Below are 55399 nucleotides of genomic sequence, written 5' to 3'. Positions count from 1 at the left end.
CGGGCGCTCGGCTCCCGTCCGGGTGACGTCCGCCAGGCCGTCGGCGACGAGCTGGGCCCGTTCCCGGCGCCGCTGGCGCTCAACGTGGTGCCCTGGGCCGGCTCGCTGGCCGAGGCGGGCTGGTCGTCCGAGGAGATGAAGCTGCGCAACGAGTCGCGCAAGATCCTCGGGCTGCCCGACCTCAAGGTCTCCGCCACCTGCGTACGGGTGCCGGTGGTGACCGGCCACTCCGTCGCGGTGCACGCGGTCTTCGCCACCGAGGTGGACGCCGAGGGCGCCCGCGAGGTGCTGCGCAACGCCCCCGGGGTGATCCTGGTCGACGACCCGGCCGCCGGCGAGTTCCCGATGCCGATCGACGCGGTCGGCACCGACCCGTCCTGGGTGGGCCGGCTCCGCCGCGCCGTCGACGACCCGCGCGCCCTGGACTTCTTCGTCACCGGCGACAACCTCCGCAAGGGCGCCGCCCTCAACACCGCCCAGATCGCCGAGCTGCTGGCCAAGGAGCTGACCGCCCGCTGACCGGGCTGGGGTTCAGGCGGCGGCCAGGCGGACGCCGTCGCGGCCGTGCCGCTTCACCGCGTAGAGCGCCTGGTCGGCGCGGCGGAGGGTGAGTTCGGGGGACTCGCCGGCGCGGGGGAGGGCCACCCCCACGCTGATCGTGCGCCCGATCCGCCGCGCCGCCTCGGTGAGGCGCTCAGCGATCCGGACCGCCTCGTCGGGCCGGTTCACCTCGATCACCGCCACGAACTCGTCGCCGCCGACCCGGTAGAGCTCGTCGCCGTGCCGCAGCGCCGCCTCCAGGGCCCGGGCCAACCGGACCAGCACCTGGTCGCCGGCCTGGTGGCCGTACGTGTCGTTGACGCTCTTGAAGCCGTCCACGTCGATCGCCAGCAGGGCCGTACGACCGGGGGTGGCCTCGGCGATCCGCCGGCCGAACGGCCCGGTGTGCCGCAGCCCGGTCAGCGGGTCCGAGTTGGCCTGCTCGCGCAGGCGGGCGACGGTACGCAGCCGGTCCAGGCAGCTCCACGCCTGGCCGGCCAGCAACTCCAACAGGTTGACGGTGGTCGGGTCGGGGCGCGACAGCCGCTCGTCGGCGACCAGCAGCACCCCGCCGCCGTCGTCGTCGGGCGGGCCGACGGGCACCGCGACCAGGGTGCGCACCCCGGCCCGGGTCAGCGGCCGGTGGTCGGGGACCGGCGGATGCCCCGCCTCGCCGAGCGTGTACCCCACGCCGTGGCGGTGGGCGCGGCTGATCATCCGGCCCAGCGCGGCCGGGCCCGCCTCGGTCAGCTCCGCCCGGATCCGCGACTCGAACTCGCCGGGGGCGGCCGTCGGCGCGCCCAGCCGGGGCCCCTCCGGGCCGGCGAGCACCAGCACGGCGGCGGAGAGGGTGGAAACGTCCCGGGCCGCGGCGATCGCGGCGGCGAACAGGTCCCACTCCGTCGACGCGGCGGTCAGCGCGGTGGCGTGCCGGAGCAGTTTCTCGCTGCGGCTCTCCGCCGGCGGCCCGCCGAGCGCCACGATCCGGGCGCCGAGCCGGGCCGCCACCCGCTCGGCGGTGTCCCGCCACGGGGCCAGGTCGGTCGGGGCGCGCCACTGGAGGTCCAGCACCCCGATCGGCCGGCCCGCCGGATCCAGCACCGGTACGCAGACCTCGGCGGTGACGTCGGGGCGTACCGGGATGTAGTCGGGGTCGTCGGCGACGTCGGGCACGACGGCGGTCTCGCCGGAGGCGTACACCCGCCCGACGATCCCGGTCTTCGGCGGCACGGTCGAGAAGACCTGCCAGGACCCGGTCGCCGCGACGCAGCGGAGCCGGTCGTGCACCTGGAGCAGGACGGAGATGGTGGCCGGCGCGTGCCGGGCGAGCGCGGTGACGGTCCACTGGCACGCCTCGACCGCGGTCGAGGCCATGGGTAGGCGGACCGTGACGTCACGGATGACTCGCTCGTGATCCACTGGGCACGTCGTTCCAGGTAGGGAGGGGTGTCGGCCGGCGTGCCGGCCCGCACCAAGGGTACTCAGCGCGGCGTCGCGTCGCCCGCGAGCAAGATCGTCCACAGGCTTCGTACACATGTGCTATCCACAGGCTGTGGACACGGCCTGTGGGTTCGGCGGGCCGCGCGGCGGGGCTCGCGACGATAGCGTGAAGGTCCCGGTCGAGTGGAGGCACGGATGCTCATCGCCCAGCTCAGTGATCCGCACGTGACCACCGGCGTGCTCGCCGCCGAACCGGCCGTCGGCCTGCACCGCGCCCTCGGCCGGGTGCTGGCGCTGAACCCCCGGCCGGACTGCGTGGTCGTCACCGGCGACCTGGCCGACCACGGCCGCCCCGACGAGTACGCCGCGCTGCGCGAGATCATCGGGCGGTTCCCGCTGCCGGTGCACCTGGTCGCGGGCAACCACGACGACCGGGAGTCGCTGCTCGACGCCTTCGGCGGCACACCCTGGCTCGGCGGCGGCTTCTCGGCTTATTACCACGTCGACCACCCGGAGGCGACGGTCGTGGTGCTGGATTCGCTGTTGCCGGCCGGGGACGGCGCCGGCTGCCTCGGCGAGGACCAACTCGCCTGGCTGGACGGGGTGCTGGCGGGTCGGCCGGAGGTGCCGGCCGTGGTCTGCCTGCACCACCCGCCGGTCCCGGTCGGCATACCCGCCGCCGACGACCTCCGGCTGACCGACGGGGACGCGCTGGCCGAGGTGGTCGCCCGGCACCCGCACGTCGCCCGGGTGGTCGCCGGGCACGTGCACCGCCCGGTCACGGTGACCTTCGCCGGCACGGTGCTCACCACCGCGCCGAGCACCTGGCGGCAGAGTTCGCTCACCATGAGCGCGGACGAGCAGATCGGCTGGGTCGCCGAACCGACCGGCTTCCTCCTGCACCGGATCGTCGGGGACGGCTGCGTCACGCACCTGGTGCAGGTCAGCCACGCCGCCGGCAAGACCTGCGGATTCTGACGGGCGCCGCGGCAACGGACGCCGCGACGGGCTCCGGCCGCTGACCGGTCCGGCCCGCGGCCGGACGGCCGGGATGGTCGGCACACTCGGCCGTCCTCACCACGCCGCCCGGTCAGCCCGGCGGGCGGTCGGGCGGCGGGCGTCGCCGCACCGGTTGGGAACCGGTCGACCGGGCGGGCTTATCTGCTGCGGCAACCGTTTCACCGTCCACAGTTGACCCCGGACATCGATAGCCTCGGCCGGCCGTCGCGGTTCACGCGCGGCTCATCCGCCGGCTGCGACCGGCCGTCAGTGTGGGGGAATCACATGAGGAAGAGGCTGATCGGGTTCGCGCTGGCGCTCGCCGCCACGATGGGCGGGTCGCTGACCCTCGCCGGCCCGGCCCAGGCCGCCACCCCGGCCATCCAGATCACCAAGGTGTACTACAACTCGCCGGGCACCGACAACCGCTCGAACTCGAGCCTGAACGCCGAGTACGTCAGGCTGACCAACCGGCGGTCGAGCGCGATCAACCTGAAGTACTGGACGCTGCGCGACAAGGCCAGCCACGTCTACAGGTTCTCCGGCGACTTCCGCCTGGCCTCCGGGGCCAGCGTCTACATCCACACCGGCAAGGGCACGAACACGTCGACCCACCGCTACTGGGGCTCGGGCGCGTACATCTGGAACAACACCGGGGACGCGGCGTACCTGCGCAACTCCGCCGGGACCCTGATCGACTCGTGCTCGTGGGGGAGCAGCGGCAGCTACACGAACTGCTGACGTGGGGCACCGGCCCCGGGCGCCCGGGGCCGGTGGTCAGACCGGTGCCGACGCCCTCGGCCCGTCGTCGTCGGAGACGGACCGGGCGTCGGCCGGCGGGCGCGACGAGGCGCGGCGGAACCGGGCCGTCCGGGCGCGCACCATCCCGTGCAGACGGGTGGACCACGCGGCGAGCAGGAGCAGGAGCATCGCCGCGCCCAGGGCCCAGGCCAGCCTGTCGCCGGTCGTGCGGATGCCGGGAAGGGTGATCGCCAGGGCGAGGGTGGACGTCCCCGGGAAGATCACCCCCATGGCGAGCGCCTGCGCCACGTGCCCGTCGTGCTTGCGTCGCCAGTAGAAGACCTCCCAGCCGAAGAGGTCGGGCTCGCCGGTGTACCGGGCGATGGCGGGACGCAGCACCTGCTCGATGTACCGGCCGGCGATGCGGATGTCCCGGTACTGGGAGACGACGCTCAGCCCCAGCGCGGTGCTGAGCACCGGCAGGAGCAGGAACATCCGGAGGTCCGCCTTCTCCGAGAGGACGAAGCCGGCGACCGCCGCGATCGCGGTCAGGTTCACCCCGACCAGGGCCTGGTTGTGGTTGGCCTTCCGTTCGATCGTCGCCCGGATCGCCGCCGCGTCGGCCAGGGCCGCCGCCAGGGCCCGGTCGTTCTGCTCCTCGGACACCCTGCCTCCCTCGGCGCGTCACCCCCTCCGGTGTATCAGCGGCCGTCAACGGCAGCCGACCGCACCGCCTCCACCGCCGGGAGCCGGCGGTCGTCCGATCATCCTCTCCGCCGTACGCCGTCCGTCCGGTCCTTTCTGGACCAGCACACCGACAACCGCGACGATCGGTCGTCCCCTGCCGGGCATGTCGGAAACGCCCGTCCGGACCTCCCCGGGTCGCGGCCGTAACCGCAGGTCTGCGTGCCCGCCCCGGTCGACCGGTGGCCCTCCGCGATGAGAGGCTGTCTCCGACGCGGCCGCGGTCCCCCGCCGCGGCACCGCGACCGAACCCTGCCGACGGCGCGGCCCCGACCGGTGTGAACCATCGCCCGGGCACCCCGCGCCGGCTTCTCACGAGGAGTTCCATGTCCATCCCCGGGATGCGTCGGGCCGCCATCGGCCTGACCGCGCTCGCCGTGACCGCGTTCGGCGCGGTCACGACCACCCCCGACCAGGCGGACGCCGGCCCGAAGCCGGTCGCCGTCAAGCTGCTCGCCCTCAACGACTTCCACGGCAACCTCGAACCGCCGACCGGCACCACCAACGGCACCATCGCCGGGCAGCCCGCCGGCGGCGCCGAATACCTCGCCACCCAGCTCGCCGAGCTGCGCAAGCGCGCCGCCAAGGAGCAGAACACCATCACCGTGGCGGCCGGCGACCTGATCGGCGCGTCCCCGCTGCTCTCCGCCGCGTTCCACGACGAGCCGACCATCGAGGCGCTGTCGCTGGCCGGCCTCGACTACGCCAGCGTGGGCAACCACGAGTTCGACGAGGGCGCCGACGAGCTGCTGCGCATCCAGAACGGCGGCTGCCACCCGGTCGACGGCTGCGCCGACGGCACCCCGTACGAGGGCGCCGGCTTCCAGTACCTCTCGGCGAACGCGTTCAGGACCGCCACCGGGCAGCCGCTGCTCGCCCCGTACGCCATCCACAGGGTGCAGGGCGTCAAGGTCGGCTTCATCGGCATGACCCTGGAGGGCACCCCGCAGATCGTCAGCCCGCAGGGCGTCGCCGGCCTGACCTTCTCCGACGAGGCGGAGACCGCCAACCGGTACGCCCGCGAGCTGCGCCGCAAGGGCGTCGAGACGATCGTCGTGCTGCTGCACGAGGGTGGCACCCAGGACGCCACCGGCGGCATCAACGACTGCAAGGGCATCTCCGGCCCGATCGTGGACATCGCCAACCGGATGGACCCGTCGATCGACGTCGTCGTCAGCGGCCACACCCACCAGGCGTACAACTGCGACATCAGCGGCAAGCTGGTCACCAGCGCCAGCTCGTTCGGCCGCCTGGTCACCGACATCGACCTATCCATCGACCGGCGCACCGGTGACGTCATCACCGCCAAGGCCGAGAACGTGGTGGTCACCCGGAACGTCGACCCGGACCGGGCGCAGACCGACCTGATCAACCGCTACAAGGCCGTGCTCGGCCCGGTGGCCGGCCGCGAGGTCGGGCAGACGACCACGGAGATCAAGAAGACCCAGGAGGTCCTCTTCGACAAGACCCTGGGCGAGTCCCCGATGGGTAACCTGATCGCCGACGCGCAGCTCGCCGCCACCGACGACGAGCAGGGCGCGGTCGCCGCCTTCATGAACCCCGGTGGCGTACGCGATGAACTCGACGCCGGCCCGGTCACCTACGAGGAGGCGTTCGACGTGCAGCCGTTCGGCAACAACCTCGTGACGCTCGACCTCACCGGCGCGCAGCTCTACTGCTTGCTGGAGCAGCAGTTCGTCACGGGCCGGACGCTCTACCCGTCGTCGACCGTCCGGTACGTCGTCGACCCGGCCGGCACCACCGGCACCGTGGCGGACCCGTGCGCGGGCAGCCGGGTGGTCCGGGGCAGCCTCAGCTTCGGTGGCGTGGCGGTCGACGCCGGCAAGACGTACCGGGTCACGGTGAACAGCTTCCTCTCCAGCGGCGGCGACGGCTTCACCGTCCTCACCGGAGGCGCCAACCTGGTCACCGGCATGATCGACCTGGACGCGTTCGTGGCGTACCTGACCGCGAAGTCCCCGGTCTCGGCGCCGGCCCTGGACCGCATCCGCACCACCGCGGAGGTCCCCGCCGCCTGAGGCAGCGGTGCGCAGCCGACGGGCCCCGGAGCATCCGCTCCGGGGCCCGTCGCCGTTGCGGTGGGGATCAGGCGTGCGCGGGTGCCGGCTCGGCGGCCAGCGGGGCGGCCGGCACGCGACCGTCCTGGACCGCCGTCAGCAGGGGGCGCAGGGAGAGCGCGACCAGCGAGGCCACCAGGCAGCCGCCGACCACCGCCGCGACCCAGATCCGGCCGTCGGCCGCTCCGATCAGGGGACCCGCCGTGACCGGGCCGATCACCCCGCTGACGCCGAAGATCATCGAACTCATCGCGTTGTAGCGGCCGCGCAGCTCGTCCGTGGCGAGCGCGTTGGTCAGCGCGGGCATCACCGGCGACAGCAGCGTCTCGCCGAAGCCGAAGATCGCCGAGCAGGCCACCACGCCGAGGGCGGCGAGCAGCGCGTTGCCCGTACCGACCACGCCGGCGGCGCCGAGCACCAGCCAGGCGGTCGCGAAGACCGCGCCCACCACGGCCAGCCCGCCCGTCCGGCTGCGCCCCTCCATCCGGCGGATGACCAGCAGTTGGGCGAGCACGATCATCACCGTGTTGCCGGCCAGCGCCCAGGCCACCACGCGCGGCGTCACCTCCACCACCCGCACGGCGTACGCGGTGAAGCCCACCTCGATCTGCGCGTAGCCGCAGGTGGTCAGGATCAGGCCGAAGACGACCAGCCGCCGGAACGGCCGGTCCTTCAGCACGGTGAGGTAGCCCCCGGCGGACGGTCGGTCCCCGGCCGGGCCGGCCGCGAGCCGGTGACCCACCCGCGGCAGGCTCAGCAGGATCAGCGCGGGCATCAGGTAGGTGATCGCGTCGAGCACGTAGATCGCCTGGAAGGTGACCAGGCGGGTGGTGTCGACGATCGCGCCGGACGTCAGGCCGCCGATGCCGATGCCGAGGTTGAGCAGGGCGAAGTTCAGCCCGAAGACCCGCTGCCGCTCGTCGTTGTCGGTCAGCGAGGCGAGGATGGTGTTCTGCCCGGACCAGATGGCCGAACTGCCCATCGCCACCAGCGTCATCACCCCGAACGCCGAGGCGGTCGAGTCGACCAGCGCCAGCGAGCCGGTGCCGACCGCCTCGATCACCAGGCACGGCACGACGACCCGGCGCGCGCCGAACCGGTCGATGAGCGTGCCGCCGAGCGGCGACAGCGCCAGGGTGACCGCGCCGTACCAGCCGATCACCAGGCCGGCGCGCGCGTCGGTGAGGCCACGGACGTCGGTCAGGTAGATGAACAGGAACGGCAGGGTGAGGCCGCGCCCGACCGCCGACAGCAGGGTGCCGACGAGGATCCGTCGGGCTTCCGGACGGCGGGGCAGGGCACGACTGAGCATTCGGCGATTCTGTGCGCCGGGTACGACGACCCGCGAGCCGTTTACGGCCCCGCCCGCGCGCCCGGAGGGCGCGCGGTGATCAAGGCCACACCGGACGGCCGTGCCGTCGGCGGTGTCGCCCCCGACCGTGGCCGTCGGCGGCACCGGGACCGGGCTCGCTGTCGGGCCCGTCTGCGATGCTGTTCGGGATGACCACGACCTGGCGACACCTGCCCGCACCGGCCCGCGAGATCGCCACGGCCGCCGTCGACGCCGTCGCGGCCGCACGCGGGCGCGACCCCGAGGCGTACGACGTGGCGGTGGCCCGGCTCGCGGCTGCCGAGCGGTCCGGTCTGGTTCTCGGCGCGGTGGTCCGGTTGCTGCTGGAGGAGGGCCACCCGGACGGCCTGGACGGCGACGACGTCCGGCAGGTGCTCGAACGCTGCGTCCGGGGCGCGGCGGGATGGCGGCCCGACGCCGACCCGCACGTGGTGCTCGTCCTGCTGGCGGGCGCCCTCGGCGTCTACGACCCGGACGGCCACGAGTCGCCGCCCGACCCGCCGGCCGTGGCACGGCACGCGCCGCTGCTCGTGGCCGACCTGCTCGCCACGACCGGCCGGCCGCTCGACGGCTACCTGGCCGCCGCGTTCGCCGAGATCGAACGCACCGAACGCCACGACTGAGCGGGCCGGCCGCCACCGACCGACGTGGCCGCCGCTGAGCCGGTGCCGTTCGGGCCTGCCCGCCGTCCGCGACGAAGGACGGCGGGCAGGCCCGGTCCGGGTCTCAGCGCACGGCGTAGTCGCCGAGCGCCGGTTCGAGCAGGTCGAACGTGCGGGTGCCCGCTTCGGTGAGCGCGGCCGCGACGTCGTCCAGGTCGTCGCCGTCGAGCGTGCGCCGTCTCCCCGAGGGCCGGCGCGACCAGCGGGCGTCCGGGCTGATCCTGGCCTTCACCGTGTCCGACCTGGCCGGGGTGCTCGGCCGGTTGGCGGGTGAGGGAGTCGCCATCACCATGCCGTTGCGTGAGGAACCGTGGGGCGAGCGGCTGTTCCAGGTCACCGACCCCAACGGTGTGGTGATCCAGTTCGTCGAGTGGGTCCCCCGGCCGCCGGCTGACCCTCGGGTGCCGCCGGACACCCGGCGGCACCCGCGGCGCGCGCCGCGCCGTGGACACGCCCCGCACCAGCACGTCGCCGCCTCCCCGGCCACCCTGCTGGTGACCGGGCGGTGGCCGCCGCACCAAGGTTCAGGGGGCATGTCCGCCGAGCGGTGTGCCCCTGAACTGTGCGCCGGCGGTGGCGGGCGACCGGATGTCCCCGCGCGTCCGGCAGATCCCGGTCTCGGCGCGCGCCGTCGCCGCGCACGTTGGGGCCTCGGGACGCTCGCCCCGGAGGCCGTCGCCCCGGACGCCGCCGTCCGGCGCGCCGTCGTGCCGGGCGAACACGGGCGGGCGGCGCAGCTCAGCCGCAGCCGACGACCGCGCCGGCCTTCTCTCCCGTCGGCCGCTGGATCACCTGGATCTCCTCCACACCCGGCAACCGGCGGATCGGCGTCAGCCGCGTGCAGTCGAACTCCCTGCCCTCCGTCGTGAGCCGGAACGACTCGGGCATCGCATCGGCCGAGACCTGCGCGATCATGTCCGGCCTGTCCTTGAACATCTCCTGGAAGTGCTGCCACGCCTGCTCGCGGCCCTCGAACCTGACGCCCTCCACCGGGTCCAGGCCGTGCAGCGCCGACTCGATAACCGCCTTCTGCTCGGGGGTGGCCTCGCTGCTCAGGAAGACGTTGACGGCGTACTGGTGCTGGTTGCTCCGCGCGACGACGAGGACGACCGTGGTCGCGGCGACCGCCCCGACGAGCATGGCGACCATGGCGACGAGCAGGAGCAGACCGCGTCGGGGCCGGGTGGGCGGCGCGACCCCGACCGGCGCGGCGTCGACCGGCGCGGCCCCGCCCGGCGTGGCCCCGTCCGGCGTGGCGTCGACCGGCGTGGCGTCGACGGGTGACGACTCGTCCAGGGGTGGTTGGGGGAACGGCTCCGACACGGTGGACAGTAAAGCAGTGATGGCCGCCCCACGATGTCCCTGACGGCGCGGCTGCGACCAGGCGGCCCACACTGAGCCAGGGTGCGGCCCGGCCGCTCGCGTCCTCCGCTGCCCCCGGACGGTGGTGCTCGCCGGAAACGAATCGAGGCCCCTCCGTGGAGGGGCCTTGACCTGCTGTTACCTCTGGTCGGGGTGGCCGGATTCGAACCGACGACCTCTTCGTCCCGAACTGGCTGCATCGTGGTCTGGTCGAGCTGCTCCCGAGGTCACGGGCTCTGCTGAGGCTCAGCTCGGCCTGGTTCGGCTGGCACGGTTGCTGTACTTCGCTGCTGTACTGCTGGCGTCAGATGAGGCGCTGGACGCGGACCTTGGCCTGCTCGTTTCTCAGGTGGCCTTCCTTGTGCTGGCGTACCTGCTCGTCCCAGACCTCCTGGTCGTAGTCCGGGTCGGGCGGGATCCACTTGTGGGAGCCGTCGCTGTAGTGGAACTTCTCGTCGCCGGGCCGCAGGATGCTCATCGGGTCCAGCCGAGGAATCGGTGGTGCAGGTGGCCGGCGGGGACGTGGGCTAGGTCCTGGGCGGCGTCGACGAGCTGCGCGGCCAGGTAGAGGGCCAGCGACACCGGGGCGCGGTCGTACTCCGCTCGCAGCTCCCGCCGCCGGGTCTGACAGGGCCAGTCAGCACCGCAGCCGCCGCAGATCCAGGCCGGTGTGACCGGAAGGTGTTTCGTCATCGCGGCGCGTCCCGGCTCGGCCAGTGGCCGCGGTTGATCGGGATGGGATGACGGCTTCGGCAGGGCAGGTCGTTGCCGCAGCGGCAGATGCGCCGCCAGTGCTGCCATGACCAGACGGGTCGGTGCCGGCGGGCGAGGGTCAGCGCCGCCGCCAGGACGTACTCGTCGTAGGAAACGCGCCGCCGGCTGTTGTCCTGCCTCTGGTGGTGGCCGGTATCCCGCACGGCACCTGCGGTCGGAACAGTTGCATCGTTCGGTCTGGTCATCACGCCTCCCGCCGACGCTGACGATCCCGTAGGCACCCGGTCAGCCGTCTCCGGAGACAGGGCACCCACGGCAGGACGACCCGCCGCCAAGCTGGGTAGCCCCACGAGCAACTTAGGACGCAATGTGCGCAGGGTCAACAGCTGCGACACATAGCGTTGTAAGTCGAGCTTGCGATGTGGTCTGCTTGCACCAGCCGCCAAGCTGGGAGCACCACCTATGTCTGAAGCTGCCTACCTACAGGTCGCCCGAGATATCCGCGAGCAGGTCAGCTCCGGCCAGTTGAAGCCGGGCGACAAGCTGCCCTCGTTCGCCGCCCTCTGCGAGCACTACAAGGTCAGCAACACCGTCATCCGCGCCGCCATGCTCCTGCTCAAAGCAGAGGGACTGATCGACGGCCGGCAGGGCAAGGGCGTCTACGTCGCCAACCCGCTTCCCCGGTAAGCCGGGGTCGCTCTCTCTGAGGCGCGGACGCCTCGCTTACAAGCTCTGTGCATCGCGTTCGCACACGTCCGGGAATGGCTGCACGCTCGGAGCTTCGTCCATGCCAGTGCTAGTCAGTGTGCTGCCATCCTGCGTGGTTGCTGTATAGCCATCCCGCCGGCGACCCGGCCGATCCCGCTGACTGATGTCCCCATCGTCGGTTGGCATCGCACGAGCAAGCGGGCAAGATCGGCCCGTGGCTCACGAAGAACGCTTTCTCCGCTGCGAGGTGGTCGCATGGGTCAGCCAGGATTTCCCGGGCTGGGTGCGCGTCCGCCTGGTCGACGCGGACGGCAGGTCGTGGTTCTTCGTCGACAAGGTCCCCTTTTCACCGGCGGTCAGTTAAGCGCCGACACTCGTCTGCCAGCACCAGTTCACGTGCGCTGCGGCATCGTCGGACATGACGACGACCGCGCCCTAGTCATCTCCACCCAGCCGGACGGGGTCGAAGCAGAGGGTGGGCAGAGGCGGTTCCGGGTGCGCGAGGACCAGCTGGACCGACACACGGTTTAGGAAGGCAGTTGCGTTCGCCCGGAGCGCCGGCCCCCTACCAGGACATACGCCCGATGCTCCATCAGCGGCGGCCTTGATCATTCCGCGCATGTTCCGGATCTTGTGCCCCCTCCCCATGCCTGGGCTCTGCCAGGGTGGCAGCAAGATAGGCGTTGCGGCGTGCGATGAGGCGTTGTAGGTACGGCCGCAGGATGAGGCTGGCCACGAGGCCACCAACGGGTCCCATCGGCGCAGTGAAGTCGATGACATCGCGCATGAGGGTTGTCGAGGAGTTAGCCGGATCCGGCGTAAAGCTGTGCTCGTGGCGCCATCGGCCGAATGGGCCACTGATCTGCTCGTCCGTGAAGCCGTGCGGCCGCCGGTAGTCAGTGATCCGAACGGTCATCCGCCAGGGTAGGCCGAAGTGCCTGGCTTGCCACGTGACGGCATCGCCGGCCTTCAACCGGCCGGTCGTTAGGCCGCCGACCGCCCGTTCGGCGCTAGTCCCCATGGACTCGGTATGCATATCAACATCGAGGCAGGCGTCGAAGACGGTTTCCGGGACTGCCTGAACGTCCGTAGTCAGCTCGATGCGCGGCACAGTGCCACCGTAGGCCCCTGGTCACGTCGCGAGGGCAGCAGGATGAGCGCTTGACCCCCAGGCAACCAACAAGGATCGGTGACCTGCTGTTTTACAAGCGCTGAGCTGCCGGATGGGTCCTCCAGTGTCCATGCTCGTCCGTCCGCGTCCAACCCGATCGTCACCCGGTTAGTCACTCACGCGTCGCGCTTGCGGCTCTGCTCCCTTACCTCCGCCGCGCAACTGAGCAACGACCTAGCCAGCGCCTCCGCCCGGTCCGCCGACAACCACAACGAGCCGTGCGGCACGTCGTCATCGGGACCGGCCAAGCTTTCCGTCAGAGTCTCCGCTGGTACTTCGACGTCAAGCCGAACGAAATGATGCCCCCTGCTGTAGTCGACGAAGGCATCCAAGTACCGGTCATCATCGAAGGTCACCGCCGCATGCTGCCACGACAGCGATGCCCACCTCACCCCCTCAGCCTCGACCGCTTCGTCCCGAAGAACCCCCGCAACCTGTCGACCTGGCATGATGCGGGCTCCAAGGGTGCGGGACGGTCCCCGGATGTCCGTCGACGTCCAGCGCTGTTTGCGCCCGTAGTCACCCAGTTCGTCACTCACAACTGGCGGCCACGGTCGGCAACCGCCTCCGTCCGGGCACGTCGCGCAGCTGCGCCACAGCGGACCTCTCATTTCGTTCGCCACGTGTATCAGAGGGGCCTTTCGAAGTGAATGCGAAGACGGGTACGTTGCGTCGATGAGCCGAACGGATCACGTCCCAGCCGCTTCCTTCGGCGGCCGCCTGGTGTTGTCGGCACAGGTGCTGCTTCTGGCCCTGCTCCTGATCGGCAGCTTCGGTGTGCTGCTCGCGGCCGCGCTGCCCACCGGCAATCTTTCGGCTGTGCTGGATCCTGGGCTGGAACGGTTGGGCGACCCGAAGGACTCGCTTCCGCCGGTTGGTCCGGACTCGCCGTGGAACCCGCTGCTCTGGTTGTTCGAGATCGGCCGGGTGGTGGCGATATTCGTCTACCCGGTCGCGTTCGTGGCCCTGCTGCTCGGGGCGGTCGAACTGCCGCGCACCCGGTGGGTCGGCGACCGGAAAGCATTCCGCTGGCTCGCCATCGGCACCGGGCTATGGCTCGCGCTGACGGCGCTCGCCCTGACGCCGTACGGCACGCAACTGCACGTCTGGTTGGCTGACTGAAGCCATGCTGGTCGTACGTGGTGGGCGGGCAGGTTTCGAACCTACGACTAGCTAGCGCCATCCTCACTGCCTGCCATCGACCCGCACCCCGTGGAGCGGGCCACCGCCGCCCGCCACGTCAAGCGGACCTTGACGGCTCGTTCGGACGCTGCCAGAACTGCCGGAGTCGGCTTTCGTGTCGCGGACCGCGCCCCCGGCGGACACCGCCACAGTGGCGCAGTTGACCCGACCTCGACCGGCACGGACCCGGCTCCCGGGGTCGGAGCTGGCCACCGGCGGGCACCCACCCCCTCCCAGGTGAGCAGTTGATCTGACCGTGAGCGGCTGCGGAGCCGGCTCCTGGACGACCAGCACGCCTCACGCGGGCACCGCCCCATGCTTGGGGCTTGTCGCGCGGACCGGGCGGGCGCTGTCCTGCGCCGCGCTGCTCGGGCGCGGCGCGGCCGGCTGCCGGCGACGAACCTCCACCACCTGCTGAGCTACCCGTCTGCGGCGGCCCCCGGGCTCCCCGCTCTCCGCGCCAGCCGCCGAGCATCAGGCGTGACGGCCGCAGAGCGACAGCGGCAGCGGCCGGCGCGCGCCCAGGCGGCGGCGCGTGCGGCCCGTCAAGGGCCGCCTTGATAGACGTACAGAAAGTCCTCCCACGACGGCCGGCAGTCGGCCGTTCCTGCTTCGATGCTGCGGAGTCACGGCGGGTTGACGTATGGGTACCCGGTGCTACTCTGGCCCTCGTCGAGCACGCCAGCCCGGCCTTTCCGCCGGATCGCTGAACTTGACTTCGGAGTTGCCGAGCGGCCTTCCTGCCGCTGATGCGGGCCAAGTCCCGCCGGCTCTCGATCGCACCGGCCGCTGCGCCGGCCCGGAATCCGCTGAACGGCCCAGCGCGGCATTTCCCGCCGTCCACGATGGCCCTCGGATTCGCGCACCTCGACGGGTGGGGATCGCCTGCGGCAACCCACCGGAAGCCGACGACCAGGCACCCCACCCGTCCCGGCATCACCCAAGGTCCAGCAACCGGAAGGACCCAGCTCACCGGCGGTCCGAGGCCGATGCTCTGTGCCCGCCCTCCGGCGTGAGCCGCCCTCGCAGGCGGTGCCAGGAGACACCACGAACACCATCGACGGATACCCGCTCCGGCGTCCGGTGGCAGTTCGTCGCCCGTCCCTGCCACCCGCCTTGAGGAGAATCCGTGTCCACCCTGCCCACCATCGCCGCCGGGCGTGACGCCCAGGCCCTGTACCGCGCCGCCACGCCGGACTACTTCGGCTGGCTGGAGCACACCCGCGCCGCCCCGCCGGATGCACCCGACCGATCCGCCTGACCGGCACCCTCACCGCCGTCGAACCCCGCACCGGCCGGATCGTCGGGGAGCGGCACACCGACGAGTTGCCTGACCGGACGCTGTACAAGGCGTGCGGCAACCGGCGTGCCGCCCAGTGCCCAGACTGCGCCTGGGTCTACGCCGGCGACGCCTTCCAGGTCGTCCGCTGCGGCCTGACCGGTGGCAAGACCGTCCCCACCACTGTCGCCCGCCACCCGGTCGTCTTCGCCACCTTCACCGCGCCGTCCTTCGGGGCGGTGCACCACCGGCACATTCCCCGGCACACCTGCGCCGACCGTCGGCGTTGCGACTGTCGCCCGGCACCCTGCCACGCCCGCCGCACCGCCAACACCTGCCCGCACGGGCAGCCCGCGGCCTGCTTCGCCCGCCACGACGCCGATGATCTGCGGCTCGGTCGGCCGCTGTGCCTGGACTGCTACGACCACGACCACCAGGTCGTCTGGAACGCCTTCTCCGGCGAGCTGTGGCGGCGCACCAAGCAGGCCATCGAACGCCACCTCACCGCCCTGTGCCGCCGACGCGGCATCGCCCACGTCCAGGTCGTCACCGACACCGGCAGGGTGCGCCAGGTGCCGCCGGTGCGGGTGTCACACGGGAAGGTCGCCGAGATGCAACGCCGGGGCGCGGTGCACTTCCACGTCCTGCTCCGCCTCGACGGCGTCGACCCCCACGACCGACACGCCCTGGTCCCGCCGCCGGCCGGCATCACCGCCGACGACCTCGACGCCGCCGTCCACGCCGCCGCCCGACAGATCACCGTCACCACCCCCGCCCATCCCGACCGGCCGAAGGGCTGGCCGGTCGCCTGGGGCGAGCAGGTCGACGTACGCCGCATCGGCCCCGGCGACGGGGACGTGACCGACGGGAAGGTGGCCGCCTACCTGGCCAAGTACGCCACCAAGTCCACCGAGGCCACCGGCCACTGCTCCACCCGACTTACCCCCGACACCGTCGACGCCTACGCCGACCCCGAAGGCGACCACCTCGCCCGCCTCATCTACGCCTGCTGGCGACTCGGCCGCCCCACCCACACCCGGAGCAGCAACACCGCCACCCCGACCGGCGGGCGTCAAGGCGACCTTGACAGCAAACCGAACCCCTACGCCGGGCTGCGCCGCTGGGCGCACATGCTCGGCTACGGCGGCCACTTCCTCACCAAGGCCCGCCGCTACTCGATCACCTTCGGCCTGCTCCGCGACACCCGCGCCACCTACCGCCGCGCCGAAGACGACACCCCCGACACCATCACCGTCGGCGCCCTGACCTTCATCGGCTCCGGCTGGCTCACCAACGGAGACGCCCTGCTCGCCAACACCGCCGCCGCCCAACACCGCGAACGCCAACGCGTCGGCCGGGAAGAACTCGCCCACGAAGCGTGGCTGACCGGGGCCGCCGCATGAGCCGAGAACTCACCCCGCGCTGGTACTCGCCCGCCGAGGTCGCCGTCCTGCTCGGCTTCGGCCTGTCGAAGGTCAAGATGAAGATCGCCACCGGCGAGCTGCGCTCGATCAAGGACGGCAAGTACCGCCGCGTCCTCCCCGAGTGGGTCGACGACTACATCCGCGAGCAAGTCGAGCGGCAGGAGGCGGCCTGATGCCCGGACGCACCCGCGCCAACGGCGAAGGCTCGATCTTCCCGTACCGCAACGGCTTCGCCGCGTACGTCTGGGTCACCAAGCCCGACGGCAAACGCACCCGCAAGTACGTCTACGGACAGACCCGCGAGGTCGTCCACGACAAGTGGATCAAGCTGCACCAGCAGGCCAAAGCAGGGCCGGTCGCCACCCGGGTTCCGGCCCTCGGTGACTACCTGACCTACTGGCACCGGGAGGTCGTGCGCCCCAACCTCGCGCCGCTGACCTGCGCGACGTACGAGACGATCCTTCGGCTGTACGTGATCCCCGGTCTCGGGGGGGAAGCGGCTCGACCGGCTTCAGGTGCGCGACGTGCAGACGTGGATCAACGAGGTGGCCCGCACCTGCCAGTGCTGCGCCCAGGGCAAGGACGCCCGCCGCCCGGAACTGAGACGGCGATGCTGCGCGCTCGGCCGGTGCTGCGGTGACACGCCGTCCGCCCGCACCGTCAAGGACATCCGGGGCGTGCTGCGCTCGGCGCTCAACCACGCCGCCACCGAGGAACTGGTCACCCGCAACGCCGCCGCCCTGGTCAAACTCCCACCGGTCCGCCGCCGTAGGGGCAGGGCGTGGACCAGCGACGAGGCGCGTCGCTTCCTGGAGTCCGCGCGGGCCGACCGCGATCCGCTGTACGCCGCGTATGTGCTGATCCTGGTGCTCGGCCTGCGCAAGGGCGAGGTGCTCGGCCTCACCGAAGACGCCGTCGACCTGGCGGCCGGGGAGCTGTCGATCGGCTGGCAGTTGCAGCGGGTCGGCGGCCAACTGCTCCACCGCGAGACCAAGACGCAGACCTCGGACGCCACGCTCCCGCTGCCGGACATCTGCGCGACGGCGCTCGACCTCCGCCACACGGCGAAGAAGAACGACCGCGATCAGGCGGGCATCGCCTGGCAGGGCTCCCGGCTGCTGTTCACCACCCGCTACGGAACGCCGGTCGAGCCGCGCAACTTCAACCGCTCCTGGGACGCCCGCTGTGTCCGCGCCGGGATCCGGAAGATCACCGTGCACGACGCCCGGCGTACCTGCGCGACCCTGCTCGTCGACCTGGACGTGCACCCGCGCGTCATCATGCAGGTGCTCCGGCACGCGGAGGTGTCGGTGACGATGGAGATCTACTCACAGGCGTCCTCGGATGCCACCCGCGATGCCCTCAAGCGCCTGGGGGAGAGCCTGCGGTGACCGCCGCTGCTGTACTCGACTGCTGTACGAATGCATCAGGGGCCACTCTCATCGATGGAGAGTAGCCCCTGACCTCGGTCGGGGTGGCCGGATTCGAACCGACGACCTCTTCGTCCCGAACGAAGCGCGCTACCAAGCTGCGCCACACCCCGAGGCGTGCCGACAAATAGTAGCCCACCCGGTTCGGTGGTCCAACTCGGTACCCCCACCACCACGCGCCCCGGTGGGGTAGGCCCGATGCCGGCAAGATCCGCGCAACTTCCCGGATGTTGCCGGCTCCCGGAGCGGGGAGGCCACTACATCCCCGAAGTTGCGCGGATCTTGGGGTTCGCAGGGTCGGGCGGGTGCGGGGCGGTGGGGCAGGGGGCTCGGTGTGGCGGGTGGTGCGTTGTGCCGCGCGGGCGGTCAGCGGGGGATCAGGGTGAGCACGCTCGCCTCCGGCGGGCAGGCGAACCGGACCGGCGCGGTCGGGTGGGTGCCGAGACCGGCGGAGACGTGCAGCCAGGAGTCGGAGCCGGGCCAGCGGTGCAGGCCGCGCGCCATCGAGCGGGGCAGGCCGCAGTTCGTGACCAGCGCCCCGACACCCGGCACGCAGACCTGGCCGCCGTGGGTGTGCCCGGCGAGCAGCAGCCCGAAGCCGTCGGCGGCCATCCGGTCGAGCACCGCCGGCTCGGGGGAGTGGGTGAGCGCGATCGACAGGTCCGCCACGGGCGACACCGGCCCGGCGACGGACTCGTAGTCGTCCCGTTCGATGTGCGGGTCGTCAACCCCGAGCAGCTCGACCGCCCGGCCGCCGGCCTTGACGGTGGTGCGGGCGTTGTTCAGGTCGACCCAGCCCGCGCCGGTGAGGACGTCGCGCAGTTCCTCGTGCGGCAGCTCGACACCCTCCGTGTACTCCCGGTCGGGCAGGAAGTAGGTGAACGGGTTCTTCCAGACCGGGCCGGTGTAGTCGTTGGAGCCGAAGACGAAGGCCCCCGGGTAGTCGAGCAGCGGCTGGAGGGCGCGCAGCACGCCGGGCACGGCGCCGGGGTGCGCCATGTTGTCCCCGGTGACCACCACCAGGTCGGGGTCGAGCGCGGCCAGCGACGCCACCCAGCGCTGCTTGCGCCCCTGGTCGGGCGTCATGTGCAGGTCGGACAGGTGCAGGACGCGCAGCGGCTCGGCGTCGGCCGGCAGCACCGGCACGTCGTACCGCCGCAGGGTGAACATGTTGCGCTCGACGAGCGACGCGTAGGCCAGGGTCGCCGCGCCGAGGGCGGCGGTCCCGGTCGCGAGCCGGAATAGTGTGCGCTTTCGCATGGCGTTCAGGGTAGTTTCACCGTCCATGAGCACGCTGAAGGACCGTCTCACCGCCGACATGCGCGCCGCTCTCAAGGCGCGCGACGAGCTGACCACCTCCACGCTGCGGATGGCGCTCGCCGCCGTCGGCACCGCCGAGGTCGCCGGCAAGGCCAAGCGCGAGCTCACCGACGACGAGGTGCTCGCGGTGCTGACCAAGGAGGCGAAGAAGCGCCGGGAGGCCGCGACCGCCTTCGCCGACGCCGGCCGCACCGAGCAGGCCGCGAAGGAGACCGCCGAGGGTGAGGTGCTGGAGCGCTACCTGCCGAAGCAGCTCTCCGACTCAGAGCTGAGCGAGCTGGTCGCGGGGGCGCTCGCCGCGGGCGGCTTCACCGGCAAGGCGCAGATGGGCCCGGCCATGAAGGCGGCCCAGGCCGCGGTGGCCGGCCAGGCCGAGGGCGGTCGGGTCGCCGCCGAGGTACGCCGGCAGCTCGGTCTCTGAAACCCGGCGCGCCGACCCGGGTACGCGAAACGGGCGGGCACCCCCGCGAGGGAGTGCCCGCCCGTTGTCGTCGTCCGGCCCGATCAGCCGCCGGGGCGGTTCGGCGGGCGGCCCGGGTTGGTCGGCGGGCCGCCGGTGCCGCCCGGCGTGGTGCTGCCCGGGGTGGTGCCCCCACCGGCGCTGATCTGGATGGTCACCACGCCGCCCTTGATGGTGCGGCCGTCGGGGCTGGTGCCCGCGGCCTTGCCGGGGGCGCAGGTCGACGGGACCTTGATGTCGGAGACGACCGCGTCGAAGCCCTCCGCCTCGATCCGGGACTTCGCCTGCTCCACGTCCAGGCACTTCACGTCCGGGATACGGCGCTGGTCGCCCTCGCGGATCTTCTGGCCCGGGGGCTCGAAGTTGATCCGCTTCTTGCCCTTCATGGCGTCGCGCAGCGTCTCGTAGACCGGCGGGTTGATGCCGTCCTTCTGGTTGTGCTTCATCTTGACGTTGGTCTGCGGCCAGTCCGGGTCGGCCATGATGCCGGCCACGGCGTACTGCCTCGTCATCGCGACCAGCGAGGCGGTCTTCTCCGAGTCGGTGGTGCCGGACTTGCCGGCCACCGGTGCGTCGACGATTCCCTTGACGCTGGGGGCCGTACGGCTGCCGCCGCACCTGCTGGTGGAGGAGTTGTCACCGACCGGGCAGCGTGCCGCGTCGACGGCGGCGCGGGCCACCTCGGTGCTGACCCGCTTCTCGCAGCGCGGGTTGGCGATGTCGAGCTTCTTGCCCTCCGGGTCCTTGATCTCCTGCACCGGGATGGGCTCGCAGTACTTGCCGTCGGCGGCGAGGGTGGCGTACGCGTTGGCCAGTTCCAGCGGGGTGGTCTGCGAGACGCCGAGGGTGAAGGCGCCCCACTGGTGCGCGGCCTCCTTGCTGCCGGCGAACTTCGCGTCCTCGGTCTGCCGGAACTGGATGCCGAGCCGCTTGGCCACGTCCACCACGTTCTCCGCGCCGACCTTCTGCTGCAACGGCACGAAGTACGTGTTGGTCGACTGGGCGAAGGCGCTCCACATGGTCTGCACGCCGCCGGCCTTCTTGTTCGAGTTCGTGGGGCAGTAGAAGTGGGTGCCGGGGCACGCCGCCGGGCTGCTGCTGTCGATGATGTATTCCGACTTGAACTGCGCTGGCGAGTTGAACGTGTAGCCGAGCGGGATGCCCTTCTCCAGCGCCGCCACGATGGTGAAGATCTTGAAGGTCGAGCCGGCCTGGTAGCCGGTGATGCCGTCGCCGCCGGTGAGCAGCGGGTTCACGGTGTTCGGGTAGTTACCGAGCTTGCCCTTCCTGCGCTGCTTCGGGTCGCTGTGCTGCTTGTTGGCCGGCTTCTTCGGGTCGTCCAGCTTGAAGGTGCGGTTCACCGCCAGCGCCCGGACCCGGCCGGTGCCCGGCTCGACCACCGCCACCATGGCGGCTTCCTTGGCGGTCTCCTTCTTGGCCCTGCGGACGGCATCGTCGGCGCCCCGCTGGGCCTGGGGGTCGAGCGTGGTGGTGATGACGTAGCCGCCGCTCTTCAGCCGCCGCTCCCGGTCGTACGAGGTCGAGCCGAACGTCTCCTGCTGCATCCACCAGCGGTAGAAGTAGTCGCAGAAGAAGCCCCAGCGCTTTTCGTTGGTCGAGACGCAGCCGTTGGGCGCACGCTTGCCGGTGACCTTGAGCTTGACGGCCTTGGCCGCGTCCGCCTCCTGCTGGGTGATCGCGCCGATCTCGACCATGTTGTCGATGACGTAGTCGCGCCGGGCGACGGCCGCCGTGTAGCCGCTCTTGGTGGTCGGGTCGTTGGTGCTCGGCGCCTTGACCATGCCGGCGAGCATGGCCGCTTCCTCGAGCTTCAGCTTGCTCGGCGGCTTGTTGAAGTAGACCTGGCTGGCGGCGTAGATGCCGTACGCGCCGTTGCCGAACGCGGCGATGTTCAGGTAACGCTCCAGGATCTCGTCCTTGGAGAGCTCCTTGTCGATCTGGAGGGCGTAGCGCATCTCGCGCAGCTTGCGGGCGCTGGTGTCCTCGGTGGCCGCGACCACGTCGGCCGGGTGGCTCGCCGAGTACGCGATGGCCAGCCGGACGTACTGCATGGTCAGCGTCGAGGCGCCCTGCTGCGAGGACGCGTTGGACTGGTTGTTGACGAAGGCCCGGGCGATGCCGTTGAGGTCCACGCCGTTGTGCTTGTAGAAGTCGTGGTCCTCGGCCGCGATGATCGCCTTCTGCATCACCGGCGCGACATCGGCCAGCTTCACGTCCCGACGGTTCTCGTCGTACATGGTCGCCAGCGGGGTCTTGCCGTCCGAGGCGTACAGGTAGCTGATCTGCGGCGCGCGCGCCACGGTCAGCTCCTTGGGCAGCGCGCCGAAGGTCTCGGCGCCGGCCTTCGCGGCGAGGCCAGACATCGCCACCGCGGGGAAGGCCGCCGCCGCGACCACCACGCCGGCCAACAGGCCACATATGAGCAGCGATGCGGCGTTGGTCAGCACATTGTGGTCACGTTTCCGCATCCAGGTCACCTCGACAGGGTACGCGAGTAGGGAACGAGGGGCGCTGGGGCGTTCTTTCCCCATTTCCTGCGCGCGCCGACCTCGTTGTGCTAAACGCACGACCCCCGGTGCGTGGTTGCGTGAATCCGGCGTCGAGTCTCTCTCCTTCCCGAGGGGGCCCGCAGCGTTTTCACGGACTCCGGCGGGGTAACCGGCGGTCGCGAAGCCCGGGAAGCCGGGAGTGTCCGGAATGATGGATTTCGCCGACAACGTTGCGTAATCGGGTGACTACAGAGCATGATGGGGGCGGCGACAGAGCCACATGTCGTCCGTGCCGCCTTGGGGAAGGCGCGCCGGGCGACCGGGGGGAATTGCCGGCTGGTCCGCGACGGGGTCGGTAGGTACTGCAAGGGGGGACGAGTACAGATGGGCATGATCACTGACTGGCCGTCGCTGGCGGCGTGTCAGAACGGGGACCCGGACGCGTTGTTCGTACAGGGCGCCGAACAGAACGTGGCCAAGCGGATCTGCCGGAGCTGCCCAGTCCGGTACGAGTGCCTGGCCGACGCGCTGGACAACCGGATCGAGTTCGGAGTGTGGGGTGGCATGACCGAACGCGAACGCCGCGCGCTGCTGCGCCGTCACCCCCAGGTGACGAGCTGGCGCAAGATGTTCGAGGCCGCGATGAAGAAGAACGCCAAGGACAAGGCGGGCAAGGACAAGATCCTGGTCACCGCCGCCGGCTGAGCAGCCGTCACGGCCGGCTGATCGCCGCGCCGATCGTCCGCAGCCCGTCGACGTCGTGCACGTCGGCGGGCTGCGCCGTCACCGACACCGCCGGCACCGCCGGGAACGCCTCCGTGAACCGGGCCGCGACCCGCCGCTCGCGGAGCGCCTGCTGGGCCAGGGCGGCGTGGGCCCGCAGCACGTCGACGGTGCGCTCGTGCCCACCGAGGGCGGCCAGCCGCTCCGCGGCGGCCAGGCTCTCCGCCGCGTCGAGGCCCGGCACCGCCGGGCGGTGCACCCGGTTGAGCACCAGGCCCGCCAACGGCATCTTCTCCTCGCGCAGTCGACCCGCGAAGTAGGCGGCCTCCCGGACCGCGTCCGCCTCCGGCGCCGCGACCAGCAGGAACGCCGTCTCCCGCGCCTGGAGGATGCGGTACGTCTGCTCCGCGCGCTGCCGGAACCCGCCGAACATCGAGTCGAGCGCGGCGACGAAGCCGGAGAGGTCCGTCAGCAACTGGGCGCCGAGCACCTTCTGCACGACCTTGGAGAACATCCCGAACGAGGCGGTGACCAGGCTGAACATGCTCCGGCCGCCGGTGCGCGCCGGGGCCAGCAGCAGCCGCAGCATCCGCCCGTCGAGGAAGCGGGAGAGGCGGGCCGGGGCGTCCAGGAAGTCCAGCGCGGAGCGGGACGGCGGGGTGTCCACCACGATCAGGTCCCACTCGCCCCGGGCGTGCAACTGCCCCAGCTTCTCCATCGCCATGTATTCCTGCGTGCCGGCGAAGGTCGAGCTCATGGCCTGGTAGAAGGGGTTGGCGAAGATCTCGTCCGCCTTCGCGCGATCGGTGTGCTGGAGCACCACGTCGTCGAAGGTGCGCTTCATGTCCAGCATCATGGCGTGCAGCTCACCGCCGCTGGCCTCGACGTCGATCCCCTTGACCTGCCGGGGGGTGTTGTCCAGCTCGGTCAGCCCGAGCGACTGCGCCAGCCGGCGGGCCGGGTCGATGGTGAGCACCACCGTGCGCCGGCCGTGCTGCTCCGCGGCCCGCAGCGCGAGCGCGGCGGCCGTGGTCGTCTTCCCCACCCCGCCCGCCCCGCAGCAGACCACGATCCGCACGCCCGGATCGGCGAGGATCTGGTCGACGTCCAGCTGCGGCGCCGCGTCTTCGGAAGGCACCAATCGAGCGTATCGGGCCGGGTCGGTCGGCGCGCCCGTGCCGGCGGCAGGTGTGAGTCAATCCGCCCGGACGAGGGCCTCGGCGAGCCGGTCCAGCCCGGCGCGGTCCACCCCGTCGGGCAGCAGCGGCAGCTCGGTCAGCGGCAGCCCCAGCTCCACCAGCTCGGCGCGGAGCGAATCCTCCAGCTCGCGGCGGATCGCCTGGTCGCGCGCCTCCGCGGCCAGCCCGGCGACGGTGTCCCGGTCCGCCGGCAGCCCGGCGGCGCGCAGCCCCCGCTCCAGCTCGGCCGGGCTCACCGCGTGACCCGCGGGCAGCGGCGGCCGGGTGCCGTTGACGATCACCCGACCCACCGGGAAGCCGAACGTCGTCAGCTCCGCGATCGCGTCGACCGTCTCCTGGACCGGCATCTCCTCGAGCAGGGTGACCACGTGCACGGCGGTGATCGGGGAGCGCAGCAACGCGGCGACCCCCTCGCTCTGGGTCTTGATCGGGCCCACCTTGGCCAACCGCGCCGTCTCGGCCGTGACGTTGAGGAAACGGCCGATCCGCCCGGTCGGCGGGGCGTCGAGCACCACGGCGTCGTACGCGCGCCGCTGGTCGGCCGTGCGGGTGGTGGCCTCCTTCACCTTGCCGGTGAGCAGGACGTCCCGCAGGCCCGGGGCGATGGTGGTGGCGAAGTCGATCGCCCCGAGCTTGCGCAGTGCCCGGCCGGCCGCGCCGAGCTTGTAGAACATGTCCAGGTATTCGAGGAGGGCCTCCTCGGCGTCCACCGCCAGGGCCCGCACCTCGCCGCCGCCCGGCGCGTCGGTCAGGTGCCGCTCCTCGTAGGGCAGCGGGTCGGTGCCGAAGAGCTGGGCGATGCCCTGCCGTCCCTCGACCTCGACCAGCAGCGTGCGGCGGCCGCCGGCGGCCAGCGCCAGGGCCAGGGCCGCCGCGACGCTGGTCTTGCCGGTGCCGCCCTTGCCGGTCACGACGTGGAGGCGGGCCGGCCACTCCGTACCGGCCGGGCCGGCCGCCCGCTCTGCTGCTCGCACCCGTCGAGCCTATCCAGCGGACGGTCTCAGGCGACCTCGCAGACCCACCAACCCGTCTTCTTCACCACCGTGAACCGCAGGTCCTGGTCGGCGACCTTCTCGTCGGCGGTGGTCATGGTGACCCTGGTGGTGACCGTGGCGCGGTCGCCGGTCTGGTTGTCCACCTTGGGGCTGCTCCACCGGAACCGCGGGTTCTGGTGGGCCGAGACGTACTTCTCGACCTCGGCCACCTTGGCGGCGATCTGCTTCTCGTCGCGGGACGACGAGCAGACCAGGGCGGCGGCCTTGTCCGCGTCGCGCTCCTGGTAGACGGCGGTGAGGAACTCGTCCACCGCGACCGCCGGCTCCTTGGCGCCCTCCCCGCTCTCGGCGTTGCGCAGCGTCAGGAAGGTGACGACGCCGCCGGCGGCGCAGAGCAGCAGGATCACGGCCAGGGCGATGGAGGCGATCAGCACGCCGCGCCTCTTCTTCGGCGCGGCGGGTGGCGGGTGGGGCGGGTACCCGGCCGGGGGCGGCGGGATCGACGGGCCCGGGGCGGCGGCCGGGCCGGGCGGGACGGCGGCGGCGCCGGGAGCGGCCGGGACGTCCGGTCGACCGGCCGGCGAGCCGACGGGGCCACCGCTGGGCGGTTGGGTCATCTCTTCCCCCGGGGGTGCGACGCCGCCGCCTCCCGTGGCGACGAGCGTGATCGAGCTGGCGGCGAGCCGGCGAGCGCCCGTCCGACCGGAAGGGTAGCGGTCGATCGGTGGGTTCGGTGGGGCGGCGGGTGCGGTCCGGTCCCGCGCGGGGCATGTGTCGCATATGTGACTCGGCGTGACCGGCCGTGCGCGTCCTGTTGGCGGGACTGTCGCTCCGGTCCTACGTTCGCAGCGGCGCGGGGGGACGGGGTCGGGCGGAGTGGCCGGACCCGCGACGCGATGACGTGACCAGGTACGACGGCCGGAGGCAGGGCATGCGCGACGTGGACAACATCCCCCGAGGCCAGTTCCCGGCGGGCGACCGGGCGCGGCGGGCCGGGGCCGGTTCGGCCGGTGACGCCGAGGGCGGGGCGGGCGGCCTGCCGATCAACGAGCGGTCGTACCGGCGGTTCGCCGAACCCGTCGAGGTGCTCCGCGCGGCCGGCCGGCCCGGCGTGCGCGGCCGGGACGAGGAGGAGCCCGGGTACGTCATCCACCTGCCGATCCGGGTGGCCGACCTGGCGGCGGCCACCGCGCTGGCCGGCACGGTGGCCACGTCACTGAGCTTCCTGCCCGAACTGGACGCCGGCGAGACGACCGTCTCCACCGCCGACGACCAGAACAACCGGCACCGGGTCTTCTGCGACCTGCTGCTGCCGGACCGGTCCCGCTGTCCGCAGCCGTACGAGCACGGCGGTCCCTGCGGGGAGCTGCCCACCGCCCCGGAGCAGCGTCCCGCGCCCCGACCGTCCGCCGGACCGTAGGCTGTGCGTCGAAGAGCCGTACTCCATCCAAGGGAGCCCTCCACCGATGCAGAAGTGGGAATACGCCACGGTCCCGCTGCTGGTCCACGCGACCAAGCAGATCCTCGACAACTGGGGCGAGGACGGGTGGGAACTCGTCTCCGTGGTTCCCGGCCCGAACCCGGAGCAGCTCGTCGCGTACCTCAAGCGGCCGAAGGCGTGAGCGGCATGACCAACGGTCCCCACGCCAAGCTCGCCGAACTCGGGCACGCGCTGCCCGAGGTGGTCCCGCCAGTGGCCAGCTACGTGCCGGCCGTCCAGTCGGGGCAGCACGTCTACGTCTCCGGGCAGTTGCCGATGGCCGAGGGGAAGCTGCTCGCCACCGGCAAGGTCGGCGCCGGCGTCTCCGCCGAGCAGGCCAAGGACCTGGCCCAGCGGTGCGCGCTCAACGCCCTGGCCGCGATCGACTCGCTGGTCGGCCTGGAGAACGTCGTCAAGGTCGTCAAGGTGACGGGCTTCGTCGCCGCCGCCCCCGGCTTCACCGCCGTGCCCGGCGTGATCAACGGCGCCTCCGACCTGTTCGGCGCGGTCTTCGGTGAGGCCGGCCGCCACGCGCGCAGCGCCGTCGGCGTCGCCGAACTCCCCCTCGACGCGCCCGTCGAGGTCGACGTCATCGTCGAGGTCGCCTGACCCGTGCCCGCCCCCGCGATCTTGCACTGACCGCCCGGCGAAAGCCGCGAAGCGGGACGTATCACGGGCGGAACCTGCAAGATCGCGGGGAGCGGCGGCGGGGGCCGTACGATCGCAGCCATGACCGGGCACTTCACCGCGCCGGCGGCGGCGCTCGCCGACGAGCTGCCGGGCTGGGTGACGCTGCTGCGTGCCCCGAACCCCGGCCCGATGACGCTCGACGGCACCAACACCTGGCTGCTGCGCGCCCCCGGCCAGGAGCACGCGGTCGTCGTCGACCCCGGCCCGGCCGACGAGGAGCACCTGGCGGCGATCGCCGCGCGGGGGCCGATCGGGCTGGTGCTGATCACCCACGGCCACCCGGACCACACCGACGGCTCCCGCCGCCTGCACGACCTGCTCGACGGGGTGCCCGTGCGCGCGGCCGACCCGGCGCACACCCTCGCCGGGGAGCCGCTGACCATCCCCGGGGACGGCCTCGACGGCCACGGCCTCAGCATCCGGCTCGTGCCGACCTCCGGGCACACCGGCGACTCGGTCTGCTTCCTCGTCGAGCACGGCGACGAGCGGGTCGTGCTGACCGGCGACACCATCCTGGGTCGGGGCACCACCGTGGTCGCCCACCCCGACGGGCACCTCGGTGACTACCTGGCCAGCCTGGAGCTGCTCTCGACGTACCGGGGGATTCCGGCGCTGCCGGGGCACGGCCCGGCGCTGGCCGACTGCGCCGCCGCCGCGGAGTTCTACCTCGCCCACCGCCGGGCCCGGCTCGAGCAGGTCCGGGCGGCGGTCGCCGAGGGCGCCGGCACCGCGGCCGAGGTCGTCGCGAGGGTCTACGCGGACGTCGACCGGTCGCTGTGGTGGGCGGCCGAGTGGTCGGTGCGGGCCCAACTGGAATACCTCGGGCGGGAATCCGGCGGAGGTGCCGCGGGGTTGGAGCAAGCGTGACCTGCCCGGTGTGCGGAACCGTAGCCGTTCCCGGCGCGCGGTTCTGCCACAACTGCGGGGCCGCGCTGCCGGCCGCCGCGACGCTGCCGGCGGCCGAGCGCCGGGTGGTCACCGTGCTCTTCGGCGACCTGTCGGACTTCACCTCCTGGTCGGAGGACCTCGACCCGGAGCGGGTCGGCGCGGTCACCGACCGGGTGCTGGCCGCCCTGGCCGGCGCGGTCAAGACCTTCGGCGGTCACGTCGACAAGCTCACCGGCGACGGGATCATGGCGGTCTTCGGCGCGCCGGTGGCGCACGAGGACGACGCCGAGCGGGCGGTCCGCGCCGCGCTGTCCATGCAGCGGGCGGTCCGCCGGGTGCTCGACGACGAGCGGGGCGGCGGCGCGCCGCTCGGCCTGCGGGTGGGGTTGAACACCGGCGACGTCATCGCCGGCATCCAGGCCGCGATCGAGTACACGGTCATCGGCGACACCGTGAACACCGCCGCCCGGCTGGCCGACGCCGCCGCCGTCGGCGCGGTCTACGCCGGGGCGCGGACCTCCGCCGCCACCCGGCACGTCGCCTCCTGGCGCGCGCTGCGACCGCTGCGGCTCAAGGGCAAACGCGAGCCGGTCGAGGCATACGAGCTGCTCGGTCTCCTGGACGCGCCGGGCACCCGGTCCGGCCTCGGCGACGAGGCCCCCTTCGTCGGCCGGGAGACGGAGATCGGCCGGGTCGCCGGTCGGTTGGCCGAGGTGATCGACCGGGGCGAACCCCGGGTGCTGCTGATGACCGCCGAGGCCGGGCTGGGCAAGTCCCGGTTCGCCGCCGAGGTGGAACGCCTCGCCGCCGGCTACGACGTGGGCGCCGGCCGGTACGCCGCGCACACCGGCGCCCGGGTGCTGTCGGTGCGCTGCGCCGCGTTCGGCGAGCGGCGCCGGCTCGCGCCCCTGGCCGACCTGGTCCGGGCGGCGGTCGGCCTGCCCAACGACGCCGCCACCGCGCTCACCCGCCCGGCCGTCGAGGAGCGGCTGCGCCGGCTCAGCCAGCGGCTCGGCCGCTCGGGCGTCGACCCGTCCCCGGTCGCGACCGAGCAGTTGCTGGCCCTGCTCGGCTACGCCGAACTGCCCGGCGGCCCGACCGACCAGGCCGAGTGGAGCACCGCCCAGCAGCCCGCCGACGCCGACGCCGTGCCGAACGCGGTCGCGGACCTGCTCAGCGCCCTCGCCGCGGAGGCGCCCCTGGCGGTCGTCGTCGACGACCTGCACGACGCGACCGCCGAGACCATCCGGGCGCTCGGGGTCACCCTGTCCCGGCTCACCGGCCCGGTGCTGGTGCTGCTGCTCGGCCGCCCCGAGCTGGTGCGCACCGCCGGGGCGCTGACCCGGGTGGCGGACGCCGAGGTGCACGCGCTGCCGCCGCTGCGCGGCGCCGACGCGGCCCGGCTGCTCACCAGCTATCTCGGCGGGGGCAAGCTGCCGCAGGCCGACACCGACCGGCTGCTCGCCACCGCCCAGGGCAACCCGTTCTACCTGGCCGAGCTGGTCACCCTGCTGATGGAGCGGGGCGCGCTGACGGCCGTCGCCGACCGGACCGCCCCCAACCCGGGCGGCTGGCGGCTGGCGCCCGGCTCGCTCGGCAGCCGCCTGCTCTCCCGGGACCTGGCGGCGGTGCTCGCCGCGCGCATCGACGCGCTGCCCGTCGACGCCCGTTCGGTGCTGCGGGACGCGGCCGTGGTCGGCGACACCGTGCCGGCCGGGGCGCTGGAGGCGCTGCGCGAGCAGCGGGCCGGCCACGACGGCCGCCCGGCGGCGGTGGTCGCCGTCGAGCTGGAGCGGGCCGTCGAGGAGCTGCTGCAACGCCGGATGCTGCACCGCACCCGCACCGGGTACGCCTTGGCCACCCCGCTGATGCGGGAGGCCGCGTACGCCGGGGTGAGCAAGGCCGAGCTGGCCGAGCGGCACGCGGCGCTGGCCCGCTGGGCCGCGACCGACCCACCGGTCGGTGCGGGCGCGCCGGGCGGCTTCACCGAGGCGGCCCGGGACGTCTTCGTGGCCCAGCACGTGGAGCGGGCCGCCGCGCTGGCCGACGCGGTCGGGCTGCGGCCGGACGCGCCGGCGCGCGCCGTCGTCCCGCTGGGCGTCGACGCGCTCGGCGGGGCCGCCCGCCGGTCGCTGCAGGCGGGCGAGCCGGCGCTGGCCGTGGAGTACGCCGAACGCGCCGCCGAGCTGGCCCGCGACGGCGTGCCGGCGGCCGACCGGGTGGTGCACGCCCGGGCGCTGCTCCAGATCGGCCGTCCCGCCGACGCGCTCGCCTCCGCCGAGAAGATCGCGGCCAACGCCGGCGACGAGTCGGCCGTCCGGGCCAGCGCGCTGCTGCTCGCCGGGCAGGCCCACCAGACCATGGGCGACCAGGCGCGGGCGGTGGCGTGCTGGCAGGAGGCGTCGCAGGTGGCCACCGAGGGCGGCCTGCCGACCCTGCGCGCCTCGGCGATGCGCCGCCTCGGCATGGCCGACTTCGTCGCCGGGCGGCTGGGGCAGGCGAGCAGCCGGCTCGCCGCCTCGTACCAGGTCAGCCTCCAGGCGCAGGACCGCCGGGGGCAGGCGTGGTCGTTGCAGAACCTCGCCTGGGTCACCACCACCCGGGGCGACTTCGCCGGCACCGACGCGGTGCTCGGCCGGGCCGCCCGGCTCTTCGCCGAGCTGAAGGACCCGTACGGGCGGGCGTGGCTGCGCGGCACCACCGCGTTCGCCCGGCTGCTGGCCGGCCGGCTGCGGGAGGCGTGCCGGATGGCGCGGGTGTTCCTGCCGTTCGGCGAGCGGGTCGGCGAGGCGTGGGCGGTGGGCACGCTGCGCGCGGTGGAGGCGTACGCCACCGCCGAACTGGGCGAGCTGGGCGAGGCGGACCGGGGGGCCCGCCGGGCGTACCGGGACTTCGCCGCCGCCTCCGACGACTGGGGTCAGGGCTTCGCGCTGGTCGTCCGGGGGGTGGTGGCGCGCGGGCTGGGCGAGCCGGAACACGCCGCCGACCTGCTCACCGACGCGCTGTGGCACGCCGAGCGGACGTCGCACCCGCTGCTCACCGGGATGGCCGGCACGCTGCGCGGGTTCGTGGCGCTGGACATGGGCGACTACGACACGGCCGAACGGGCCGCCCGCTCGGTGCTGACCACCGTCGAGCCGCACAACCCGCAGGCGCCCGCCCAGGTCGGGCCCCGGGTGCTGCTGGCCACCGCCCGGTTGGCCGCGGGCGACTCCGCCACCGCGGTCGGGCTGCTGGCCCCGGTGGCCACCGCCGCCGCCACCGTGCCCTCGCTGCTCTTCTCCCGCCGCCAGACGATGGCCCGGTACGCCGGGGCGCTGCTCGCCCACGGCCAGCGCGAGCAGGCGCTGGACTGGGCCCGGCGGGCGGTCGCGGCCCCGGCGGAGGACGTGCGCAGCCAGGTGGTCGGGGCGATGGTGCTCGCCGAGGCGCTGGCCGAGTGCGGCCGGCCGGTGGAGGCGCTGGCCAGCGCGGAGGAGGCGGTGCGCCTGGCGTACGCCACCGAGCAGCGCAGCGAGCGCGCCGCCGCCGACGCCCTCCGCGCCCGCCTCGCCACCGGCTGACCGCCGGGCGCCCGGCCCGGGCGAGGTACTGACGGTTCCGGTGATGCGGCGTGTCGGGGGTGGCCGATAGCGTGTCAGATCCGAGGGGCGGTCCGTTGTCGACCGTCCGGGTCTGGGGAGGGTCCGGGATGAGGTTGCCGCGTTCGGCCGCGGGATGGACGATCGCGGTCTTCGGCGTGCTGGCCCTGCTCATGGGCGCGGTCGGGCTGCTCTGGCCGGAGGCGCTGCTGCGCCTGCTCGGCTTCGAGGTGCCGGCAACCCGCGCGCCCGGCGACCACACCGGCACCTTCCTGACGGCGTCCTCGATGGCCTCGTTCAACATGGGCGTCTACTACCTGCTCGCCGCCGCGACGGAGTGGCGCCCGTTCTACCGCTTCACGGTGCTGTTCCGGCTGGTCACGTTCACCGTCTTCGGCATCGCGGTGCTGGGTGACGTCGCGCCCGGCCGGTTCCTCGGGGTGGCCGCCTGGGAGGGCCTCGGCGCGGTGGCGACCGCCGTCGGGCTCTGGTGGGACGACCGGCGCGCGGGCCGGGCGCCCGGCGAGGGTGGGAGCGTTCTTTCCGCTGGTGCCGCCCCGGCCCCCGATGCGGTTCACTGAGCAGCCGGTCCGGTTGGGTATTTTCTAGAACTGTGACCGAGACCCCGCCCGGCGCCCTGCCGTTGCCCATCGTGCCCGGTCTGACTGATTTGAACGTGTTTGCCCGGGGTGGTTACGCGACCATCTACAAGGCGACCCAGATCTCGGTGGGGCGCGAGGTCGCGGTAAAGGTGGAGAACCGCATCCTCGACAGCGAGCGGGACCAGGCCCGGTTCCTGCGCGAGGCGCGGGCCGCCGGGAGGATGTCGTCCCACCCGCACGTGGTGGACCTCTTCGACGTCGGGGTCACGGTCGACCAGCACCCCTACCTGATCATGGAACTCTGCGACGGCTCGTACGCGGAGCGGATGCGGACGTCGCCGCTCGGGCCGGCCGAGGCCCGCGACCTCGGCGTCAAGATCGCCGACGCGATCGCCCACTCGCACGCGGCCGGCGTGCTGCACCGCGACGTCAAGCCGGCCAACATCCTCTACTCGCACTTCAACTCGGCGGTGCTGGCCGATTTCGGGCTGGCCGTGGTGGCCGAGATGCGCGACGCCTCGGTCGCCCTGGAGGTGCTCACCCCGGCGTACGCGCCGCCGGAGATGTTCAACCACAGCCCGCCGTCGCCCGCCGTCGACGTGTACGCCCTCTGCGCGACCCTCTACGCGGTGATGCACGGGCGGCCGCCCCGCTGGCAGTCCGAGCGCAATCCCAGCCTGGTGACGGTGCTGGAGATGTTCCACCAGCCGGTCCCCGGCCTGCCCGGCGTGCCGGACGAGCTGATCGACGTGCTCCGGGTCGGGATGTCCAACGACCCGGGGGAGCGCCCGTCGGCCGTCGAGCTGCGCGACCTGCTGGCCGGCCTGCCGCTCGACCCGCCCGGCTCGCCGGTCAGCGGCGCACCGGTGTCGGGCTCCCCGGTCAGCGGCGGTCCCGCCGCCTCCGGCCCGTACGCCGGCCGCACGGCCCGCCCCACCCCGCGACCGCCCGTGGAGGACATGCACCCGACGGTGCCCACCGCCGACCGGCCGCGCCGGCGACGTTGGTTCCTCGGCGGCGCCGGGATGGTCGCGCTGGCCGCCTCGGCCAGCGCGGGCGCCTGGCTCGCCGGCGCGGCGGCCACCCCGGCGCCGTCCCCGACGGCCGACGTGGCCGCGACGAGCGGGGTGCTGCCCGCCTGCGCCGTGACCGCCGGGCTGCCCGACGGCGCGGGCTGCGCCGACGAGCTGGAGTGCTTCGGGCCGATGGAGGTGCGCGGCGCTCGGGCCAGGGCTGCCCGGGTGCCCTGCGACGGCGAGCACACGTGGGAGAGCTACGCCGAGGGCCGGCTCCCCGACACCCTGGTCGGCGCCGACCACACCCGGGTCAGCGAGGCCCCGGCGGTACGCCGCGTCTGCAACGAGACCACCTTCCGGCTCACCAGCGGGATGAGCTACGCCGACGGCTGGAACCTGGAGGTGCTGCCCCCGGCCGGCGGCGACGCCGACCGGACGTACCGCTGCCTGGCCGGGCGCGGGCTGGACGCGCTCGCGTCACCCACCCTCACCGGTCGCTGACCCGCGCCCCCGGTGGCGCTCCCGCATCACGCGGACCGCGTCCCGGGGGTCCAGCGTCTCCAACGTGTCGGCGTCGATGCCGTACAGGCCGTCCGTCGGCTGCCCCGGGGCGGCCGGCGTGGCCGCCGGTCGCCGGCCGTCCTCCTGCCGGGCGGCCGCCACCGACACCGCCGCGATCATCACCATCGGGACGCAGAGCAGTGCCAGGACCACGCCGAGGAAGTCCTGGCGGCCCCGGACGACCAGTGTCACCAGCAGCGAGACCGCCAGCAGCGCCGCGACGACCGCCTTCGTCCGCGCGTCGGGCCTGGGAAACCTCACCCGTCCAGCATGTCCACGCCGGGGCCGCTGTCAACCGGGGACGCCGCCGCTGGTGCGATGATCTTCTGCGGAGATCGTGTCGTGTGAGGAGAGTCGTGTGAGGAGAGGAGCGCCGGTGTCCCGGTCTACCCGGCTCGTCGCCGCGGTGCTGGTGTCGGGCGCGCTGACCGCCTGCGGGTCGGACGGCCCGACGGAGGCGGCGACCACGCCCGCGCCGCCCGTGGCGACCACGTCCGCGCCCGTGGCGTCGCCGTCCGCGGTCGGCGCCTCGTCCCCGGGCGGAGGCGGCTTCGCCAGCGTCGACCAGGCGGTGGCCCGCCACCTCGCGGACGCCTCGGGGGCACGCTACGTCGGGCCTTGCGAGCGGGCGAAACCCGACCCGGACGCGGTCTGCGCGATCAAGATGGCCACCGTGGACGGCGGCGAGGTCTACGGCGTGGGCGCCCCGGCCAGCGAGGTCGTCGGCTTCCTGCTGCTCCGGCGCGGAGCCGACGGCTGGCGGGTGGTGGACGACTACGCGCCGGACGGCGTGGACGCGTCGGCGCCCGCCTGGATGGCCGGCCTCGGGTAGCCGGGCCGTCGGAGCGGGCGGGGCCCGCCGCCGGCGCCGCGACAGGGCATCAGCAGCGTCAGGCATCGGAAATTCGTTACACCGGGCGGCGGGTTGTCGGATATGTGGCGCTCTGCCGGGCGGTATTCATTGCCCGCGATCCCTAGAGTGACGAAGGGTCGGGCTGCGCCCCGACCGTCCTGTCGCCCACCGGAAGGGTCCACATGCCACGACGAACCCGGTCCCTCGCCGCCGCGGGAATCGCCGGCGTCATTCTCGCCGGATCGGCGGTCGCGCCCGCTGCCGCCGCCACACCGACCCTGGCCGGCTGGGGTCGCCCGGTCACGTCCGACCGGACCAGCCCGGAGGAGGCACGCCGGGTCGACCGGGTGCCCACGCCCGACCTCGACTGGTACGCCTGCTACGACTACGCCGAGTGCGCCACCGTCCAGCTCCCGCTGGACTACGACAAGCCGAACGGCCCGACGACCGAGATCGCCGTGCTGCGGGTGAAGGCCCGCGACCAGCAGCGGAGGATCGGCAGCCTCTTCCTGAACCCGGGCGGCCCCGGCGGCTCCGGCACCGACGTCGCGCTCGCCGCGCCGTACTTCCTCGGTGACGAGGTGCTCGACCGGTTCGACATCGTCGGTGTGGATCCGCGCGGCGTCGGCGCGAGCCAGCAGGTCAAGTGCTTCCCGTCGGTCAAGGAACAGACCCGGGCGTACGCCGGGCTCAACGTGGCGTTCCCGTGGACGAAGGCCGAGGAGAAGGCGTACGTCGCCTCCTCGCAGGCCGTCGGCAAGGGCTGCTCCACCACGGGCCGGCCGCTCACCGGCGCGATGTCGACCGCCGAGGTCGCCCGCGACATGGACGTGCTGCGCCGCGCCGTCGGCGACCCGAAGCTCACCTTCCTCGGGTTCAGCTACGGCAGCGCGCTCGGCCAGTACTACGCCAACATGTTCCCGGACCGGGTCCGTGCCCTGGCGATCGACGGGGTACTCAACGCGGACGCGTGGGTCGGCCGGGGCAAGACGCGCTCGCTGTCCCAGGAGGACCGGCTGCGCAGCGCCCAGGGAGCGTACAAGGCGCTGCGGGAGATCCTCGTGCGTTGCGACAAGGCGGGCGCCGAGGTCTGCCCGCTGGCCGAGGGGGACCCCCTCGCGTCGTTCGAGCTGGTGGCGAAGCGGCTGCGGCCAAGCCGGTGGTGATCGAGGATCCGGACCTCGGCTCGGTCCGGGTCACCTACGCCGACTTCGTCTCCGCGACCCTGGGCGCGCTCTACAGCCCCTTCGGCTACGACCAGCTCGTCGGCCTCACCGCCGAACTGCTCGTGCTCACCGACCCGGCGTCGGGCACGGCCGCCCGCCAGCGGGCGCGCGCCGGCGTGGCCCGGCTCGCCGCCAAGGCCCGCGAGCAGGCCCGCCGCTACGACTTCCCGTACAACAACGGGCTGGAGACCTTCCTCGGGGTGGACTGCACCGACGCGAACCACCCGGCGGACGCCGCCTCGTTCCCGGCGCTGGCGGCGCAGGCCGACAAGCGCGACCCGTACTTCGGCCGGCTCTGGACCTGGGGCACCTCGCCCTGTGCCCGGCAGACGTGGACGGTGCGCGACGAGGACGCCTACCCGGGCCCGTTCAACCGGCGTACCGCCGCCCCGGTGCTGGTGGTCGGCAACTACTGGGACCCGTCGACCAACTACCAGGGCGCGGTGGGCGCGGCCAGGCTGCTGCCGAACAGCCGCCTGCTGAGCAGCGACAGCTGGGGGCACACCGCGTACGGGACCTCGGCCTGCGTGACCGGGGCGGTCGACGCGTACCTGATCCGGGGCGCGCTGCCGGCGAACGGCACGGTCTGCACCGGCGACATCCAGCCGTTCGCCGAGCTGCCGGAAAAGCCGGCGGCCACCCGACGGGCGGAGTCGTCGAAGGGCGCCCTCGCGGCCGAGGGCGCGCCGGGCCGGGGTGAGCCGAAGCGGCTCCCGCCGGTGGTCGCGCCGCTGCCGGCGGTCGGCTCGCTGACCGTCCGCTGAGAACCCGGGGTGCGGCGGACGATCGGGCGTCCGCCGTACCCCGGCCCGTGCCGACCCGGCCGGGTCAGGTGCGGAGCGGTTGGCCCACCCCGCACCTGACACGGTGGTGCGGATCAGACGCCGAAGGCCGCCGCGTAGCGGATGGTTCCGCGCGGGACAGGGCGACCGGGGTCGAGCACCAGCGCCATCATGTTCTCGTCCGGCACGTCGAACGGCGGCCGGATGCCGTACCCGGAGGCGGGCGTGAAGCCGAACCGGGGGTAGTAGGGCGCGTGGCCGAGGACGAGGACGAGGTGCTCGCCCGCCGCCCGGGCGGCGTCGAGAGCGGCGCGAATCGCCGCCGATCCGGCGCCCGTTCGCTGCTGTTCGGGCAGCACCGCGCACGGGCCGAGGGCCAGGGCCGGTACGTCGTCCACGTGGCATCGAGTCAGCAGGGCGAAACCGGCGGGGGTGCCGTCGGGGTCCTCGGCGAGCCACGAGGACCACGGCAGCCACGCCTGCCGGTCCTCGCGCAGCGCGTCGACCAGATCGGCCTCGAGCGGGCCGGGGAACGCGGACAGGTTGATCCGGCGGATCGCGGCGCGGTCGTCCGGTCCGGCTTCCGGTCGGGTGTGCCAGCTGCGGGTGGTCATGGCGGGGGACGACTCCTCGTGGAGGTGAGTTGACGGCGATTCGGTGACGGGGGGCGGGACGTGCCCGGTCGAGGCGTTCGGCGGGGTCGACCCGGTGTGCCGGGCGGTCACGACTGCTGCTCCCGGAAGCTGTAGGTCGCGCGGAGGTGGCGGGTGACCGCCTTGCGGTGGTTCTCCCGTTCCGCGCGCAGTCGTGCGTCATCCCGCGAGGCCGCCCAGGCGGATTCGCGCTGGAGTCTGCGGTAGCTGTCCAGCCGACGCGGCGACAGGGTGCCCGCATCGATGGCCGCACGTACCGCACAACCGGGTTCGCTCGCGTGCCGGCAGTCGGTGAACCGGCAGTCGCGGGCGAGTTCCTCGATCTCGGCGAAGACCTGCTGGATGCCGTCTTCGGTGTCGTGCAGGCCAACCGCGCGCAGGCCGGGGGTGTCGATGAGCACGCCGCCGTTCGGCAGTGGAAGCAGTTCGCGGTGGACGGTGGTGTGCCGGCCCTTGCCGTCACCGGCGCGGACCGCTCCGGTGGCCAGCAGGTCGGCGCCGAGCAGGGCGTTGCCGAGCGAGGACTTGCCGGCGCCGGAGGGCCCGAGCAGCACGATCGTCCCGGTCAGCGTCGCGGCGAGGGTGTCCAGGCCCTCGCCCGTGGCGACGCTCGTGACCAGGACGTCGACACCGAGCGCCAGTGCGGCGACCTCCTCGCGTACCTCGGTGGGGTCGCGCTCGGCGAGGTCGGCTTTGGTCAGGACGACGACCGGGAGCGCCCCGCTGTCCCAGGCGAGCGCGAGCATGCGCTCGATCCGGCCGGCGGGAATGGGGGTGGCGACGGATTCCGCGATGACGACCGTGTCGACGTTCGCGGCCAGGACCTGTGGGCGGGAGGTCCGCGACGCCGTGGACCGCACGATGGCGGTCCGGCGGGGCAGCAACGCGGCCAACTCCGGCTGCGCGGCGGTGGTGACGGCGGCCCAGTCCCCGGTGCACGGGACCAGGGACGGTGCCGGGCCGGCGTGTGCCGACCAGGTGGCGCGCACCGGGCCGGTGGCGGTGACCACCGTGGCCTGGCCGCGGTCGACCAGCACGACGCGGGCGGGCCGCAGGCCGGCGGCCCGGTGCTCGGCGAAAGCGTGTTCGTACGCGTCGTCCCAGCCGTACGAACGCAGCACGTTCGAGGACGGGATCGGCGCGGAAGATGACGATGACAACGGAAGAGACCCTTCGGAAGAGGGGCCCCGACAGACACCGGCGTAACCCGGTCGGGATCGAACGTCCCGTCGAACGGGGAAATCAGCTGGGTCAGGCCGAGGCCCGGGACGCGAGGTTGGTCCGGGCGCTGCACGCGGCAGCAGCCGCCTTCGCGGTCATCAACCTCACCCCCCTTTCTCCCACCGATCCGGTGTCACATCAAAGTCGGGCCGAGGCTACCACGGCCGATCGGCCGGCCGGCACGCCTTTCCGGGCGGTTCGACGACCCGAGCGAGCGGCCGGGGCGCGGTGCGGCGGCCACCTGGTGTCGCCACCGACGCGGTCGGGCGTCGGCTGTTATCCTAGGGTTCCTAGGTTTTAAGCGCCTCCCCCAAGGATTGCCGTGCCGCGACAGGGTCTGACCGCCGAGCGCGTCTCGGCAGCCGCCGCCGAACTCGCCGACTCGCTGGGGTTGGAGCGGCTCACGGTCGCCGCTGTCGCCCGTTACTTCGGGGTCGCCGACGCCAGCATCTACGGGCACGTCCGCAGCCGGGAGGCGCTGCTGCATCAGGTCGCGGTTCGGGCGGCGGCGGCGTTCGCCGACCGTCTCGCGCTCGCGGTGGCCGGCTGCTCCCGGCGCCAGGCACTCATCGGCTTCGCCGACGCCTACCGGGCGTTCGCCGTGACCCACCCTGGCCAGTACGCCGCGACCCAACTCCCACTCCCGCCCGAGGTGGGCAGGAACTCGGCCGGGCACCTGCGCATGATCGAGCTGAGCTACGCGACGCTGCGCGGGTACGGGCTCGAGGAGCCCGCCCTGACGGATGCGATCCGGTTCGTGCGCAGCACGCTCCACGGGTTCGCGACGCTCGAGCGGGCCGAGGGGTTCGGGCATCCCCGCGACCTCGACGCGTCCTGGCGCGGCGTCCTCGACGCCGTCCACACGGCACTCGACAACTGGCCCCCGACCGAGGGAGAGCAGCCATGAACAGCAACGACCAGGAAGTCCGGTCGGCGGACGGCACCCGGCTGGTGGTTCGGCGGGCGGGCGTGGGCGACCCCGTGGTCCTCCTGCACGGCTCCGGCGGCGGCCTGCACTCCTGGGCTCCGGTCGCCGGGCGGCTCGCCGGGTCGTACGAGCTGTGGATGCCGGCCCGGCGCGGGTACGGCCCCAGCGACGTCCCGCCCAGCCGCAAGTCGTTCAAGGACGAGGTCGCCGACCTGATGGCCGTGATCGAGGCGGCGGGGCAGCCGGTGCACCTGGTCGGCGGCTCCTACGGCGCCACGCTGGCGCTGCACGCCGCGGCAGCCCAGCCGGGCCGGCTGCGCTCGCTGGCCGTCTTCGAGCCGCCGCTGTTCGCGGCCGGTGAGTCGATCGAGCCGCTGCTCGCCCGCTACCAGGCGGCCTTCGCGCGGGACGACGCGGGCGAGATGTTCGCGGTGCTCAACGAGGTGACCCGGGTGCCGCCCCCGATCGTCGCGGCGTTCGTGGCCGCGGCGGGCGACCAACGGCCCGACCCGGTCGAGTCCCGGCGCTCGGCGATCGGCTGGCTGCACGACCTCGAGGCGCTGGCCGACGACAGCCCGGACCCGGCCCGCTGGTCGTCGATCACCGTCCCGACGCTGCTGATGCGGGGCGCCGACACCTGGGAGCCGATGCCCACCACGATGGATGCCCTGGCCGCGGCTCTTCCCGCGGCGCGCCGGGTCAGCTGGCCGGGCCAGTCGCACTTCGCGACGATGACGGCCCCCGACCTGGTGGCTGACGCGCTGCGCGAGTTCCTCGCCGAGGTCGCGGCGTAGCCCGGCCCGATGCCAGGGTCAGTACGACTTGTCCTGACCGAGGACGTGCTGGGCGACGAAATTGAGGATCATCTCCCGGCTGACCGGGGCGATCCGGCCGGCGCGCACCGCGCCGAGCAGCGTCGCCACTCCGTACTCGGTGGTCATCCCGGCCCCGCCGTGCGCCTGGACGGCGGTGTCGACGGCCAGCGCCGCCGCCTCCCCGGCCGCGTACTTGGCCATGTTGCCGGCCACCCCGGCCTCCAGGTCGCGGCCGGCGTCGTAGAGGGTGGCCGCCTTGTGGATCATCAGCCGAGCCAGCTCGACCTGCACGGCCGCGTGCGCCAACGGGTGCGCGACGCCCTGGTGCGAGCCGATGCTCCGGCCGCCCCAGACCCTGCGGGCGGCGGTGTACTCCGAGGCCCGCGCGATGGCGTACCGGCCGGTGCCGGCGCCCATCGCGGCGACCGTGATCCGCTCCGGGTTGAGCCCGGCGAAGAGCGCCGGGAGGCCGGCGTCCAGCGACTCGCCGACCAGCGCGTCGGCGGGCACCCGCACGTCGTCGAGGTAGAGCAGGAACTGGTTCTCCGGGGACACGATCTCCATGTCCAGCTTTGACCGGGTCAGCCCCGGCGCGTCGGTCGGCACGACGAACAGCGCCGGCTTCAGCTTCTGCGGACCCTGACCCCCCGCGCCGGCTTGGCCGTCCTCGACCGCGACCCGCGCCACGACCAGCACGTACGCCGCCTCGTCGACGCCGGAGATGTAGCACTTGCGCCCGGAGATCAGCCAGTCGTCGCCGTCGCGGCGGGCCACCGTGCCCAGCCGGTGGAAGTTCGACCCGGCCTCCGGCTCCGTGATCGCGAAGACCACCTTCAGTGAGCCGTCGGCGAAGCCGGGCAGGTAGCGCTTGCGCTGCTCCTCGGTGCCGTGCTTGGTGATCACGGTGGCGGCGATGGCGGGGGAGACCACGAGCAGCAGCAGCGGGCAGCCGGCCGCCGCCAGTTCCTCGCAGACGATGGCCAACTCGGTGATGCCGCCCCCGCCGCCGCCGTACTCGGTGGGGATGTTGACCCCCAGGTAGCCCAGCCGGCCGGCCTCGTTCCACAGCTCGGTGGTGTGCTCGCCGGCCTTGGCCTTGGTGACGAAGTAGTCGTGGCCGTACCGCCGGCCCAGCGCGCGGACCGCGTCGCGGAGCTGGTCCTGTTCCGGGGTGAGGTCGAAGTTCATCGCGGGGCCTCCAGGATCACTCGGGGTCGACCACGGCAAGCACGGCGCCCGTGTCGACCTGCCCGCCGGCCGGCACCGGCAGCTCGGCGACCACACCGCCGGCCGGGGCGAGCACGGGATGTTCCAGCTTCATCGCTTCCAGCGTCAGCAGCAGGTCGCCAGCCGCCACCCGCTGGCCGGCCTCGACGTGCACCCGGGTCACCGTGCCCGGCAGCGGCGCGACCAGCGACCCCGCCGCCAGCTCCGCGGCGGGTTCTCCGAAGCGCGGCAGCTCGGTCAGGCCCGCCGCCCCGTCCGGGCCGTCCACGAAGACCTCCGAGCCCACCCGGTGTACGCGGTACGTCCGCCGGACCCCGTCGACGTCGAGCGCCACCCGGTCGGGGTGCGCCTCGACCAGGGCCACGGCCGGCGGCGGCTCGCCGACCGACGCGGCCTTCCCGTCCGGAGCCGGCCCGTCCGCGGTGGCGGTGGAGCCGATACCCGGCGACACCGACCACTCGGCGAGACCACCTGAGCGGTCCAGGCGGTAGCCGACCGTCACCTCGCCGGCCGGGCCGGTGAAGCGGATGACCTGCGGGAACGCCGGCACGTTGCGCCAGCCCGAGGGGAGCCCGGCAAGCACCGGCGCCGAGGTGCGGCGGGCGGCGGCCGAGGCGAGGGCCGCCGCCAGCGCGACCAGGGGGAGCTGGTCGGCGGGCAGCAGCGGGGCGAAGACCTCGGGGTGCCGGTCCAGGAAGCCGGTGTCGATGTCGACGGCGGCGAACTCCGTGCTGCGCAGGACGCGGACCAGCAGGTCCCGGTTGGTGGCCACCCCGTGCAGCTCGGCGCGGGCCAGCGCGCCGGCCAGCGCCCGGGCCGCCTCGGCGCGGCTCGGCGCCCAGGCGACGACCTTGGCGAGCATCGAGTCGTAGTGGACACCCACCACCGAGCCGTCGACCACGCCCGAGTCCAGCCGCACGCCCGGCCCGGCCAGCGGCCCGAACCCGGCCGCCACGCCGGGCAGGGCGAACCGGTGCAGCGTGCCCGTCGCCGGCCGGTACCCGTGTGCGGGCTCCTCGGCGCAGAGGCGTACCTCGATCGCGTAGCCCTGTGCGGGCGGGGTCGCCGCCACCGGCAGCGGCTCGCCCTCGGCGACGAGCAGTTGCAGCCGGACCAGGTCCAGGCCGGTGGTCAGCTCGGTGACCGGGTGCTCGACCTGGAGTCGGGTGTTCATCTCCAGGAAGTAGATCTCCCCGTCGGGCGCGAGCAGGAACTCGACCGTGCCGGCGCCGACGTAGTCGACCGCCCGGGCGGCGGCGACCGCCGCCTCGTGCAGCCGCTCCCGCACCTCGGCAGGAATGATTCCCGGGGCCTCCTCGACGAGCTTCTGGTGCCGGCGCTGGATCGAGCAGTCCCGTACGCCGAGGGCGACCACCGTGCCGTGGGTGTCGCCGAAGATCTGCACCTCGACGTGGCGGCCCCGCTCGACGTACCGCTCGACGAAGACCGTGCCGTCGCCGAACGCGGCGGCCGCCTCGCGGCGCGCGGAGGCGACGGCCTCGGCCAGCCCGCCGGCGTCCCGGACGACGCGCATGCCGCGCCCGCCGCCCCCGGCGGACGCCTTCACCAGCACCGGAAAGTCGGTGATCTCGTCGGCGTCGGTCCAGGTGGGCAGCATCGGCACGCCCGCCTCGGCGAGCAGGGCCTTCGCCGCCACCTTGTCGCCCATCGCGGCGATCGCCTTGGCTGGCGGGCCGATCCAGGTCAGCCCGGCGTCGGTCACCGCGGCGGCGAACTCGGCGTTCTCGGCGAGGAAGCCGTAGCCGGGGTGGACGGCGTCCGCCCCGCTCCTGCGGGCCGCGTCGAGGATCAGGTCGACCCGCAGGTACGTCTCGGCGGGCGTGTTCCCGGGCAGCCGGACGGCGTGGTCGGCCTCCGTGACGAACGGCGCGTCGGCGTCGGCGTCGGCGTGCACGGCCACCGTCTCGACACCGAGCGCCCGGCAGGTGGCGAAGACCCGGCGGGCGATCTCGCCCCGGTTCGCGACGAGCAGTTTCCGAATCATGGCCGCCCTCACATCCGGAAGACGCCGAAGCCGTCGGCGCCCCTGACTGGTGCGTTGTGGATCGCCGAGAGACAGAGCCCGAGTACGGTACGGGTGTCCCGGGGGTCGATCACCCCGTCGTCGTAGAGCCGGCCGGAGAGGAAGAGCGCGCCGGACTGGGACTCGATCTGCTGCTCGACCATCATCCGCATGGCGGCGTCGGACTCCTCGTCGTAGTCGCGCCCCCGGGCGGCGGCGGCCTGCCGGGCCACGATGGAGAGCACGCCGGCGAGCTGCGCCGGGCCCATCACCGCCGACTTGGCGTTCGGCCAGGTGAACAGGAACCGGGGCTCGTACGCCCGGCCGCACATGCCGTAGTTGCCGGCGCCGTAGGAGGCGCCGAGGTTGACCGTCAGGTGCGGCACGGTCGAGTTCGACACCGCGTTGATCATCAGGGCGCCGTGCTTGATGATGCCGCGCTGCTCGTACTCGGTGCCGACCATGTAGCCGGTGGTGTTCTGCAGGAAGAGCAGCGGGGTGTCGGTGGCGTTGGCGAGCTGGATGAACTGGGCCGCCTTCTGCGCCTCCTCGCTGAACAGCACGCCCCGCGCGTTGGCGAGCACCCCGACGGGATAGCCGTGCAGCTCGCCCCAGCCGGTCACCAGGGCGGTGCCGTAGGCCGGCTTGAACTCGTCGAACTCGCTACCGTCCAGGACCCGGGCCAGCACCTCGCGCGGGTCGAACGGCACCTTCAGGTCGGCCGGGACGACGCCGAGCAGCTCCTCCGGGTCATAGCTCGGCGGGACCGGGACCGGGGTGCGCGGCGGCGGGCCCTGCTTGCGCCAGTTCAGCCGGCGTACGCACTGCCGGGCCAGCCGGATGCCGTGCCGCTCGTCGGAGGCGAGGAAGTCCGCCAGGCCGGACGTCGTGGCGTGCATCGCCGCCCCGCCGAGGGACTCGTCGTCGGTGGCCTCGCCGGTGGCCATCCTCACCAGCGGCGGCCCGGCCAGGTAGACCTGCGACCGGTCCCGGATCATGATCACCTGATCGGACATCCCCGGCACGTACGCGCCCCCGGCGGTGGCGTTGCCGAAGACCACGCTGACCGTGGGGATCTTCGCGGCCGAGAGCCGGGTCAGGTCGCGGAACACCCGCCCGCCCGGGATGAAGATCTCCGCCTGGGTGGGCAGGTCCGCGCCGGCCGACTCGACCAGGTTCACCATCGGCAGCCGGTTCGCCAGGGCGATCTCGCCCGCCCGGCGGGTCTTCGCGAGCGACCACGGGTTCACCGCGCCGCCGCGTACCGTCGGGTCGTTGGCGACGACCAGGCACTCGACGCCCTCGACCACGCCGATGCCGGTCACCACGCTCGCCCCGACGGGGAAGTCGGTGCCGTACGCCGCCACCGGGGACAGCTCCAGGAACGGGCTGTCCCGGTCGAGCAGCAGCTCGATCCGTTCCCGGGGGAGCAGCTTGCCCCGGCCGTGGTGGCGGGCCACGTACTTCTCCCCGCCGCCGGCCCTGGCCCGGTCGAGCGCCGCCTCCAGCTCGGCGAGGCGCTCCAGCATGGCCGCCCGGTTGGCCCGGTGCCCCGGCGCGGACGGGTCGATCGCGCTCCGCAGCGTCGTCACAGGCCCATGCCCTTCGCGATGATCTCGTTCATGATCTCGGTGGTGCCGCCGCCGATGCCGAGGATCCGGGCGTCCCGGTAGTGCCGCTCCACCTCGGCGTCGCGCAGGTATCCGTAGCCGCCGTGCAGCTGGAGCGCCTGGTCGACCACCTCGGCGCAGGCGGCCACGGCGACGTTCTTCGCCATCGCGACCTCGGTCACCACCGGCTCGCCGGCGGCCACCCGCGCCGCCACCTGATGCACGTACGCCCGGGCCGCCTCCGTGCGGGTGTGCATCTCGGCCAGCCGGTGCCGGATCAGTTGCCGGCTCGCCAGGGGACGGCCGAACGTGGACCGGTCCCGGCACCAGCGCACCGCCAACTCCACGCAGCGCTGCGCGGTCGCGTACGCCTGGGTGGCGAGGGAGAGCCGTTCCGTGGCGAAGCTCTGCATGATCGCCAGGAAGCCGGTGTCCTCGGGGCCGATCCGGTTGGCCACCGGCACCCGCACGTCCACGAGGGAGAGTTCGGCGGTGTCCGAGCAGTGCCAGCCGAGCTTCTCCAGCCGCCGCCCGACGGTGAACCCGGGCGTGCCCTTGTCGATCACCAGCAGGGTGAGCGAGCCGCTGCCCGGGAAGTCGGTGCAGACCGCGGTGGTCACGAAGTCGGCTCGGATGCCGCTGGTGATGTAGGTCTTCGAGCCGTTGACGGTGTAGTGGTCGCCGTCGCGGCGGGCGGTGGTGCGGATGCCGGCCACGTCCGAGCCGCCGTCGGGCTCGGTGATCGCCAGCGCGCCGATCATCGTGCCCGCGAGGGTCGGCCGGACGTACCGGTCGATCAGTTCCGCGTCGCCGGAGGCGACGATGTGCGGGAGTGCGATGCCGTGCGTGAACAGCGCCGCGATCAGCCCGGAAGAGCCGCCCGAGCGGATGATCTCCTCGGTGACGATGATCGAGTCGAGCAGGTCACCGCCGCTGCCGCCGACCGCCTCCGGGAAGCCGATGCCCAGCAGGCCCAGCTTGGCCGCGGTGGCGTGCAGGTCGCGGGGGATCTCGCCGGCCCGCTCCCAGCCGTCGAGGTAGGGCAGCACCTCCCGGGTCACGAAGGCCCGGGTGAGTTCCCGCAGCTGCCGCCGTTCGGGGGTGTCCACGATGGTCATCGGTTCCCCCCGGGCGTCGTGTCGGCGGCCGGGCCGGGCGGAAGGTCCGCCGGCAGGTCGACGATGCGGGAGCGGAGCAGTTCGCCGAGCGCCTTGGCCTGCGGGTCGAACCGGGTGGAGGCGGCCACTCCCTGTCCGAGCAGCCCCCGGACGACGAAGTTGACCGCCCGCAGGTTCGGCAGCTCGTACCGCTGCACAGTCAGCGGGGCGGTCTCCGGCAGCAGCTCGCGCAGCCGGGCCACGGTGAGCCAGCCGCGCAGCCACGACCACGTGGCGTCGGTGCGGGCCCAGACGCCGAGATTGGCGTCGCCGCCCTTGTCGCCGGAGCGGGCCCCGACCAGCTCGCCGAGCGGCGCGCGCCGGGTGGGGCGCTCGTCCGGCGCAGGGTCGGCGGCGGACGCCGCCTCGTCGGGCGGCTCGTCGGGCGGGCCGGCGGTGCGCACCGGCGGCGCGATCGGCACCCGCTCCCCGGACGGCAGCACGGCGACGTGCGACACCGCGTCCTGCGGCACGGCGTCGGCGGTGAACACCCCGTAGGGCGTCGCGTCGCCGGGCAGGGTGGTCAGCGTGCAGCCCGGGTAGGAGGCCAGGGCCAGCTCCACCGCGGCGGCCGAGAAGGCCCGCCCGGCCCGCGCCCGGTCGCCGTCCCGCAGGTGTACGTGCAGCAGGGCGCTCGCCGCCTCGGTGTCGCCGGTGTCGGGGTGGTCGGTGCGGGCCAGGATGAACTCCAGCCCCTCCTTGCCGACCGCCTCCTCGACCTGACCCCGCACCAGGGCCGCCTTGGCGGGGATGTCGAGCCCACAGAGGACGAAGGTCATGGAGTTGCGGAAGCCGCCGAGGTTGTTCACGCCCACCTTGAGGGTGCCCGGCGGCGGGGTGCCGCGGACGCCGCTCACCCGCACCCGGTCCGGCCCGTCGGCGCTCAGCTCGACCGTGTCGAGCCGGGCCACCACGTCCGGCCCGACATAGGCCGGCCCGCCCACCTCGTAGAGCAGTTGGGCGGTGACGGTCTCCACGGTGACCGCGCCGCCGGTGCCGGGGTGCTTGGTGATCAGGCAGGAGCCGTCCGCACGCAGCTCGGCGATCGGGAACCCGGGGCGGTGACCGCCGTCGGGCAGCTCGGTGAAGAAGCTGAAGTTGCCCCCGGTCACCTGCGCCCCGCACTCGACGAGGTGGCCGGCGACGGTCGCCCCGGCCAGCGCATCGAGGTCGTCGCGCCCCCAACCGAACCGGGCGATGGCCGGCCCGACCACCAGGGACGCGTCGGTGACCCGGCCGGTGACCACCACGTCGGCCCCGCCGTCCAGGCAGGCGGCGATGCCGTACGCCCCCAGGTAGGCGTTCGCCGTCAGCGCGTCCGGGCGGGGGAGCGCATCGCCCTCGACGTGGCCGACGCGCACGGTCAGGCCGAGTCGCTCGGCGAGCGCGCCGATCGCGGCGGCCAGCCCGGCCGGGTTCAGCCCGCCGGCGTTGGTCACGATCCGCACGCCCCGGTCCAGCGCGGTGCCGAGGCAGCCCTCCAACTGGCGCAGGAAGGTCCGGGCATAGCCGAGGGCGGGGTCGCGCAGCCGGTCCCGGCCGAGGATCAGCATGGTCAGTTCGGCCAGGTAGTCGCCGGTCAGCACGTCGAGTTCGCCGCCGTCGAGCATCTCCCGCCAGGCGGTGAAGCGGTCGCCGTAGAAGCCGGAGGCGTTGCCCACCCGCAGCACCCCGCTCATGCGGCGCTCCCCGTGCCGGCGTCGTCTCCCGTGCCTGCGTCGTCTCCCGTGCCGGCGTCGTCTCTCGGGGCAGCGTCGGCGGTCCGTGGCGCGCGGCCCGCGCCGGGCGGGCCGGCGAACGCCTGCGCGACGTCCAGCCACTCGTCGGCGACCGGGCCGGTCGCCGCCAGGGCCAGGTCGGCGCGGTGCCGCCGCTGGGTGACCAGCAGGCAGAAGTCGAGCGCCGGGCCAATGACCCGGTCGGCGGCGTCGGCCGGGCCGTACGCCCAGGTGTCACCGCCGGGCGCGGCCAGCTCGACGCGCACGGGCGCCGCCGGCACCGGCCGGCCGTGGGCGGCGAAGCTGTGGCCGAGGGTACGGACGCCGAGGTGCGCGACGTGCCGCAGCCGCGCCGTGGCGGGACGGGTGACGCCGAGCGCGTCGGCCACGTCCGCGCCGTGCGCCCAGGTCTCCATGATCCGGGCGGTGGCCATCGAGGCGGGCGACATCCGGGTGCCGAACCAGGGCAGCTTCCCGCCCTCGGGCACGCCCACCAGCGCGGCGGCGAGCGCGGCCCGCCCGGCACGCCAGCGGGGCAGCAGCTCGGCCGGCGGGGCGAGGAACTCCGCCGCGCCGGCGTCGACGAGCCGGGTCGGGTCGGGGGCGGTCGCCACGGAGGCGAAGAACGCCTCGGGGTCGGTGGCGGCGAGCAGCGCCACCTGGTCCGTCCAGGCGAGATGGGCGACCTGGTGCCCGACGCTCCAGCCGGGCGCCGGGGTCAGACGTGTCCACTCGCCCGGCGACAGGCCGCTCACCAGGCCGTCCAGCTGCTCGGACTCGTCGGCCAGATCCGCGATCAGGTCCTTGAGGTCGACCATGGTGCCTCCGGTGCGGGACGGGCCGGTCAGGGCGTGAGCAGGGTGGCGAGCTGGCGCTTCCAGGTGGCGAGCAGGGCGGTGCGACGGGCCGAGTCGTCGTTGAGCAGGTTGGCCACGCCGAGGCCGCGGAGCAGGTCGAGGGTCGCCTGCACCGCCTCGCGTACGCCCGGGCGGCGCTCGTCCACGTCGAGCAGGGAGACGGTGAGCCGGTGCATCTCGCGGCCGACCCGGGCCTCCAACGGCAGCAGGGCCTCGCGCAGCTCCCGGTCGGTCCGCGCGGCGACCCACAGTTCGAGGGCGGCGACGAAGAGCGGGCCGGTGAAGGCCGCGCCGAGCAGGTCGATCACCCGGTCGAGCCGCTGCGGGCCGGGCGGCAGCGCCTCGGCCTCGGCGCGCAGCTCCTCCGCCCGCCGTTCGGTGAGGTGCGTGACGGCGGCGGTGACCAGCTTGGCCTTCGTGGGGTAGTGGTGCAGCTGGGCGCCGCGCGAGACGCCGGCCCGGGCCGCGACGACGGTGGTGGTGGTGCCGGCCCAGCCGTGCTCGACCAGGCACTCGACGGTCGCCTCCAGCAGCCGGGCCTGGGTGGCGCGGCTGCGCTCCTGTTGAGGGACGCGGGTCGATGCGGCGGGCACGGGGACAGCGTGCCGGCCCCGAAACAAACAGTCAAGACTGACTTTTTTCTCACGGGGCGGGGCTGCTGGGTGCGTGACCGCCACTTCGGCCAGCGGACGGGCCGGCCGCCGCGCGCTGTCGAACTGATGTCGTAGACGATTCAGCTCGACAGGGGCGGCGCCGACGTCCCCCGGCCGGTCGCCCCTCAGCGGCCGTCGCGGAGGCCGGCGTCCCCCGGCCGGTCGCCCTCAGCGGCCGTCGCGGGGGCCGAACACGGCGAGCGCGTCGGTGTCGCTGTGCCGGGAGCGCAGGTACTCGTCGGCCCACTCGGCGGCGTCGGGGAAACCCGACTCGGCCGCCACGCGGGCGCAGGCCGCGTCCACGTCGAACGCGGTGCGGCGCAGCTGCACCCCGGGTCCGAGCAGCGCCCAGAAGGCGCCCGGGCCGCCGTAGGGCATCCCGATGCTGCCCGGGTTGACGACCAGCCGCCGGTCGGCCAGCCGGGTGAACGGCATGTGGGTGTGCCCGCAGACCACCGTCCCCACCTCGGCCGGCACCCCGGCGAGCACCTCCGCCCAGCGTGCCGTCCGGGAGTCGATGAGCACGACCTCCTCGTCGTCGCGGGGCGTGGCGTGGCAGAACAGCACCTGACCGAGGCCGGCGACTTCCAGCGTCACCGTCAGCGGCAGCGCCGCCAGCCGGTCGAGTTGGTCGGCGCGGAGCTGCTCGGCGGCCCAGTTCGAGACGTCGACGGGGGACTTGCGGCCGGCCCGGGCCTCCACCAGCTCGCGGTCGGCGTTGCCGCGCACCCAGCAGACCCGGTCGCCGAGGCCGGCGAGGAGGTCCAGCACCTCGACCGGTTGCGGGCCGGCCGCGATGTCGCCGGTGAGCACGATCAGGTCGGCGGTGGCGACGTCCGGCTCGGCCAGCACGGCCTCCAAGGCGGGCAGCGCCCCGTGGATGTCGGAGAGTACGGCGACGCGTTCCAGCATCGCTCCACCCTGCCCGCCGCGCCGGGCCGGAGTCCAGCGATTCTGCCCCAGGCAGACGGACCCTCTGGCTGCCGCCGTGCCGCCGTGCCGCCGTGCCGCCGTGCCGCCGTGCCGCCGTGCCGCCGTGCCGCCGTGCCGCCGTGCCGCCGTGCCGCCGTGCCGCCAACGCGAACCGGTCCGGCCGCAGGGGTGCGGTCCGGACCGGTGGCGTCGAGCGGGCCGGGGAAACCCGGCCGGGGCGGGCGTCAGACGCGGGCGCGGCGGGCCAGGCGCTCCGGGTCGAGGATGATGATGCTCTTGCCGTCCAGACGCAGCCAGCCGCGCGAGGCGAAGTCGGCCAGCGCCTTGTTCACGGTCTCCCGGGAGGCGCCGACGAGCTGGGCGATCTCCTCCTGGGTGAGGTCGTGGGTCACCCGCAGCACGCCGCCGTCGCGGGTGCCGAAGCGGCCGGCCATCTGGAGCAGGTTCTTGGCGACGCGACCGGGCACGTCGGTGAAGATCAGGTCGGCCAGCGAGTCGTTCGTCCGCCGCAGCCGGCGGGCCAGCACCCGCAGCAGCTGCTCGGCGATCTCCGGCCGGTTGTTCAGCCACGGGCGCAGGGCCTGCTTGCGCAGCCGCACCAGGCGGGTGTCGGTGACCGCCGTGGCCGTCGCCGTGCGCGGGCCGGGGTCGAAGAGCGACAGCTCGCCCACCATGTCCGACGGGCCCATCACGGCGATCAGGTTCTGTCGGCCGTCGGCCGCCCGGCGGCCCACCTTGATCTTGCCGGACAGCAGGATGTAGAGACTGTCGCCGGGCTCGCCCTCGTTGAAGACGATCTCGCCCTTGCGGACCTCGAGCGTCTCCATCTCCTTGGCGAGCGCCTCGGCAGCCTCCGGGTCGACGCCCTGGAAGATCCCGCTGCGGGCCAGTACCTCGTCCATCGCGCACCTCCACCTGCGCGTGCCGTCTTCTCGGCCGGGTCCGCCGTCCGCTGATCCCTCGCGCGTCGCCAGTCTAGGCGCACGTGAGCTGGAATCAGAGGCGCACCCCTGGAATCTTGATCGTTGGGCGTAACCTCCGCGACGTGGTCGAGCAGTAGGATCGCCCGCCCGCACGGGCGCCGGCGGGTCGAGGGGCGCCGGGCCGTAGGGTCACCACGTGCTGAGCGAACCCGTGCTGACCGCCCGTCGCGAGGACGGTCGGGACGTCCCGCTGCTGTACTGGCGCGCCGACCGGCCGCTGCGCGCGGTCAGTTCCGCGCCGCTGGGCGGTGGGCTCGGCGTCCGGCACTGGGTCGTCAACGCGACCGTGCCCATGTCGTACGACCGGGACGATCCCGCCGACCACCTGGCCGGGCTGGCCGACGGGCTCGACCTCGACGGGCCCGGGGTGGGCCTGCTGACCGGGGTGGACGTGTCCGAGGTGGTCGCCCGGGCGGACACCGGCGTGCGGGTCTGGGCCACCGTCGGCCTCGGCCTCCCGGTCCGGGCGGCCGAGCCCGCTCCGGCGGTGCTCGCCCAGCGGGTCGGCACGGTCAACATCGTGGTGTACGTCCCGGCCCGGCTCGGCGACGCCGCCCTGGTCAACGCGGTGGCCACCGCCACCGAGGCGAAGGCGCAGGCGATCGCGGAGCTGGGCCTGCCGGGCACCGGCACCCCGACGGACGCGGTCGCCGTGCTCTGCCCGGTCGACGGCCCGGAGTCGGCGTACGGCGGACCCCGCTCGACCTGGGGCGCGCCGCTGGCCCGGGCCGTGCACGCCGCGGTGACGGCCGGCGGGCGCGGCACCGTCGTCCCGTGGTCCGAACGACCGGCCGGCTGAACCTTCGTCCGAATGGCCCTCGTTTCGTCGATGCGTACCCGATAGGGTCGCGCTCGATGTACGCTGCCGCCTTTCTTCCGCCCCGCCGGCTCGCGCTCGCCCTGGGCGCGCTGCTCGCCGTCCTGCTCGCCGCCGGCTGCGGCGAGCCCGGCGCCGGGGGCGACCCGGTCTGGGAGCCCGGCAGGGGCGGTGGCGGCACCGGCGCCCCGGTCCGGTCCGGCGAGCCGGCCCCGCCCGCCGAGCAGTCGATCTCGCTCTCCGCCACCGGCGACATCATCATGGGCAACGCGCCGAACCGGCTGCCCGCCAACGGCGGGAAGGGCTTCTTCGACTCGGTCGAGAAGGCGCTCGCCGCCGACCTGGTGATGGGCAACCTGGAGGAGCCGCTCACCGTCGACACCGGCACCGGCAAGTGCGGCCCGAACTCGACCCGCTGCTTCCAGTTCCGCGCCCCGCCGGACTACGCGGCGCACCTGCGCGACGCCGGCTTCGACCTGCTCAACCAGGCCAACAACCACGGCTACGACTACGGCCCGAAGGGCTACGAGAACACCCAGAAGGCGCTGGAGAAGTACGAACTCGAGCACACCGGGGCGCCGGACCAGATCACCGTGGTCGACGTCAAGGGGGTCAAGGTCGCGGTCGCCGGCTTCTCGTCGTACGTCTGGTCCAACAGCCTCGTCGACATCGCCGCGGCCAAGAGGGTGATCACCAAGGCCGCCGGGATGGCCGACCTGGTCGTCGTGCAGGTGCACATGGGCGGCGAGGGGGCCGACAAGACGCGGGTGCGGCCCGGCACCGAGATGTACCTCGGCGAGAACCGGGGCGACCCGGTCAGGTTCTCCAAGGCGATGATCGACGCCGGCGCCGACCTGATCGTCGGGCACGGCCCGCACGTGCTGCGCGGCATGGAGTTCTACAAGGGCCGGCTGATCGCGTACAGCCTGGGCAACTTCGCCGGCGGGGGCAACTCGCTGAAAAACACCGGCCGGCTCGGCTGGGGCGGGGTGCTCAAGGTGTCGCTGAAGCCGGACGGCGGCTGGGCCGGGGGTTCGTTCGTCTCGACGTACATGAACTCCGCCGGCAAGCCGACCATGGACGGCGACGACCGCGGCCTGGGCCTCGTGAAGCAGCTCAGCAGGAGCGACTTCCCGGACACCGGCGCCCGGTTCGACGACTCGGGCGCGATCAGCCCGCCGCAGGGCGGCTGACCCCGGTCGACGCGGGCGCGTGGCCCCGGCGGCCGGTCACCCCGGCGACGTAGGCTGGCCGGCGTGACCATCAGCTCCTCCGTTTCCACCGAGACCGACCTCGGGCGTACGCGCCGCGCGCGGCGGATCGGCCGGGTCCTGACCGAGACCCACCCCGACGCCCACTGTGAACTCGACCACTCCAGCCCGCTGGAGCTGGCCGTCGCGACGATCCTCTCCGCGCAGTGCACGGACAAGAAGGTCAACGAGGTCACCCCGAAGCTCTTCGCCCGGTACCCGACCGCCGCCGACTACGCGGGAGCGGACCGGACGGAGCTGGAGGAACTGATCCGGCCCACCGGCTTCTACCGCAACAAGACCGACTCCCTGATCAAGCTCGGCCAGGCCCTCGTCGAGCGGTACGACGGCCGGGTCCCCGGCAAGCTCGCCGACCTGGTGACGCTGCCCGGCATCGGGCGCAAGACCGCCAACGTCATCCTCGGCAACGCCTTCGGCGTGCCCGGCATCACCGTCGACACCCACTTCGGGCGGCTGGTGCAGCGCTGGCGGCTCACCGCCGAGACCGACCCGGTGAAGATCGAGCACGCGATCGGGGCGCTCTTCCCCAAGCGCGACTGGACCATGCTGTCGCACCGGGTGATCTTCCACGGCCGGCGGGTCTGCCACGCCCGCAAGCCGGCCTGCGGCGCGTGCACGCTCGCGAAGCTCTGCCCGTCGTACGGCACCGGCCCGACCGAGCCCGCGGCGGCGGCGAAGCTGCTCAAGGGTCCCCGCGCCCGCGACCTGGCGGTGGCGGCCGGGGTCGACCCGGAGCTGGTGCCCGTCCAGGCCGTCGTGGCGGAGGCGCCGTGAACCGCCGAAACACCCCTGCCGTCGCCGCCGGTCAGCGCCCTCCGGGCCGGCGACAAGGCCTCGCCCTCCTGCTCGTACCCGTGCTGCTGGCCGCCGCCGGGTGCACCGCCGGCGCCGAGGAGAAGGAGAGCGGTCCCTCCGGCCGGCAGCAGGCCGCCGCCAACCGGCCGTCGCCGTTCCAGGACTGCTCGGCGCTCGGCGCCCCGCCCGCGTCCGCCGCGCCCGCCGACCTCCCGGCCGCGCCCGCCGACGCCCCGGCGTTGCCCGAGTTGACCCTGAACTGCTTCACCGGCGGCGCCCCGGTCGCCCTGCGGGACCTGCGCGGGCCGGCCGTGGTCAACGTCTGGGCGTCCTGGTGCCCGCCCTGCCGCAAGGAGCTGCCCGCCTTCCAGCGGCTCAGCGAGCGGGCCGCCGGCCGGCTCACGGTCCTCGGGGTGAACAGCCAGGACAGCCGGGACGCGGCCCAGTCCATCGGCGAGGACTTCGGCATCCGCTTCCCGGTGCTGGTGGACCAGGGGGAGAGCCTGAAGCGGGAGCTGAACCGCAAGGCCATCCCCCTGACCGTCTTCGTCGACGGGCAGGGCCGCGTCCGGCACGTCGACTCCTCCGGCGCGCTCGACGACGCCCGTCTCGGCGCCCTGGTCCGGCAACACCTCGGCGTGGCGGTGCCGGCATGAGCCGGCGACGGACACGGTGGGGCGCGGGGAACGCCGGCGTGAGCCGCCGGCGGGCGCGGTACGGCGCGGGGGTGCCGGCGTGAGCCGCCGTCCGCCGGGCTGGCTCGACCCGCTGCTCACCAGGCTCGGCACCGCGCGCAGCGAGGACTTCACCCGGCTGGTCACCCCCGAGACCGGGGGGCGGGAGAGCGCCGTGCTGGTGCTGCTCGGCGAGGAGCCCGGCGCCGGCCCGGACGTGCTGATCCTCCAGCGGGCCGCCACCCTGCGCAACCACGCCGGTCAGCCGGCCTTCCCCGGCGGCGCGGCCGACCCGGAGGACGCCGACGCCCCGGCGACCGCGCTGCGCGAGGCCAACGAGGAGGTCGGGCTCG

Annotated in this window: 54 protein-coding genes, 1 tRNA gene and 4 pseudogenes (2 of these 59 only partly in view); 31 read left to right on the top strand and 28 right to left on the bottom strand. The window is 73.6% G+C overall.

Annotated features, from left to right (window positions below; all coding sequences use genetic code 11):
• Positions 1–519: the 3' end of an aspartate-semialdehyde dehydrogenase gene (locus ACGF7U_RS27670; RefSeq protein ID WP_393111524.1), read on the top strand. The gene continues 543 nt to the left of window position 1, outside the view; 519 of the gene's 1062 nt are visible here — the last part of the coding sequence; its start codon lies beyond the left edge, outside the window; its stop codon occupies positions 517–519.
• A gap of 12 nt (positions 520–531) precedes the next feature.
• Here the strand turns inward: ACGF7U_RS27670 and ACGF7U_RS27665 are convergent, their stop codons facing one another.
• On the bottom strand, positions 532–1959 hold the full coding sequence (locus ACGF7U_RS27665) for a diguanylate cyclase (RefSeq protein ID WP_393111522.1): 1428 nt from the start codon (positions 1957–1959) through the stop codon (positions 532–534).
• A gap of 216 nt (positions 1960–2175) precedes the next feature.
• Here ACGF7U_RS27665 and ACGF7U_RS27660 point away from each other — a divergent pair, with 216 nt between their 5' ends.
• Positions 2176–2958: a phosphodiesterase gene (locus ACGF7U_RS27660; RefSeq protein WP_393111520.1), complete on the top strand. Its 783-nt coding sequence runs from the start codon at positions 2176–2178 to the stop codon at positions 2956–2958.
• Positions 2959–3264: 306 nt separating this feature from the next.
• The gene (locus ACGF7U_RS27655) at positions 3265–3720 is read left to right on the top strand and encodes a lamin tail domain-containing protein (RefSeq protein WP_393111518.1); all 456 of its coding nucleotides are present in this window, start codon (positions 3265–3267) and stop codon (positions 3718–3720) included.
• A gap of 36 nt (positions 3721–3756) precedes the next feature.
• Here the strand turns inward: ACGF7U_RS27655 and ACGF7U_RS27650 are convergent, their stop codons facing one another.
• Positions 3757–4386: a hypothetical protein gene (locus ACGF7U_RS27650; RefSeq protein WP_393111516.1), complete on the bottom strand. Its 630-nt coding sequence runs from the start codon at positions 4384–4386 to the stop codon at positions 3757–3759.
• Positions 4387–4790: 404 nt separating this feature from the next.
• Here ACGF7U_RS27650 and ACGF7U_RS27645 point away from each other — a divergent pair, with 404 nt between their 5' ends.
• A complete protein-coding gene (locus ACGF7U_RS27645; protein ID WP_393111514.1) occupies positions 4791–6503 on the top strand; it encodes a bifunctional metallophosphatase/5'-nucleotidase in 1713 nt (570 codons plus the stop codon).
• A gap of 67 nt (positions 6504–6570) precedes the next feature.
• On the opposite strand, the gene ACGF7U_RS27640 is transcribed toward ACGF7U_RS27645, so the two are convergent.
• A complete protein-coding gene (locus ACGF7U_RS27640) occupies positions 6571–7854 on the bottom strand; it encodes an MFS transporter (RefSeq protein WP_393111512.1) in 1284 nt (427 codons plus the stop codon).
• Positions 7855–8042: 188 nt separating this feature from the next.
• On the opposite strand from ACGF7U_RS27640, the gene ACGF7U_RS27635 reads away from it, so the two are divergent.
• Positions 8043–8516, top strand: coding sequence for a hypothetical protein (locus ACGF7U_RS27635; protein WP_393111509.1), 474 nt, complete (start codon positions 8043–8045; stop codon positions 8514–8516).
• A gap of 103 nt (positions 8517–8619) precedes the next feature.
• Here ACGF7U_RS27635 and ACGF7U_RS27630 read toward each other — a convergent pair whose 3' ends face one another.
• Complete coding sequence (locus ACGF7U_RS27630; protein ID WP_393111570.1) at positions 8620–8892, bottom strand: hypothetical protein; 273 nt, start codon at positions 8890–8892, stop codon at positions 8620–8622.
• Between ACGF7U_RS27630 and ACGF7U_RS27625 the strand changes: the two genes are divergently transcribed.
• Positions 8789–9424 (top strand): VOC family protein, encoded by a 636-nt coding sequence (locus ACGF7U_RS27625; RefSeq protein WP_393111507.1) that lies wholly within the window; start codon positions 8789–8791, stop codon positions 9422–9424. The genes ACGF7U_RS27630 and ACGF7U_RS27625 overlap by 104 nt on opposite strands.
• Here ACGF7U_RS27625 and ACGF7U_RS27620 read toward each other — a convergent pair.
• The 4 genes and pseudogenes from ACGF7U_RS27620 to ACGF7U_RS27605 all read right to left on the bottom strand — a co-directional run.
• A pseudogene (locus ACGF7U_RS27620) lies at positions 9363–9695 on the bottom strand (permease-like cell division protein FtsX); the annotation flags it as partial. The gene ACGF7U_RS27625 and the pseudogene ACGF7U_RS27620 overlap by 62 nt on opposite strands.
• Before the next feature lie 526 nt (positions 9696–10221).
• Positions 10222–10395 carry a hypothetical protein gene (locus tag ACGF7U_RS27615; RefSeq protein ID WP_393111505.1) on the bottom strand — a complete coding sequence of 58 codons (174 nt, stop codon included), beginning with the start codon at positions 10393–10395 and terminating at the stop codon, positions 10222–10224.
• Positions 10392–10610 (bottom strand): flavin reductase, encoded by a 219-nt coding sequence (locus ACGF7U_RS27610; protein WP_393111503.1) that lies wholly within the window; start codon positions 10608–10610, stop codon positions 10392–10394. The genes ACGF7U_RS27615 and ACGF7U_RS27610 overlap by 4 nt, the downstream gene beginning before the upstream one ends.
• Positions 10607–10876 carry a hypothetical protein gene (locus ACGF7U_RS27605; RefSeq protein WP_393111501.1) on the bottom strand — a complete coding sequence of 90 codons (270 nt, stop codon included), beginning with the start codon at positions 10874–10876 and terminating at the stop codon, positions 10607–10609. The genes ACGF7U_RS27610 and ACGF7U_RS27605 overlap by 4 nt, the downstream gene beginning before the upstream one ends.
• 217 nt (positions 10877–11093) lie before the next feature.
• Between ACGF7U_RS27605 and ACGF7U_RS27600 the strand changes: the two genes are divergently transcribed.
• Both ACGF7U_RS27600 and ACGF7U_RS27595 read left to right on the top strand, forming a co-directional pair.
• Entirely contained in the window at positions 11094–11318 is a 225-nt protein-coding gene (locus tag ACGF7U_RS27600; protein WP_091269831.1) for a winged helix-turn-helix domain-containing protein, read from the top strand.
• A 235-nt stretch (positions 11319–11553) separates the two neighbouring features.
• Entirely contained in the window at positions 11554–11703 is a 150-nt protein-coding gene (locus ACGF7U_RS27595) for a hypothetical protein (RefSeq protein WP_393111499.1), read from the top strand.
• 228 nt (positions 11704–11931) lie between these two features.
• Here the strand turns inward: ACGF7U_RS27595 and ACGF7U_RS27590 are convergent, their stop codons facing one another.
• On the bottom strand, positions 11932–12450 hold the full coding sequence (locus tag ACGF7U_RS27590) for an SRPBCC family protein (RefSeq protein ID WP_393111497.1): 519 nt from the start codon (positions 12448–12450) through the stop codon (positions 11932–11934).
• Between the two features lie 176 nt (positions 12451–12626).
• The gene (locus tag ACGF7U_RS27585; RefSeq protein WP_393111495.1) at positions 12627–12866 is read right to left on the bottom strand and encodes a hypothetical protein; all 240 of its coding nucleotides are present in this window, start codon (positions 12864–12866) and stop codon (positions 12627–12629) included.
• Positions 12867–13185: 319 nt separating this feature from the next.
• On the opposite strand from ACGF7U_RS27585, the gene ACGF7U_RS27580 reads away from it, so the two are divergent.
• From ACGF7U_RS27580 to ACGF7U_RS27565, 4 genes and pseudogenes are all read left to right on the top strand, one after another.
• Complete coding sequence (locus ACGF7U_RS27580) at positions 13186–13632, top strand: hypothetical protein (RefSeq protein ID WP_393111493.1); 447 nt, start codon at positions 13186–13188, stop codon at positions 13630–13632.
• 1198 nt (positions 13633–14830) lie between these two features.
• Positions 14831–16374: pseudogene (locus ACGF7U_RS27575) on the top strand (replication initiator).
• The gene (locus tag ACGF7U_RS27570; RefSeq protein WP_393111491.1) at positions 16371–16568 is read left to right on the top strand and encodes an excisionase family DNA-binding protein; all 198 of its coding nucleotides are present in this window, start codon (positions 16371–16373) and stop codon (positions 16566–16568) included. Before ACGF7U_RS27575 ends, ACGF7U_RS27570 begins: the two are co-directional and overlap by 4 nt.
• Positions 16568–17786: pseudogene (locus ACGF7U_RS27565) on the top strand (tyrosine-type recombinase/integrase). The gene ACGF7U_RS27570 and the pseudogene ACGF7U_RS27565 overlap by 1 nt, the downstream one beginning before the upstream one ends.
• Positions 17787–17864: 78 nt before the next feature.
• On the opposite strand, the gene ACGF7U_RS27560 reads toward ACGF7U_RS27565, so the two are convergent.
• Both ACGF7U_RS27560 and ACGF7U_RS27555 read right to left on the bottom strand, forming a co-directional pair.
• A tRNA-Pro gene (locus ACGF7U_RS27560) sits at positions 17865–17938 on the bottom strand.
• Positions 17939–18191: 253 nt separating this feature from the next.
• A complete protein-coding gene (locus ACGF7U_RS27555; protein ID WP_393111489.1) occupies positions 18192–19085 on the bottom strand; it encodes a metallophosphoesterase in 894 nt (297 codons plus the stop codon).
• A gap of 25 nt (positions 19086–19110) precedes the next feature.
• On the opposite strand from ACGF7U_RS27555, the gene ACGF7U_RS27550 reads away from it, so the two are divergent.
• Positions 19111–19566 (top strand): GatB/YqeY domain-containing protein, encoded by a 456-nt coding sequence (locus ACGF7U_RS27550; protein ID WP_393111487.1) that lies wholly within the window; start codon positions 19111–19113, stop codon positions 19564–19566.
• Positions 19567–19649: 83 nt separating this feature from the next.
• On the opposite strand, the gene ACGF7U_RS27545 is transcribed toward ACGF7U_RS27550, so the two are convergent.
• Positions 19650–22094 carry a penicillin-binding protein gene (locus tag ACGF7U_RS27545; protein WP_393111485.1) on the bottom strand — a complete coding sequence of 815 codons (2445 nt, stop codon included), beginning with the start codon at positions 22092–22094 and terminating at the stop codon, positions 19650–19652.
• A 405-nt stretch (positions 22095–22499) separates the two neighbouring features.
• On the opposite strand from ACGF7U_RS27545, the gene ACGF7U_RS27540 reads away from it, so the two are divergent.
• Entirely contained in the window at positions 22500–22820 is a 321-nt protein-coding gene (locus ACGF7U_RS27540) for a WhiB family transcriptional regulator (RefSeq protein ID WP_319460489.1), read from the top strand.
• 7 nt (positions 22821–22827) lie between these two features.
• On the opposite strand, the gene ACGF7U_RS27535 is transcribed toward ACGF7U_RS27540, so the two are convergent.
• From ACGF7U_RS27535 to ACGF7U_RS27525, 3 genes are read right to left on the bottom strand one after another with little or no spacing between them, the layout of a single operon-like run.
• Positions 22828–23979, bottom strand: coding sequence for an ArsA family ATPase (locus ACGF7U_RS27535; RefSeq protein WP_393111482.1), 1152 nt, complete (start codon positions 23977–23979; stop codon positions 22828–22830).
• Between the two features lie 54 nt (positions 23980–24033).
• Positions 24034–25011 (bottom strand): ArsA-related P-loop ATPase, encoded by a 978-nt coding sequence (locus ACGF7U_RS27530; RefSeq protein WP_393111480.1) that lies wholly within the window; start codon positions 25009–25011, stop codon positions 24034–24036.
• Positions 25012–25037: 26 nt separating this feature from the next.
• Entirely contained in the window at positions 25038–25649 is a 612-nt protein-coding gene (locus ACGF7U_RS27525; protein ID WP_393111479.1) for a hypothetical protein, read from the bottom strand.
• A gap of 314 nt (positions 25650–25963) precedes the next feature.
• Here ACGF7U_RS27525 and ACGF7U_RS27520 point away from each other — a divergent pair, with 314 nt between their 5' ends.
• From ACGF7U_RS27520 to ACGF7U_RS27490, 7 genes are all read left to right on the top strand, one after another.
• On the top strand, positions 25964–26452 hold the full coding sequence (locus tag ACGF7U_RS27520) for a hypothetical protein (protein ID WP_393111566.1): 489 nt from the start codon (positions 25964–25966) through the stop codon (positions 26450–26452).
• Between the two features lie 46 nt (positions 26453–26498).
• Positions 26499–26654, top strand: a complete 156-nt coding sequence (locus tag ACGF7U_RS27515) for a DUF4177 domain-containing protein (RefSeq protein WP_013736319.1) — start codon at positions 26499–26501, stop codon at positions 26652–26654.
• Between the two features lie 5 nt (positions 26655–26659).
• Positions 26660–27121 (top strand): RidA family protein, encoded by a 462-nt coding sequence (locus tag ACGF7U_RS27510; RefSeq protein WP_393111477.1) that lies wholly within the window; start codon positions 26660–26662, stop codon positions 27119–27121.
• A 120-nt stretch (positions 27122–27241) separates the two neighbouring features.
• The gene (locus tag ACGF7U_RS27505; RefSeq protein WP_393111475.1) at positions 27242–28069 is read left to right on the top strand and encodes an MBL fold metallo-hydrolase; all 828 of its coding nucleotides are present in this window, start codon (positions 27242–27244) and stop codon (positions 28067–28069) included.
• Entirely contained in the window at positions 28066–31653 is a 3588-nt protein-coding gene (locus ACGF7U_RS27500) for an adenylate/guanylate cyclase domain-containing protein (protein WP_393111473.1), read from the top strand. The genes ACGF7U_RS27505 and ACGF7U_RS27500 overlap by 4 nt, the downstream gene beginning before the upstream one ends.
• A gap of 128 nt (positions 31654–31781) precedes the next feature.
• Entirely contained in the window at positions 31782–32252 is a 471-nt protein-coding gene (locus ACGF7U_RS27495) for a hypothetical protein (RefSeq protein ID WP_393111471.1), read from the top strand.
• 32 nt (positions 32253–32284) lie between these two features.
• Complete coding sequence (locus ACGF7U_RS27490; RefSeq protein ID WP_393111469.1) at positions 32285–33790, top strand: protein kinase; 1506 nt, start codon at positions 32285–32287, stop codon at positions 33788–33790.
• Here the strand turns inward: ACGF7U_RS27490 and ACGF7U_RS27485 are convergent.
• Positions 33767–34111: a hypothetical protein gene (locus ACGF7U_RS27485; RefSeq protein ID WP_393111467.1), complete on the bottom strand. Its 345-nt coding sequence runs from the start codon at positions 34109–34111 to the stop codon at positions 33767–33769. The genes ACGF7U_RS27490 and ACGF7U_RS27485 overlap by 24 nt on opposite strands.
• A 115-nt stretch (positions 34112–34226) precedes the next feature.
• Between ACGF7U_RS27485 and ACGF7U_RS27480 the strand changes: the two genes are divergently transcribed.
• The 3 genes from ACGF7U_RS27480 (at position 34227) to ACGF7U_RS27470 (ending at position 36693) form a co-directional block, all read left to right on the top strand.
• A complete protein-coding gene (locus ACGF7U_RS27480; RefSeq protein ID WP_393111465.1) occupies positions 34227–34682 on the top strand; it encodes a hypothetical protein in 456 nt (151 codons plus the stop codon).
• Between the two features lie 203 nt (positions 34683–34885).
• Positions 34886–35869: an alpha/beta fold hydrolase gene (locus ACGF7U_RS27475; RefSeq protein WP_393111463.1), complete on the top strand. Its 984-nt coding sequence runs from the start codon at positions 34886–34888 to the stop codon at positions 35867–35869.
• Positions 35866–36693: an alpha/beta hydrolase gene (locus tag ACGF7U_RS27470; protein WP_393111461.1), complete on the top strand. Its 828-nt coding sequence runs from the start codon at positions 35866–35868 to the stop codon at positions 36691–36693. The genes ACGF7U_RS27475 and ACGF7U_RS27470 overlap by 4 nt, the downstream gene beginning before the upstream one ends.
• Positions 36694–36806: 113 nt before the next feature.
• Here the strand turns inward: ACGF7U_RS27470 and ACGF7U_RS27465 are convergent, their stop codons facing one another.
• Both ACGF7U_RS27465 and rsgA read right to left on the bottom strand, forming a co-directional pair.
• A complete protein-coding gene (locus ACGF7U_RS27465) occupies positions 36807–37325 on the bottom strand; it encodes a GNAT family N-acetyltransferase (protein ID WP_393111459.1) in 519 nt (172 codons plus the stop codon).
• Positions 37326–37432: 107 nt separating this feature from the next.
• Complete coding sequence (gene rsgA / locus ACGF7U_RS27460) at positions 37433–38485, bottom strand: ribosome small subunit-dependent GTPase A (protein WP_393111457.1); 1053 nt, start codon at positions 38483–38485, stop codon at positions 37433–37435.
• A gap of 422 nt (positions 38486–38907) precedes the next feature.
• On the opposite strand from rsgA, the gene ACGF7U_RS27455 reads away from it, so the two are divergent.
• Both ACGF7U_RS27455 and ACGF7U_RS27450 read left to right on the top strand, forming a co-directional pair.
• Complete coding sequence (locus ACGF7U_RS27455) at positions 38908–39492, top strand: TetR/AcrR family transcriptional regulator (protein ID WP_393111455.1); 585 nt, start codon at positions 38908–38910, stop codon at positions 39490–39492.
• Complete coding sequence (locus ACGF7U_RS27450) at positions 39489–40307, top strand: alpha/beta fold hydrolase (RefSeq protein ID WP_393111453.1); 819 nt, start codon at positions 39489–39491, stop codon at positions 40305–40307. The genes ACGF7U_RS27455 and ACGF7U_RS27450 overlap by 4 nt, the downstream gene beginning before the upstream one ends.
• Positions 40308–40325: 18 nt before the next feature.
• On the opposite strand, the gene ACGF7U_RS27445 is transcribed toward ACGF7U_RS27450, so the two are convergent.
• From ACGF7U_RS27445 to ACGF7U_RS27405, 9 genes and pseudogenes are all read right to left on the bottom strand, one after another.
• Positions 40326–41516, bottom strand: a complete 1191-nt coding sequence (locus ACGF7U_RS27445) for an acyl-CoA dehydrogenase family protein (RefSeq protein WP_393111451.1) — start codon at positions 41514–41516, stop codon at positions 40326–40328.
• Positions 41517–41532: 16 nt separating this feature from the next.
• Entirely contained in the window at positions 41533–43560 is a 2028-nt protein-coding gene (locus ACGF7U_RS27440) for a biotin carboxylase N-terminal domain-containing protein (protein WP_393111449.1), read from the bottom strand.
• An 8-nt stretch (positions 43561–43568) separates the two neighbouring features.
• Entirely contained in the window at positions 43569–45170 is a 1602-nt protein-coding gene (locus ACGF7U_RS27435) for an acyl-CoA carboxylase subunit beta (RefSeq protein ID WP_393111447.1), read from the bottom strand.
• Positions 45167–46306, bottom strand: a complete 1140-nt coding sequence (locus tag ACGF7U_RS27430) for an acyl-CoA dehydrogenase family protein (RefSeq protein WP_393111445.1) — start codon at positions 46304–46306, stop codon at positions 45167–45169. The genes ACGF7U_RS27435 and ACGF7U_RS27430 overlap by 4 nt, the downstream gene beginning before the upstream one ends.
• Positions 46303–48024, bottom strand: coding sequence for an acyclic terpene utilization AtuA family protein (locus ACGF7U_RS27425; RefSeq protein ID WP_393111443.1), 1722 nt, complete (start codon positions 48022–48024; stop codon positions 46303–46305). Before ACGF7U_RS27425 ends, ACGF7U_RS27430 begins: the two co-directional genes overlap by 4 nt.
• Positions 48025–48095: 71 nt before the next feature.
• Positions 48096–48881: pseudogene (locus ACGF7U_RS27420) on the bottom strand (TIGR03084 family metal-binding protein); the annotation flags it as partial.
• A gap of 26 nt (positions 48882–48907) precedes the next feature.
• Positions 48908–49513, bottom strand: coding sequence for a TetR/AcrR family transcriptional regulator (locus ACGF7U_RS27415; RefSeq protein WP_393111441.1), 606 nt, complete (start codon positions 49511–49513; stop codon positions 48908–48910).
• Between the two features lie 228 nt (positions 49514–49741).
• A complete protein-coding gene (locus ACGF7U_RS27410; protein ID WP_393111439.1) occupies positions 49742–50485 on the bottom strand; it encodes a metallophosphoesterase family protein in 744 nt (247 codons plus the stop codon).
• A gap of 245 nt (positions 50486–50730) precedes the next feature.
• Positions 50731–51408, bottom strand: coding sequence for a Crp/Fnr family transcriptional regulator (locus ACGF7U_RS27405; protein ID WP_089003062.1), 678 nt, complete (start codon positions 51406–51408; stop codon positions 50731–50733).
• Positions 51409–51625: 217 nt separating this feature from the next.
• Between ACGF7U_RS27405 and ACGF7U_RS27400 the strand changes: the two genes are divergently transcribed.
• From ACGF7U_RS27400 to ACGF7U_RS27380, 5 genes are all read left to right on the top strand, one after another.
• Entirely contained in the window at positions 51626–52288 is a 663-nt protein-coding gene (locus tag ACGF7U_RS27400; protein WP_393111437.1) for an adenosylcobinamide amidohydrolase, read from the top strand.
• 56 nt (positions 52289–52344) lie between these two features.
• A complete protein-coding gene (locus tag ACGF7U_RS27395) occupies positions 52345–53499 on the top strand; it encodes a CapA family protein (RefSeq protein ID WP_393111435.1) in 1155 nt (384 codons plus the stop codon).
• Positions 53500–53553: 54 nt separating this feature from the next.
• Positions 53554–54351: an endonuclease III gene (gene nth / locus ACGF7U_RS27390; RefSeq protein ID WP_393111564.1), complete on the top strand. Its 798-nt coding sequence runs from the start codon at positions 53554–53556 to the stop codon at positions 54349–54351.
• Positions 54348–55028, top strand: coding sequence for a TlpA family protein disulfide reductase (locus ACGF7U_RS27385; RefSeq protein WP_393111433.1), 681 nt, complete (start codon positions 54348–54350; stop codon positions 55026–55028). Before nth ends, ACGF7U_RS27385 begins: the two co-directional genes overlap by 4 nt.
• 79 nt (positions 55029–55107) lie before the next feature.
• Positions 55108–55399, top strand: the beginning of a protein-coding gene (locus ACGF7U_RS27380) for an NUDIX hydrolase (protein WP_393111431.1). It continues 401 nt past the right edge of the window; the window shows 292 of its 693 coding nt (coding positions 1–292); the start codon lies at positions 55108–55110; its stop codon lies beyond the right edge, outside the window.

Origin of the sequence: Micromonospora sp. NPDC047670, from assembly GCF_043204915.1 — a bacterium.
In the GTDB taxonomy this organism is placed as follows: domain Bacteria; phylum Actinomycetota; class Actinomycetes; order Mycobacteriales; family Micromonosporaceae; genus Micromonospora.
This window is presented reverse-complemented; position numbering and strand designations above follow the sequence as displayed.

What these genes read in the sequence shown, in the direction of transcription:
- ACGF7U_RS27410 (WP_393111439.1), bottom strand. Translation starts at nt 50,485, where the DNA reads ATGCTGGAACGCGTCGCCGTACTCTCCGACATCCACGGGGCGCTGCCC.
- ACGF7U_RS27450 (WP_393111453.1), top strand. Translation starts at nt 39,489, where the DNA reads ATGAACAGCAACGACCAGGAAGTCCGGTCGGCGGACGGCACCCGGCTG.
- ACGF7U_RS27555 (WP_393111489.1), bottom strand. Translation starts at nt 19,085, where the DNA reads ATGCGAAAGCGCACACTATTCCGGCTCGCGACCGGGACCGCCGCCCTC.
- ACGF7U_RS27615 (WP_393111505.1), bottom strand. Translation starts at nt 10,395, where the DNA reads ATGAGCATCCTGCGGCCCGGCGACGAGAAGTTCCACTACAGCGACGGC.
- ACGF7U_RS27610 (WP_393111503.1), bottom strand. Translation starts at nt 10,610, where the DNA reads ATGACGAAACACCTTCCGGTCACACCGGCCTGGATCTGCGGCGGCTGC.
- ACGF7U_RS27545 (WP_393111485.1), bottom strand. Translation starts at nt 22,094, where the DNA reads ATGCGGAAACGTGACCACAATGTGCTGACCAACGCCGCATCGCTGCTC.
- ACGF7U_RS27655 (WP_393111518.1), top strand. Translation starts at nt 3,265, where the DNA reads ATGAGGAAGAGGCTGATCGGGTTCGCGCTGGCGCTCGCCGCCACGATG.
- ACGF7U_RS27445 (WP_393111451.1), bottom strand. Translation starts at nt 41,516, where the DNA reads ATGAACTTCGACCTCACCCCGGAACAGGACCAGCTCCGCGACGCGGTC.
- ACGF7U_RS27510 (WP_393111477.1), top strand. Translation starts at nt 26,660, where the DNA reads ATGACCAACGGTCCCCACGCCAAGCTCGCCGAACTCGGGCACGCGCTG.
- ACGF7U_RS27430 (WP_393111445.1), bottom strand. Translation starts at nt 46,306, where the DNA reads ATGACCATCGTGGACACCCCCGAACGGCGGCAGCTGCGGGAACTCACC.
- ACGF7U_RS27425 (WP_393111443.1), bottom strand. Translation starts at nt 48,024, where the DNA reads ATGAGCGGGGTGCTGCGGGTGGGCAACGCCTCCGGCTTCTACGGCGAC.
- ACGF7U_RS27465 (WP_393111459.1), bottom strand. Translation starts at nt 37,325, where the DNA reads ATGACCACCCGCAGCTGGCACACCCGACCGGAAGCCGGACCGGACGAC.
- ACGF7U_RS27525 (WP_393111479.1), bottom strand. Translation starts at nt 25,649, where the DNA reads ATGACCCAACCGCCCAGCGGTGGCCCCGTCGGCTCGCCGGCCGGTCGA.
- ACGF7U_RS27540 (WP_319460489.1), top strand. Translation starts at nt 22,500, where the DNA reads ATGGGCATGATCACTGACTGGCCGTCGCTGGCGGCGTGTCAGAACGGG.
- ACGF7U_RS27660 (WP_393111520.1), top strand. Translation starts at nt 2,176, where the DNA reads ATGCTCATCGCCCAGCTCAGTGATCCGCACGTGACCACCGGCGTGCTC.
- ACGF7U_RS27440 (WP_393111449.1), bottom strand. Translation starts at nt 43,560, where the DNA reads ATGATTCGGAAACTGCTCGTCGCGAACCGGGGCGAGATCGCCCGCCGG.
- ACGF7U_RS27515 (WP_013736319.1), top strand. Translation starts at nt 26,499, where the DNA reads ATGCAGAAGTGGGAATACGCCACGGTCCCGCTGCTGGTCCACGCGACC.
- ACGF7U_RS27640 (WP_393111512.1), bottom strand. Translation starts at nt 7,854, where the DNA reads ATGCTCAGTCGTGCCCTGCCCCGCCGTCCGGAAGCCCGACGGATCCTC.
- ACGF7U_RS27520 (WP_393111566.1), top strand. Translation starts at nt 25,964, where the DNA reads ATGCGCGACGTGGACAACATCCCCCGAGGCCAGTTCCCGGCGGGCGAC.
- ACGF7U_RS27550 (WP_393111487.1), top strand. Translation starts at nt 19,111, where the DNA reads ATGAGCACGCTGAAGGACCGTCTCACCGCCGACATGCGCGCCGCTCTC.
- ACGF7U_RS27570 (WP_393111491.1), top strand. Translation starts at nt 16,371, where the DNA reads ATGAGCCGAGAACTCACCCCGCGCTGGTACTCGCCCGCCGAGGTCGCC.
- ACGF7U_RS27495 (WP_393111471.1), top strand. Translation starts at nt 31,782, where the DNA reads ATGAGGTTGCCGCGTTCGGCCGCGGGATGGACGATCGCGGTCTTCGGC.
- ACGF7U_RS27645 (WP_393111514.1), top strand. Translation starts at nt 4,791, where the DNA reads ATGTCCATCCCCGGGATGCGTCGGGCCGCCATCGGCCTGACCGCGCTC.
- ACGF7U_RS27505 (WP_393111475.1), top strand. Translation starts at nt 27,242, where the DNA reads ATGACCGGGCACTTCACCGCGCCGGCGGCGGCGCTCGCCGACGAGCTG.
- ACGF7U_RS27395 (WP_393111435.1), top strand. Translation starts at nt 52,345, where the DNA reads ATGTACGCTGCCGCCTTTCTTCCGCCCCGCCGGCTCGCGCTCGCCCTG.
- ACGF7U_RS27475 (WP_393111463.1), top strand. Translation starts at nt 34,886, where the DNA reads ATGCCACGACGAACCCGGTCCCTCGCCGCCGCGGGAATCGCCGGCGTC.
- ACGF7U_RS27405 (WP_089003062.1), bottom strand. Translation starts at nt 51,408, where the DNA reads ATGGACGAGGTACTGGCCCGCAGCGGGATCTTCCAGGGCGTCGACCCG.
- ACGF7U_RS27580 (WP_393111493.1), top strand. Translation starts at nt 13,186, where the DNA reads ATGAGCCGAACGGATCACGTCCCAGCCGCTTCCTTCGGCGGCCGCCTG.
- ACGF7U_RS27635 (WP_393111509.1), top strand. Translation starts at nt 8,043, where the DNA reads ATGACCACGACCTGGCGACACCTGCCCGCACCGGCCCGCGAGATCGCC.
- ACGF7U_RS27600 (WP_091269831.1), top strand. Translation starts at nt 11,094, where the DNA reads ATGTCTGAAGCTGCCTACCTACAGGTCGCCCGAGATATCCGCGAGCAG.
- ACGF7U_RS27605 (WP_393111501.1), bottom strand. Translation starts at nt 10,876, where the DNA reads ATGACCAGACCGAACGATGCAACTGTTCCGACCGCAGGTGCCGTGCGG.